Source organism: Rhizobium oryzicola, assembly GCF_030504645.1.
In the GTDB taxonomy this organism is placed as follows: Bacteria; Pseudomonadota; Alphaproteobacteria; order Rhizobiales; family Rhizobiaceae; genus Neorhizobium; species Neorhizobium oryzicola.
Genome location: NZ_JAUKWQ010000006.1, coordinates 110,862 through 166,577 on the forward strand (window position 1 = coordinate 110,862; position 55,716 = coordinate 166,577).

Here is a 55,716-nt window from a genome sequence, read left to right on the forward strand (position 1 = left end):
CGCGACCGACGAACGTACGGGACCGCGCTTCCCACTGCTGCTCACCACGGGCCGCATTCTTTCGCAGTACAATGTCGGCGCCCAGACACGTCGCACGGAAAATGTTGTGTGGCATGAGGAGGACCGACTGGAGATCCATCCGCATGATGCCGAACAACGGGGCGTCAAGGATGGTGATTGGGTGAAGCTCGCCAGTCGCGCCGGCGAAACGACGCTGCGTGCGCTGATCACCGACCGCGTCGCTCCCGGTGTGGTCTACACCACCTTCCACCATCCGGGCACGCAGGCGAATGTCATTACCACTGACTTCTCCGACTGGGCGACCAACTGCCCGGAATACAAGGTGACTGCGGTACAGATCTCGCCCTCGAATGGTCCGACGGAATGGCAGGAGGATTACGAGGAACTCAGCCGTCGCTCCAGACGTATCGTCGGCAAGCTGGAAGCGGCGGAGTAAGGCAGTCTCATGGGTGACGGCACAAGCCGCAGAGTTGAGGAGTGGAGCTTTCGCCAGGGGCGCATGGTGGCAAGCCACCGCAATGTGCCGGAAGAGGTGCCGATTGCCTTTTCCTATGGCGGTTCCACCCATGCGGTGATGATGGCGACACCGGCGGACCTTGTGGACTTTGCCTATGGCTTTTCTCTGGCGGAGGAAATCATTGTCACCCCGGAAGAAATTGTTGCGGTCGAACCCATCGAGGCGGGCGCCGGTATCGATGTGCAGATCACGCTGAAGGATGCCAAGGCGGAGGCTTTGACGGCACGGCGCAGGCGTATGGCAGGTCCTGTCGGCTGTGGCCTATGCGGTATCGAGTCGATCGAACAGGCAGCCCGCCAAGTGGCCCGGGTCAAGGAAAGTGCGCATCGCCTGACGCCGGAGATGGTAGCAGAAGCCGCGCGCCTGCTCGGCGACGGCCAACAGCTGAACCGCGAAACACGAGCGGTACATGGCGCAGGCTTCTATCGCCCGGGTAAGGGGCTGCTGACGATCCGTGAGGATGTCGGTCGCCATAATGCGCTGGACAAGCTTGTCGGGGCAGTGCTGAGGGCAGGTGTTCGGCCACAGGAGGGGGCGGTTGTGGTGACCAGCCGTCTCTCGGTGGAAATGGTACAGAAGACGGCCTTTCTCGGCTGCCCGATCCTGATCGCAATATCGGCGCCGACCGCTCTGGCGATCGAGACCGCAGACGCCGCAGGCATCAGCTTGATCGGGATTGCCCGTGGCGATGAATTCGAAGTGTTTACGAGGCCCGACCGGGTAACGACAGGAGAAGCCAGCGATGTCGCTTAATCACACGGACGAGAAGCTGGTGCGCATGGCAAACCAGATCGCAACCTTCTTTCTGTCGCAGCCGGAGGACGTTCGGGTCGAAGGCGTTGCCACGCATATCAACAAATTCTGGGAGCCGCGCATGCGGCGCCGATTCTTTGAAATGATTGATGCTGGTATTGGCGGGTTTCTGCCGCTCGTTGTTGCTGCGTCCACCAAGGTGAAGCGACCGGAAAATCGGTCGACGGAGCCGGTCGGTTTGGGGACTGATGCGGCATCGACTTTGGGCGGGAAGGGGCCGATTGCGGGTGAATCGCTGTCAGAGCCCAGCATTCCCGAACATTCAGCATAAAGGGTAGCGGCCCCGCGGCGATGGCGGGTGTCGATTTGGATTTCATCTGACATTGCAAGGGAGGTTGTCGCAATGGCGGTAGCAGGGGTAACGGGGGGAGCCGTGGCGCAGGCCGGGCTCCTTGATCGAGAGCGCATCATTGCGCAACCAGGGTTCAACCGGTGGCTGGTTCCGCCGGCGGCGCTTGCCATCCATCTATGCATCGGCATGGCCTATGGCTTCAGCGTGTTCTGGCTGCCGCTCAGCAAGGCATTGCCGACCACGGACCCCAGTTGCTCCAGCCTCACTCTGCTGGGAGCACTGACCACGACGGCCTGCAACTGGCGCGTGGCGGATCTCGGTTGGATCTATACGCTATTCTTCGTGCTTCTCGGCTGCTCCGCCGCCATCTGGGGCGGCTGGCTGGAGCGCGTGGGTCCGCGCAAGGCCGGTTTCGTTTCCGCCTGCTGCTGGTGCGGCGGTATTCTCATCGCGGCGCTCGGGGTGATGTCGCATCAATTGTGGCTGATGTGGATCGGGGCAGGGGTGATCGGTGGCGTCGGTCTAGGACTTGGGTATATCTCGCCGGTCTCGACGCTGGTGAAATGGTTCCCAGACCGTCGCGGCATGGCGACAGGCATGGCCATCATGGGCTTTGGCGGCGGCGCCATGATCGGCGCGCCGCTCGCCAACCTGCTGATGACGTATTTCAAGACGGATACCTCCGTTGGCGTCTGGCAGACCTTCGTCGTCATGGCGCTCATCTATTTCGTATTCATGCTGGGCGGTGCCTTCGGTTATCGCATTCCGCCTGCCGGCTGGCGCCCGGAAGGCTGGACGCCACCCGTTGCCAAGAGCACCATGATCACCCATCGCCATGTCCACCTGCGCGATGCGCACAAGACACCGCAGTTTTGGCTGATCTGGGCCGTGCTCTGCCTTAACGTCTCTGCAGGCATCGGCGTGATCGGCATGGCGTCACCCATGCTGCAGGAAATCTTTGCAGGCTCGCTGATCGGCCAGCCGGGCGTTGGTTTCGCGCAGCTGGATGCGGCTCAGAAGGCACAAATTGCAGCGATTGCTGCAGGCTTCACGGGCCTTCTGTCGCTTTTCAACATTGGTGGCCGCTTCTTCTGGGCATCGATGTCCGACAAGATCGGCAGAAAGAACACCTATTTCTGCTTCTTCATCCTCGGCATTATCCTCTACGCTCTCGCACCAACGCTTGCCACGCTCGGCTCCAAGGCGCTGTTCGTGCTGGCCTTTGGCATTATTCTCTCGATGTATGGCGGCGGCTTCGCGACGGTTCCGGCCTATCTGGCGGACATCTTCGGCACGCAGTTCGTCGGCGCGATCCATGGTCGCCTGCTGACGGCCTGGGCAACCGCCGGTATCTTCGGGCCGCTGGTCGTGAACTATATTCGCGAGGCGCAGATCGCAGCCGGTGTTGCACCCGGCCCGGCGCTCTACACCAGCACCATGTATATCCTCGCCTGCCTCCTTGCGCTCGGCCTCGTTGCCAATGCTCTTGTGAAGCCGCTGCCGGAAAAGTGGTTCATGTCCGATGAGGAGGTCGCGGCACTACAAGCCAAGACAGCGGCTGCCAATGCCGGCCCGACAGGCTCGTTCGGCATCGGCACCGGTGGCTTCGATGCCAAGGCGGCGCTGGCGTGGGCTGTGGTTGGTATCCCGCTTCTCTGGGGTGTCTGGGTTACGCTGAAGAGTAGCTTTGCGCTGTTCGGCTAAAAGCTGACGAAGGATTGATACGAGAGCCGGCCTTGCGCCGGCTCTTTTGCGTTTTGCCGTCAGTTGAGCCAGAGGTGGATAAGTGCGGCTTCCGGTGTTTCTGCGCCGCCATTTTGGATACCCGTTGACCAGAGGCCGGCACCCGCCGCGTAGGTGCCGGGACTGAGGCCACCTGCCTCGCACTGGCTCACGGCACGAATGCGTTTGCCCTTTGTCACCGCCCGCTCCAGAACCCGAACCAACTCGACGTCATCAGGCGCGGTTCCGCTTCCGAAAATGCGCAGTACTGCTCCGTCCAAAGTGTTCAGCGCTGCCTCGATCGCCGCTGCTGGAAGGCCTGGCGAAAGCGTTAGGATTGCAAGCTTGAGGGGTGCAAATTCATCCTTGGCAGCCGGCAGTGCGGTTGCCTGCGGCTGCGACCGGAAGGCATCCATCTGGTGGCTGTGATGTTTTACAAGTCCCGCAGCCGGCATCAGTTTGCCGGCGAAGGCCAGTTGAACACCTGGATCCGGCTGTTTGAGCGCTTGCAGGGCAAGATCGAGATTGTCCTCGGCATCGCCGCCCTGTCCAAGCGGCAGCATGGAGCCGCACAGAACTACCTTCCGGTTTTCGCCTGCAAGGGCTTGGGAAAGCGCAGCGCCGGTAAAGGCCATGGTGTCGGTGCCATGCGTAACAATGACAGCGGAGTCTGGATGGGCGCGGATGGCCCGCAGGATCTCGTTCCAGTGCTCAGGGCCGACGTTGGAACTATCGAGAAGGGGATCGAACACGACGCTGTCGAGACTTGAACTCCGTGGCAGACGCTCAAGCACAGCCTGCTCGACAAGTCCCTTTTGGGGTTCCAACCCATCGGGGCCGGGTGCCATGCCAATGGTGCCGCCCGTATGAATGAGTAGAATCCGCATGCCGCCTCTCCCAACCTGATGTTTGAGGACTGGTAAGGGATGGTTGTCCGGGGATCAATATCGGCGCGCCAAAAGGCTTCGCGCCGAAACAGAAAAGGCGGCCGTGCGGCCGCCTTCACACCTCGGAGGGGCTCAAATCAAGCAGCGAGATCGTCTGCCTCGGTGCCCTTGAACATCTTGGAGAGGTTCAGGAAGCAGATCATGCCGTTCTCATTGGCGATGATGCCTTCACAGAAAGTCTTGTCGAAGGATGCAGACACTTCCGGTACCGGCTGGATCTGGCTGCTCGGGATCGTCAGGATATCAGACACGCGGTCGACCAGCATGCCAATGACCATATTGTGTACTTCGGCAACGACGATGGCGGAGCGTTCGTTCGCGACCGTGCTCTTCATGCCAAGCTTGTAGGCCAGGTCGATGATCGGGATGACCGAGCCACGCAGGTTCATAACGCCGATCACGTCGGACGGCGCATGCGGGATCGGTGTCGACGGTGCCCAGCCACGGATTTCGCGAATGGTGGTGGTCTTGACGCAAAATTCTTGGTCGTGAAGGCGGAAGGCAATGATCTCAAGCGTTTCGCCGCTGTAGCTTGTCGAATTGATCGTAGTAGCCATTAAAATTCTTCCCAACTTTCCGATGCCTGGGCAACCGCTGCGGAACCGGAAAACCGCGCAACTTTCGCCATGGGTGTGCGTACCGGCAATGCCACAGGACGGCTTTCGGGTCGCGCTGATGCCATCTTAGGCGAAGAATGTTTCCCAAAGCTGAATCGTCCCAAAAGCATCCGCAACGCTTCGGATTCCTTTGCGAGGCTATGGCTTGCCGCGCTTGTCTCTTCCACCATGGCTGCATTCTGCTGGGTATTCTGGTCCATCAGGTTGACGGCTGTATTGATTTCCTTCAGGCCCAGCGATTGCTCATGCGCGGCCTCCACAATGGCCTTCACATTGGTGTTGATGTCTGCCACCTGCGCGACAATGGTCTGCAGCGAGCGGCCGGTCTCGCCGACCAGTGCCACGCCTTGAGCCACCTGCTCGCTTGATGTGTTGATCAAGGCCTTGATTTCTTTTGCAGCCTTGGCCGAGCGCTGTGCCAGTTCACGTACTTCCTGTGCAACCACGGCAAAGCCCTTGCCTGCTTCACCGGCACGTGCCGCTTCAACGCCTGCATTCAGCGCCAGAAGGTTGGTCTGGAAAGCAATCTCGTCAATCACACCGATGATGTTGGAAATTTCTCCGGCCGACTTTTCGATCTGTCCCATGGCCTCAATGGCATGATTGACCACTTCACCGGAACGCGTTGCGCCTATGGTTGTTCGCTCCACCAGTTGACCGGCTTCTTCCGCCCGCTTGGCGCTGGTTGTGACGGTCTGAGTGATCTGGTCGAGTGCGGCGGCAGTCTGCTCGACGGCAGCTGCCTGCTGCTCCGTCCGCTTGGAGAGGCTGTCCGTTGCTTCGCGAATCTGCTGCGAGCCGGAGGCAATTTCTTCGCCGTTGTGGCCGACGATCTGCATGGCGTCGCGCAGCTTTTCCATGGAGGCGTTGAAATCGTTTCTGATCTTTTCGAGCCCGGCGATGAAAGGGCGTTCGATGCGGAAGGTGAGGTCGCCATTGGAGAGAGCCGTGAGACCTTCGGCGATTTCGTCGACCGCGCGCACCCGGTCGGTCACATCCGTTGCAAACTTCACGACCTTCAGAACGCGTCCGTTGTCGCCAATGATGGGATTGTAGGAGGCCTGGATCCAGACGATCTTGCCGCCTTTGCCAATGCGCTTGAACTCCGAAGCGATGGCTTCCCCTGCTGCAAGCTTTGACCAGAATGTCTTGTAGTCGGCACTATCGCGGAAGCTTGGCTCGCAGAACATGCTATGATGACGCCCTTGAATTTCGGAGAGCGTGTAGCCGAGACAGTTCAGGAAGTTTTCGTTGGCGGTGATGATGTCGCCTGACGTTGTGAATTCGATGACCGCCTGCATCTTGGCAATGGCAGCGATTTTTCCGGCATCTTCCGTGGCCTTCAGCTTGCTCCCGGTGATGTCGCTGGCAATCTTCACAATCTTGACCGGCTTTCCGCCAACCAGAACCGGGTTGTAGGAGGCTTGGATCCAGATCTCCTTGCCGCCCTTGGCGATCCGCTTGTACTCACCGGCATCGAATTCGCCGCGCGAAAGGCGTGCCCAGAAGTTCCTGTAAGCATCAGACTTCACATAGTCCGCTTCGCAGAAGATACTGTGGCTGCGACCAACAACTTCCTGCAAGGAATAACCGAGTGCTTTCAGAAAGTTCTCGTTGGCTGTCAGGATCTTGCCGTTCAAATCGAATTCGATGATGGCCTGGGAGCGATGAAAGGCTGCAAGAATGGCTTTCGTTTCGCCGCCCGGGCTGAAGAGAAATGTCATGGTGCTTTTCCTCATAAAGATGTCGAGTTGATCTCGTGAGGTGCCACCATCTTGGTGAGCTGGACCTTACCGGTTCGACGGCTGTAAGGTTACAGAATAGAATTAAAATTTAGTCAAATATCACAATAATTTAGGGTTGTTTCAGTGAAGTGATTTACCATTTCAGACTGTTAAATGCCAGTTTGAATTGCGTTTGCTGGCGAAGCAATCTGCTCAATATTCCTTCTCATAGAAAATGCCGGCCGATCCTCCGTCGCTTCCAGCGGAACCTTTCAGCTTTACCCCACGTCCGACATCCAGATTGATGGAAGCGCGGGCGCCACTGGAGCCGCCTTGTTCCACCTGAAAATAGGTGCGGTTGTTGATATAACGACCCACCGAGACGCTCGTTTGTCCCGTATCGTCGGTGTTGATGTCGATATCATCAACTCCAAGATTGCTGCGCAGCGTCTCCAAAAGAGAAGTCGATCCGCCTCCCGCCAACTGGCTGACGGCGTCCGCCAGTTGGGCGATTTGAAGTGCAGACAGTTTCGACATGGACTGGCCGAAGATCAGTCGCGCCAGAACTTCATCCTGCGGCAAAGCAGGAGACGAGGAAAAGCTTATATCGGGGTCGTTCGCGACGCCGGTCACCTTGATGATGATTGTCGTGGATCCAGAACTGGTCTGTGCCTGCATGTCCAGAACCGGGATAAGGCCGCCGCCGAAAGTGATCTTGCCCGTCGTGAAATCCAGCCGCTTGGCAAGGATTACGATGCGGCCGCGACGCATCTGGAAGCCACCGGATACGACAGGTTCAGTTGCCGTGCCGCGGATGGCAAGGCGTCCACCGAGTTCCGCGTCGATGCCGCGACCACGCACGAAGATGCCATTCGGGGCGTCGATCGTCAGGTCGAGCGCCAGAGGTGTCGATGTGCCCTGTCCACCCTTGTCACCCAGAGCTGCGAGCAATTCCTTGACGTCAGCGGGTGGATTGACGTGCTTCACATTGATCTGCGCCAGCGATGCAGGCAGCTTTGCCGGAACGGTGATGGCAGCCTTGGTAAGGCGAATATCGCCCTTCAGAGCAGGCGCTCCCAACAGCGAGCCTGTCACCGTGAGGGCCCCATTGGCCGTCGCCGCGAAAAGCGTGCCGTCCACATAGGTGGCATCGTTCAGTGTGATCGTGAGATCAGCTGGGAACTCTCCCGTCAGTCCCACCGTACCACCGACCGACACCTTGCCGCCCGTGGAAAGAGAGCCGGACAGTGACTGGATCGAGGCACGATCCCGGTCGAAAGATACGGAGGCAGAGATGCCCTCAACGGCAAGATTGCGACGCACATCGATCAGCCGAGCACCCGATGTGGACGCTGTACCGTTGAACGTTGGCGCGGCAAGCGTTCCGCCGACCGCCACATTGAGCGTACCATTTCCTTCTGCGACAAAACCTTGAGCAGAGAGTTGCGTTGCCAGAAGCGCGAAGGGAAGCGTGCCTTCCACCTTCGCATCTACGGCGCGCGCGCCTGAGAGGCCGAGACCTCCTCGTGCGGTCAGTGCCAGCCCAGCGTCGCCGGAAAGGCGGGTTTCGAAATCCAATTGACTGCCCTTCAACGCGCCGGAGGCGGTGACGTTGAAGGCAGCAAGCCCCGCCGCACGCGCCTGCGCAAGCGAGGCATCCTTCCAGGAAAGATTAAAGTCAACGCCGCGGCCTTCAGGCAGAGCCGAAATCTTGCCCGAGATCTGCCCCGCTGCCCCCAAACCGGGGACGAAGCCATTGGCGAGGTTTGCCGGTATGGCTGCAAGGTTCGCATTGAGATTGATCTGCGGTCCATTGTCGCCGCCGATGGTTACCTTGCCGCTGGCAGAAGCATTCAGGCCATTCGGGCCGGATAGCCGGGTCTCTCCCAGCGTCAGCGTGCCGTTCTCGAAATTGCCAGCGGCCTTGAAGTTCAGGTTGGAAATCCCTGCATCGCCCTGTCGACGAATTTCTGCGTCGCTCCATTGCAGGTCGTAGCGAATGGCGGGAACAGAAACAGTTCCGCCGGCTGTCACGCGCCCGGTGATGATGCCGCCGGTCTGGAGACCGGGGAGGAAGCCCTGCGCCAGCGTTGCTGGTACAGAGGCGATGTCTGCCGCCATGTTCAGCACTTTATCTCCGGCCAGCTTGGCGGTGCCGGAGGCCGAAATCGAAAGGCCGGAAGGACCAGTGACCTTTGCTGTATCCAGCGAAAGCGTGGCGTTTGTGAAGCTACCATTTCCTTCCAACTGCAGGCCGCTCAGGCCTGCAAGCCGCGTCTGCCGTGTGACGGCATCCTTCCACATCAACTGATACCGAATCGCGGGTGCTTCCGGTGTGCCAGTGGAGGAAACCTTGCCGGAGATCACGCCTTCCGCGTCGATGCCGGGTATGAAGCCGTTGGCGAGCTTGGCGGGCAGGGCAGCGATATCGGCATTCAGATCGAAGGCTGGCGCCTGCTGCCCCTGGAGAACGGCGCGCCCCTGAGCCGTGACGGAAAGGCCGGCGGGGTCTTTTATCTCCGTCTTGTCGAGAGTGAGCGTGCCATTGGCAAAGGTGCCGGAGGCTTTCACATCAATGGAATTCAGACCTGCCATACGGGTCTGGCTGGAGGAGCCGTTCGCAAGGCTGACGTCATAGGCAAGATTAGGATTTGCAAGTGAACCGCGCAGACTTAAGCGCCCTGCTGCGAGACCGGTTGCTTCAAGATCAGGCCGGGCGATATCCGCCAGCGCTGCCGGTAGCGCTGCAAATTCGGCGGTCATATCCAGTGCCTGATCCCCGCTCAGTGCAACAAGCCCGTGGCCGGTAAACGATAGTCCGTTCTGACCGGAGATGCGCGCCTCTTCCAGATTGATGGCTTGGCCTGCGTAACGTCCCTTGGCTCGGAGAGCGAGGTCACCGATATGCGCGTCTCTTGTTTGCCGTGTCGCTGCATTGCTCCAGAGCAGGTCGAAGCTTGCGGCGGGGGAGGCAAGCGTGCCTTCGGCAGCCAATGTGCCGCCGATCACGCCTTCAGCCGCCAAGTCCAGACGCAGAGCATTGGCTAGCGCTGCAGGAATCCCCTTCAGTTCTGCGTTCAGCGCGATTTCGCGCTCGCCATCCAGCCGGATCGTGCCCTTGGCATTTGCGCTTGTCGCCTCCGGAGCGGTGAGATCGAAGGCGTCGAGTGTCAGGACATTGTTTTCCAGGCGACCCCGGCTAGTGGCTGTGATGTCATTCATCACGGCATGCTTCTTCGCATCCGCAATGGCACCATTGTTCCAGGCGAGATCGAACATGGCCGTCGGCGCGGCAAGCGTGCCGCCGATTGTAGACATGCCGGATAGAATGCCCAATGCTTCCACGCGCGGTTCGATACGGTGGACAAGCGAGGCTGGCAGCGACAGAAGATTGACCTTCAGGTCCAGCTTGCGGTCGTCCCGGGTCGAGATGCTGCCGTCCGCCGTAACTGCAATGCCGTCCGGATTGATCAATGTTGCGGCATCAATTCCCAACCGCCCATCTTCGAAGCGTCCACGCGCCTTGATGCGAAGCGGCTGCAGGCCATAGGTGCGCGTCTCAGCCAATTCCGCATTCGCGACATTCAGATCATAAAAGATCGAGGGATTGGAGGACTGGCCATTGGTGGCCACGAGGCCGTTCACCTGACCAGTCGGTGCGAGATTAGGCGCAACCAGACCAACCAGCGAGGCGGGAAGATTGCGGATCTCCGCCGACAGAGCCAGGGTCGAGCCCGCGCTGCCATCAAGTGTTATGCGCCCATCGCCAGCCGTCAGGGCGAGTTGGCGAAACCGTGCCTGACCTTGGGTGACGGAAATCGTGGCCGGTGCTGCAAGCGAAAGGCCAACGCCGCGTGGCTTGGCCGAAAACTGAGAGAGCGTGATGTCCGTGCCGTTTTCCGTATCGAGTGCACCGACGAGCAGCAATGGCGCGTTGTCGAAACGGGAGTTGAGGTCGAACAGGGTTCTTGGTCCTGCCTGCGTGACCTTCAGCGCGGAATCCTGCAGGACCTGACCGCCGATCTCGATCTGATTAGCGCGGATGACGCCGTCCAAGGTCATGCCTGCGAGATTTGCGGATGATGCCGAGACCGCCGGCGCCTTCAAGATGACGCCGCGCGACGAAAGCGTTTGGCCGGACGCATTAAGGGCTAAGGTTGCTTTGCCGTCTACTCCACCCAACCGAACAGTACCCTGCAGATCGCCCGCAGCCTGTTGCCCTGCCAACGAGGCGATGAGGCCTGCTTCCGGGAAATTGAACGCCAGTTCACCCTGGGGCAGCATGGACGAGGTGAAGGCCATGTTGCCGGTCACGCGATTGGGGCCGAGTTCAACAACCAGATCCGGTGCCGAGAAGGTGCCATTGGCATAGGCGAGATTGCTTTCGATGCGGGCGGGCTTGCCGTCCACATTCGCCTGGCCCTTCAGATGTGCGCGTGGTGCGTTGAAGTCGGCCGTGCCATCCATCACCAGGCTGACGCCGTCCAGCAAACGCCCGCGGAAGCGCGCCTCGGCGGAGTTGATGGTGGCCTTCAACGCAAGTGCAGTTACTGGACCATTGGCAGTGAGATCATAACCGGCCGGCCCCTTTGCGTCCGGGCGCAGTTTGCCGAGATCCGGAACCCGGCCCGCAAGATGTGCGGTCATCTTACCGCCATCCAGAAGGACGTTCCCGTGGCCTTCCAGTATGGAAGATTTGACGACAACGTTCTCCAGGCTGATACGGCCGCCAATCGCTGCGTCAATATAGCCTTCGGCAGCGATGCGATCCTCGAAAAGATCGCCAATCTCGGGCGGCAGACCTTCCGGGTTCAGGAACATCCGCAGATTGCCGGTCACCGCCTGCTTGGAAAGATTGTAAGCACCGCTGACCGTGCCGGAGATATTGGCACTTTCAAACGTGGACGCATCCAGCCCGACTGCCTGCGTACCAAGCCGGATCGGCGCATCGATGCGGATCGGACCCTGGATCAGGCGGTTGAGGTTGTCATCGGTGAAGCCGGTGCGCGCGGCCGTCAGGCGGGAGCGTATGCTGCCCGTCCATTGGTTGAAGTTGAGGTCTTCACTTTCCGCCTGCAGGCGCACCTGCTCAAAGCGGGTGTTCATGGCTGAAATCGAACGGAAGGCCGCAGTCGTGGTGAAGCGGGCAGAGGCTGCTGCACCGGTCAGGGTGAAGTTGACGTTCTCGACCGCAAAGCGGGCGGGCTTGCCATTGATCGGCCAGTCGATATCGATCGGGCCATTTGCACCGGCAATGCTGCCGGCCAGGCTATTATCGGCGGCTGAGTCCAGCGCGCCCGCAGCTGATACCCGAATGGCGCCAGAGGCAAGTTCGCCCTTTTTGATCTCGATGCGGCCATTGGGCGAAAACAGCGCGCCTACATTGATATCGGTGCGTCCGGCAAACATCGGGCGAATGGCCGGCGGCATCAGTTCCGCCAGTTGCCCGCCACCCTGTACCTCAACGCGATGACGACCGTCCGGCGCAAGCGTATGGCGTCCGTCCATGCTGATGACCGGCTTGCCATCCACGGTTCCGCGCAATTGCCCGCTCCAGTCGGAAAGCGGTCCCTGGCCATCGAGAGCCAGGGCAAGGGCCGGAGCGCCAGGCAAATGCAGCAGTCTCGCAAGCAGGCCACCTGACGGTTCGGAAACGACCGCCTGGAGTTTCAATTCGTTCTGCTGCGGCGCATAGACCAGATCGGTATCGGCGATCGCGTTCGGCTCATCCTTGCGGTGAGCCGAAGCCTTGGCTGAAATCCTGTCGCCGGTGGCGTCGACCGAACCCGCAGCCGCCAACAGGAAGTCACGGCCCGTCAAAAGCCGCGAAATGGAAATGTCGGGCAGTTCCATGCTGTCGATGCGAACTTCGACAGGAAGGGAAAAACCGCTCGATTGGCTTTGAGAGGTTTGTGCTTGCTGTGGCGCATCTTCGGGCGGTCGATGCAACTTCAGGCCTTCGACCCGGATACGCTCCGCATGGAAGGTGCCCGACAAGAGAGCAAGCGGTGACCAGTCTACGGCGACACCCTGCGCTTCGGTGTGGACACCCTTGTCATCGCTGATATCGATCCGATCAATCCTGAGGTGCCCCGTCAGTAGGCCCCTCAGCGCGGAGAGCTTGACCATTTGCCCGGGAGAGGAGGCGAGCGAGGATATGAGATTTGCGGCCATGCGCTGCCCGGCGGGCGCGAAGCCGACAAAGAGCGCGGAGGCAACAATGAGGACGAGCAGGATCGCCGCCGTGCGAAGCACAGCGCGCAAAATCCTTGAGCCCAGGCCGCGTGATGACCTCATTGCGCTTGCATTGTCCTCATTGTTCTCCAGAAAAATTGCTTATCCTGATATCCGATCTTTTGCGACATCAGAATGATTGCCCGATACCGGCATAGATGCCGTAGCGGCTTCCTCCCTCATATCGGTTCAGCGGCAACGCCACGTCCACCCTGATCGGGCCGAAGGGCGTGGCATATCGAAGCCCGATGCCTGCGCCCATCCGTATATCGGAGAAATCGGGCACCATTTCGGTTGAGACCGCCCCCACATCCAGGAACGGCACGATTCCAATCTTCTCCGTGACTTTCAAGCGCGCTTCGAAGCTTCCGATCGTATAGGATCGTCCTCCGACCGCCTCGCCTGATGCGTTATAGGGCGAAATTTCCTGATAGCCATAGCCACGCACGGAACCGCCCCCTCCAGCAAAGAACCGGCGTGTGGTGGGAATGTTCGCAAGGCTTCCGCCGCCCACCACTGTTCCCGCCGAAAGGCGGGCGGCTAGCACCACCCGATCGTCCTCGCCAAGGCCCAGATAGCCCGAAATGGCTCCCTCGAAAGAGGAAAATATTTCGCTGCTGTAGATTTCATAGCTTGGTTTGGCCGAGATCATAGCCCTGTAGCCGCTGGTCGGATCCAGCTTGTTGTCACGCGCATCGCGTTCGAAGGATACAGGCAGGCTGAGCGTCAGATAGGTATGGCTGCCAAGCCCGTCTTCTGCGTCGATCCAGGCGATTTCACCACCGCCCTTCACCGTGTCCGTATCGTTCAGCTCATAGGCCAGTTGGGTGAGTTCGGTGATGCTGTTGGCGGTATAGCTATCCGGTGTTTCCCGTTTCGCAACGAGGCTCGATTCCAGCCGCATCTCCGGAAGGAAGAAGCCCGGTTTCGCGAAATACATCCCTGCCGAATAGTTGAAAGTGGTGACGTCGGTGGTCGCGCCTATGCCCGAAACCTTGCCTTCGATACGCAGGGACTCCGCATTGCCGAAGAGGTTGCGGTGGCCCCAATAGCCGGAAAGCCCGGCGCCATCGATCGACGAATATTCCGCGCCGAACCCATAGTAGCGGAATTTGCCCTCGGAAACCTCGATCATCAGCGGCAGTGAACCATCCGGTGCAAGCTTGTCGGCTTCGCGAATGGTGACGCTGGAGAAGACATTCAGCTCCCGCAGCCGATCGCCCGCCTTCTTCAACTGCTCCGGCGAGTAGCGTCCGCCCTTGTCCAGACGGGAATAGCGGCGCACGAATTCCGCGTTGACGTCGCGCGAGCCCTTCACAGTGACTTCGCCGAAGGGCGCGACCGGGCCACTCGCAGCTGCGATCGTCACATCGACCGTGTTCGTTCGGTGATCGGCCACCACATCCCGCGTCGTGAGCTTGGCCAGTGGGCGGCCATCCTTCTTCAAATCCTGGACGATCCGCTCGCCAGCCTTGATGATGGCGACGGAACCGGCGGGACCACCAGTTTCGAGATCGTAATCCTCTGCCTTGAACTGGGCCGCATCGCCTTTCAACGTTACCCGACCCAGCGTGAACACTGGTCCCGGATCGACAGAGACCGACACGGGGACCGGACGGCTATGATCGAAGGTCGGGTTGGGCGGCAGCCGGTCGAGATCAGTGCCGGCAATGGTGATCTTCACGGTCCCGCCATAGCGAGCTTCTTCGTAGAGAACGGCGACAATGCGGTCCCGGTCCTCGCGTGCCTTGATGACGAGGCCCAGGTCGCCGGAAACGGGCTTGTCCTTGTCGGCCACGAGCGATGTGGTGGTTTCCAACCGCTCCTTCAGTTTCGAGTCTGCATTGCCCGTATTCAGCGTCGGAGCATAATTGACCGGGTTGACGACATCTTCCTTGTCGTCATCGCTTTCGAATAGCGTCAGGCCGAATATCTTCAGCGCATAAGCCTGGGTCGCGAAGCCGGGATATGCCAGCATCGTCGCTGCTGCCATGGCGGCAAGGCCGGTCTTCCGAAACGCGGCGCGCAAGCCCGGGCCGGCAATGTCATTGCGCTTACTCAGTTTGGTGTTCCACCCTGGCAGGGCTATTCATGCCCATTGATCAAGATGCTAATATAACAGAGTGCCAGAAAAGTCATGTCGCGGATCTGCCACGCCTCGGATCAAAAAGCCCCGGAGCGTGCTCCGGGGCTGTATTCTTGGACGGCAGACGGCTTATCAGTAGCGGCCGCGCGGGCAAGCATCGACATAGCGACGGCCGTAGCGGTCGCGGTAGTAGCACTGGCCAGGCTGTTCTGCGACGGAACCGATAACGGCACCGGATACGCCGCCGATTGCCGCACCCACGGCTGCACCGCGCACGTTGCCCGTAGCAATACCGCCAATCACGGCACCCGTGCCCGCACCGATTGCGGCACCCTGTTCAGTCTGGGAGCAACCTGCAACCGTCAGGCCAACCAGCATAAGCATCAACGCCTTTTTCATTCTACTCTCTCCACTTTTTATGGGCCAATTTGATGGTCTTGTTCTCTCATCGGCCGGTCTGACGACCCCGCTTGCACGGAAGGATAAGATTCCGAATGCGGAAGTCCAGACGTACTGTTCTGGTTTCGCTTATGAAAGTGTCAATCAATTGTTCCAGTGATTGCGATCTGGACAAAAAGTATCAGTTGATCCGCCGAGAAAAAAAGCAAATGATGCGTCTCGTGTTTGAGGAGACACGCGGAGGAAATCATGACGAAAGTGACGCTGACCGTGAACGGTCGGGCGGTGAGCGGCGATTGCGATGATCGTACGCTGCTGGTCCACTTCATCCGGGAAAAGCTCGGCCTGACCGGCACGCATGTCGGCTGCGATACCACCCAGTGCGGCGCCTGTGTCGTCCATCTAGATGGCAAATCCGTGAAAAGCTGTTCCATCCTTGCGGTTCAGGCCGCGGGATCGTCAGTCACCACCATCGAAGGTCTTGCGCCGCAGGGGCAGTTGCATCCCGTGCAGGCGGCGTTCAATGAGCATCATGGTCTCCAGTGCGGCTTCTGCACGCCGGGCATGGTGATGACCGCTGTCGACCTGATTGGAAGAAGCGGCGGGGATCTGGACGAGGATAAGGTACGCCACGGGCTGGAGGGCAATATCTGTCGTTGCACCGGCTATCACAACATCGTCAAGGCGGTTCTTTCCGCCAATGAACAAATGCACGGCGAGGTTCGCCAGGCCGCAGAATGAATCCGGGCGAATAGGAATTGGCGAATAGCGAATAGCATGCCGCCTGTGCTGCGCTCGCATTTGTTTCCCTATTCGCTACTCACTATTCGCTATTCGCTCGTTTCGGGAGGAGACGATAATGGGAGTAGAAGGTATTGGTGCACGCGTGGCCCGCAAGGAAGACAAGCGCTTCCTGACCGGCAAGGGCCGCTACACCGACGATATGGTTGTTCCGGGCATGAAGTTTGCCTACTTCGTCCGTAGCCCCCATGCGCATGCCAGGATTACGGGTATCGACGCCTCCGCCGCCAAGGCGATGCCGGGGGTGATTGACGTTCTCGATGGCAAGCAATTGCAGGCTGATGGCATCGGCAATCTGATTTGCGGCTGGATGATCCATTCGAAAGACGGCTCACCGATGAAGATGGGCGCCTGGCGTCCGCTCGCCGTCGATACGGTTCGCTATGTCGGTGATGCCGTGGCAATCGTCGTGGCCGATTCGGCGGCAGAGGCGCGCGATGCTTCCGAAGCTGTGGTGGTTGATTACGAGGAACTGCCTGTCGTCACGACATCGCTTGCCGCGCTGGAAGCCGGTGCGCCGCAGATCCATCCTGAAGCGCCGGGCAATCTCATCTTCGATTGGCAGATCGGTGATCCCGCTGCGACCGACAAGGCGATTTCCGAAGCCGCGCATGTGACGGAGATCGAGATCCTCAACAATCGCCTGTCGCCGAACCCGATGGAGCCGCGTGCGACGCTCGGTATCTATGATTCGGCGGAAGATCACTTCACCTGCTATACCACCAGCCAGAATCCGCATGTGGCGCGTCTGGTCATGAGCGCCTTTTACAATGTGGCGCCGGAAAACAAGCTGCGCGTGATCGCGCCTGATGTCGGCGGCGGTTTCGGCTCCAAGATCTATATCTACCCGGAGGAAATCGTCTGTCTCTGGGCCTCCAAGAAGACCAGCGTTCCCGTCAAGTGGACGTCCGACCGCACGGAAGCCTTCCTGACCGATGCCCATGGCCGCGACCATGTGTCGAAGGTCAAGATGGCCTTTGACAAGGATCACCGCATCATTGGTTTGAAGGTCGATACCATCGCCAATCTCGGCGCCTACATGTCGCTCTTTTCCTCGGCGGTCCCGACTTATCTCTACGCGACGCTGCTATCAGGCCAATACGCCATCCCTGCCATTCATGCCAATGTGCGCACTGTCTATACCAATACGGTGCCGGTCGATGCCTATCGCGGGGCAGGGCGCCCCGAAGCGACCTACCTTCTTGAGCGCACGATGGAAGTGGCGGCGCGCGAACTCGGTGTTTCGCCGGCGGAACTACGCCGCAAGAATTTCATCCGCTCCTTCCCCTACCAGACGCCTGTCATCATGAATTATGACGCGGGCGACTATGAGGCCTCGCTGAATGCGGCGATGGAAGCGGCTGACTGGAACGGCTTCCCTGCGCGTCGTGCGGAGGCAGAGCGTCGCGGCAAGAAACGCGGCATTGGTATGAGTTGCTACATCGAAGCTTGTGGTATTGCGCCGTCTCAGGCTGTTGGTTCGCTTGGTGCGGGCGTCGGGCTCTGGGAATCGGCGGAAGTGCGGGTGAACGCCGTTGGTACCATCGAAGTGCTGACCGGTTCCCACAGCCATGGCCAGGGTCACGAAACGACCTTTGCGCAGCTGGTGGCCGATCGCCTCGGCGTGCCGATTGCCAGTGTGAACATCGTGCATGGCGACACCGACAAGGTACAGATGGGCATGGGCACTTATGGCTCGCGCTCCGGTGCCGTTGGCATGTCCGCGATTGTCAAGGCGCTCGACAAGGTGGAGATGAAGGCGAAGAAGATCGCTGCCCATCTGATGGAGGCCGACGAGAGCGATATCGTCATCGAAAACGGCGAGCTGAAGGTGGCCGGTACGGACAAGACGCTTCCCTGGTTCCAGGTGGCGCTGGCGGCCTATACCGCACATAACCTGCCGGCCGGCATGGAGCCAGGCCTCAAGGAAAGCGCCTTCTACGATCCGTCCAACTTCACCTTCCCGGCGGGCTGCTACATTGCTGAAGTCGAGATCGATCCGGAAACCGGCAAGACGGATATTATCCAGTTCGTGGCAGCCGATGATTTCGGCAACATTATCAATCCGTTGATTGTTGAAGGTCAGGTGCATGGCGGGCTTGCTCAAGGTATTGGCCAGGCGCTGCTGGAAGAGGTCCGTTACGACGAAGCGACCGGCCAGATCTTGACCGCCAGCTATATGGATTACGCCATGCCGCGGGCCGACGACCTGCCGTCCTTCACGCTGTCGCACCAGAACACGCCCTGCCCGGGCAATCCGCTCGGCATCAAGGGCTGTGGGGAAGCGGGTGCCATCGGTTCCCCGCCGGCGCTCATCAACGCCATCACCGATGCCATCGGGCATGATCGCCTGACCATGCCGGCGACACCGCTGAAGGTATGGACGGCCTTGCAGGACGCGCCGACGCGCCTGGCGGCCGAATAATCGAGGGGAGGAGAGAGACATGTATGATACCAGCTATCACCGCGCTTCTTCCGTCGACGAAGCGGTCAACCTGCGTTCGTCGCATGATGAGGGGCGCTATCTCTCGGGCGGCATGACGCTGATCGCCACGATGAAGCAGCGTCTTGCTGCGCCTTCGGACCTGATCGATCTCAGGCACATCCCGGCCTTGAAGGGAATTTCCGTCGAGGGCCGTCGCGTGCGAATTGGTGCCGCGACCAGCCATGCGGAGGTCGCTGCATCCTCGGCTTTGCGCGCAGTCTGCCCGGCAATCAGCGATCTGGCCTCCATGATCGGCGATCCGCACGTGCGCCATATGGGCACGATCGGTGGCTCGGTCGCAAATGACGATCCGGCCGCTGATTATCCGGCCGCCGTTCTCGGGTTGGGCGCCACTGTGATTACCGACCGGCGCGAGATTGCTGCGGATGACTTCTTCACCGGCATGTTCGAAACGGCGCTCGATGAAGGCGAGATGATCACGGCGATTGCCTTCGATGCGCCGGATAAGGCGGGCTATGCGAAGTTCCGCAATCCGGCTTCGCGCTACGCCATTACCGGCGTCTTTGTCGCAAAAACCGGTTCCGGGGTTCGAGTTGCGGTGACCGGTGCAGGATCGAATGGCGTCTTCCGCCACGCTGGAATGGAAGCCGCCTTGAGCACGTCTTGGGTGCCCGAATCAGTCGCTTCGGTTTCCGTCGATGCGAGCGCTTTGATGTCCGATCTCCACGCAACAGCAGAGTATCGCGCCAATTTGGTGCGGGTCATGGCCAAGCGCGCAGTCGCTTCCGCTGGATAAAGTTCTACGGCGAGCAACTCGGGCGGCTTCGGCCGCCCATTTTTTTGCCCGCAGTTGACGTGAATCAACTTTCCTTATCGAGACGGTAATAATTTCGAATTGGAATAATTCGAAAGAATGGTCCAATTGCCGCAGGTGGCCTAATGTACATCTTGGCAGGGTTGACGTAGGCAAAGGCAGAAGCCACAACTCTGGCAGGTTCTGGAGCGCAGGAATGGATTTCGAGGCATTTTTCAAGGGCGAATTGGACAGCCTTCATCAGGAAGGCCGTTATCGCGTTTTCGCCGATCTCGAGCGGCATCGTGGCAATTTTCCGCGTGCCACCCGGCACACTCCGGAAGGCAAGCGTGACGTTACTGTTTGGTGTTCGAACGATTATCTCGGCATGGGCCAGCATCCGGCTGTGGTCGCGGCCATGCATGAGGCGATCGATCACTGTGGCGCGGGTGCGGGAGGCACCCGGAATATCTCTGGAACCAACCATTACCACGTCCTGCTGGAGCAGGAACTTGCCGATCTGCACGGTAAGGATTCCGCGCTTATCTTCAATTCCGGCTATATGTCGAACTGGGCCACGCTCGGTACGCTTGGCCAGAAGATCCCCGGCCTCATCATCTTCTCAGACGCGTTGAACCATGCGTCGATGATCGAAGGCATTCGCTACGGCAAGTGTGAGCGCGTCATCTGGAAGCATAACGATCTGGACGACCTGCGCGCGAAGCTGTCGGCTGCGGATCCCAAGGCGCCGAAGCTGATCGCTTTCGAATCAGTCTATTCCATGGATGGCGACATCGCGCCGCTCAAGGATATCTGCGATCTCGCCGATGAATTCGGCGCCATGACCTATCTGGATGAAGTACATGCCGTTGGCATGTACGGCCCGCGCGGCGGCGGTATTGCCGAGCGTGAAGGCTTGATGGACCGCATCACAATCATTGAGGGCACGCTCGCCAAGGCATTCGGTGTCATGGGCGGCTATATCACCGGCTCGCATGCGGTCTGCGACTTTATCCGTTCCTTCGCCTCCGGTTTCATCTTCACGACGTCGTTGCCGCCGGCGCTGGCCGCCGGTGCGCTGGCTTCCATCCGTCACCTGAAGGCCAGCCCCTTCGAGCGCGCCCGTCATCAGGACCGCGTGCGCAAGCTGCGGACGGCGCTCGACCAGCGCGGTATTCCGCACATGATGAATCCGAGCCACATCGTGCCGGTCATGGTTGGCGATGCGGCCAAGTGCAAGTGGATTTCGGATCTGCTGCTCGATCACTCCGACATCTATGTACAGCCGATCAATTACCCGACGGTGCCGCGCAAGACGGAGCGCCTGCGCATTACCCCGACGCCGCTTCACACGGATGCGGACATCGAGCATCTGGTCGGCGCGCTGCATCAATTGTGGTCGCGCTGCGCGCTGGCTCGCCACGTCGCCTGATCAACGAAGTTCTGGAATGGAATTCAAATGGCCGCTTATGCGGCCATTTCTGTTTTTGCGATAATGTCGGCCGCCCGGCGGCGGGCTTCCTCGTCTGCGGCAAACACATCGTCCATGCTGGACGCTGCCGGATAGGCTATCATGGCGTCCATCACCTGTTCGGCAATATCGGCCATGGACAGGAAGCCGATCCGGCCATCGCAGAAGGCATGGAAGGCTACTTCTTCCGCGGCATTCATGACGGCCCCTTGCACACCACCGCGTTCCAGCGCCGTTCTGGCCAGCCGCAAGGCGGGGAAACGCACTTCATCGGGGGCTTCAAAATCCAGCCGCGCGAGCTTGGCGAAATCCAGCCGTTCGACATTCAATTGTGGCCGGTCGGGATAGGTCAGCGCATAGCCGATGGCGGTGCGCATATCCGGACAGCCGAGCTGGGCAAGCACCGAACCGTCGCGATATCCCACCATGGAATGGATGATGGACTGCGGATGGACGATGACTTCGATCTGGTCGGGGTGCACATCGAAGAGATGCTTGGCCTCGATCATCTCCAGCGCCTTGTTGAACATGGAGGCGCTGCCGATCGATATCTTCAGGCCCATCGACCAGTTGGGATGCGCACGGGCAATCTCTGCTGTGACACCGGCCATCTGCTCCCGCGTCCAGGTGCGGAAGGGGCCGCCGGAGGCCGTCAGTACGATTCGCTCCACGGCGCCGTGCTGGCCATCCTCCAGACATTGAAAGATGGCGCTGTGTTCGCTGTCGACCGGGATCAGTCGGCCGCCGCCTTGTTCAACAGCCCTGACGAAGAGTTCGCCCGCCGAAACCAGGCATTCCTTGTTGGCAAGCGCGATGTCTGCGCCGCGTCTGGCGGCTGCCAGAGTGGGTGCGAGGCCAGCGGTGCCCACGATGGCGGCCATCACAAGATCCGCCTCGCGGTCCCCGGCTTCGATCAGGGCTTCGCGGCCAGCTGCGGCCTCGATGCCCGTGCCGGCGAGGGCTTCTTTCAAGTCTGCATAGTGCCTGTTATCGGCCGTCACCGCAAGCTTCGCGCCACAGCCCTTGGCTTGCTCCGCCAAAAGCGCAACATTGGCATTACCGGTAAGAGCCACCACCTCGAAGCTGTCTTGCCCGCCCAACTGGTTCACGACATCCAGCGTGTTGACGCCAATGGAACCTGTGGAGCCCAGAATGCTGATGCGGCGCTTGCCGATGTCGGCCATGATATCTTCCGTCTTTGAACTCGGGTTGATCTACAGGCGAACGCTTCTGCTCACAAGAGTGGGCTTGATTCGGGTACTCGCCTGGGCCACCTGTTGATCAATGGCGCTTGGAGTTGGTGAGACATAGAGCGATGGATGAGATCGACACAATCAAGACGACTTGCGTTATTGCAGGCGGCGGCCCCGCAGGCCTGATGCTCGGATATCTGCTGGCGCGAGCCGGTGTCGGTGTGACCGTGGTCGAGAAGCATGGCGATTTCCTACGCGATTTTCGCGGCGATACGATCCATCCCTCGACGCTGGAGGTCATCCATCAGCTTGGCCTCGAAGAGGCTTTCCTCAAACTGCCCCACACGCGGGCACCGAAGCTTTCCGCTGAAATCGGTGGGCGCAACATCACCATTGCCGACTTCTCGCGGCTGCCCGTTCGGAACCGATTCATCGCCTTCATGCCGCAATGGGATTTTCTGAATTTCATCGCCCAGGAAGCCGAGCGCTTTCCGAATTTCAGGCTTTTGATGTCGGCGAAGGTGACGGAGGTGCTGAGTGAGGGAAAACGCCTCGCTGGACTTGCCGTCGAGACACCCGAAGGTCTTCTCCATATCCGCGCAGACCTCACTGTTGCGGCGGATGGTCGCAAGTCGGTAGTGCGGGTGCTGGCGGGGCTGGAAGTTGAAAGCTTCGGTAACCCCAGCGAAGTGGTCTGGATGAAGCTCTCCAAGCAGCCGGGCGATCCGGCCGAGACCATGGGGCATGCGGGCCCTCGCCAGGGTTTCGTGCTGATCGATCGTGGCGATTACTGGCAGTGCGGCTATGTCATCCGCCGTGGCACTTATGCGGAATTTCGCCAGGGCACAGTGGAGGACTTCCGTGACAAGGTGCGTGATGTCTCTCCCCTGCCGCCAGAGCGTGTGGAAGAAATCCGCGACTGGAATGATCTCAGCCTTTTGCAGGTGCGCATCGATCGCTTGAAAAAGTGGTGGCGTCCGGGCCTTCTGTGCATTGGCGATGCGGCGCATGCCATGTCACCCATTGGCGGCGTGGGGGTCAATCTCGCAATCCAGGATGCGGTGGCTGCGGCGAATCTTCTGGCAGAACCCCTCAAGGCGGGCAGGTTGTCGGATGCCGACCTTGCATCCGTTGAGAAAAGGCGCCTTTTCCCGACCAAGGCAACGCAGAAGCTGCAATTGATGATGCGCTCCAGCCGGAAAAAGGACCAGGATGATGATGCGAAACGAAAAGGACCGCCCGCCTTTATCCGGGGCATCGCCCGCTTTCCGCTCTTGTCGCATCTCGCGGGTCGGCTGATCGGCCTTGGTTTCCGCATGGAGCGGGTTCGTGCTCAGGTAATTTTGTCGGGTAGTGTTTGAGGAGCGGCTACAGGCCGCCCCTCGATAATGGGTTTTACGGAACAACCTGCACGACTGTGTAGGTCTGCGGGTCGACGATGACACGCTGCTGATTGACCACAGCATAGGCATAGTGCGGATTTTCCGGAACCTGCGTCAGCACCACCTCGCGCGGGATGGGTTTGCCCACAACAACGGGCTGCTGAACGACTACCGCCTGTGTGGGCATGGGCTGTTGCTGAACATAGGTCACCACCCGTTGCGGCGGCGGATCAATGGCTGTGCCGGCAGCTGCACCCACCACGCCGCCGACCGCTGCGCCGATCGGTCCGCCAACGATAGCGCCTGTAACCGCGCCACCCACTGCGCCATTCACGGTGCTTTGCTGAGCGGAGGCAGCTGTGGCAGCGAGCCCGAGGCTGGCAGCGGCAAGCAGAAAAAGTGTCGTCTTCATTGTGTGTCTCCTTTTGCAATAGCAGCAGGGAACGTGTGAGCGACGGATCTCGTTCCAAGGAATATAAGCATATGTCCGTATTGCCTTCGATTCTGCGTATTTAAGCGCTCTATAATTGAAGAATGTGAGGCTTTGTATCCACGGTTGAGAAAATTAGATATAAGTATACGCTAAAAACTAGGTATTGAATTTACTGGTCGAGGTCGTAATGTTGTGCGTTAAGTGAATGTTTACCTTTCTAATCAAAATTCGGGGTTGGCTGATTTACGGCTTCTAAGCGGTCTAATCGGTTTAATTGGCATCTGGCAGAAACTGGAGCACAATGAATGACGCTCCCTGCCGTTCGGAATTCCGGGCAAGGATTGACAATGGAAAATAGAGATGGAACCTCCGTGCGGGATCTGGTCGCATCATGCGATTGGAAAGAAGCCCTTACCGTTCCCAACGCGTTATTCAGGTACATATCTTCCATGCTCGATTCTCGGGAACCGAGCGTGTATCTCATTGACCTGTTGCCGTCGCTCAGTGCTGCGCTGCAATCCTTCATGAATGCGATCGGTGCATTCAATATGTCACCGCTGTCAGAGGTGGAGGTCGCACGCCGGCGGGCAAGATTACTTGAGTGTTTGGACGCCTTTATCGATGAAGCGAGGCTGAGTCAGCAAAGCATCGTCTTCATGGAAGCGTTGCGCGCGGGCGAGCGCAAGTAACACACGCCCGTTTGCCTCTGTGCCCCTGAAAATTTCGGGCAGTCATTCCCAGATAGATCTCATCCAAAAGGCGCCCCTCCTTTCTCGTATTGTCAGGAGGGGCTCGCGAAACAAGATATGAGGATGAGATGGAGAATTCGCCCGGAACGTGTTTGAAAGCCGCTGGCCTGTCTGCTGCTCTGGAGGAGTTGCCGCATAGGCTGAAGGATAAGGCTGCAACGCTGGGCGATCTCCTGTCTGTGCTGGGCGAGCGGGCGGTTGCGATGGTTCTTCTCGTCTTTGCAATCCCTGCCATTATTCCGACTCCAGGATTACCTGCGGGCTTCATCTTTGGCACGGCGCTGGCACTGCTCTCTGTTCAATTGATCTGGGGTGCTGAGCGGTTCGTGCTGCCGCGTCGCCTCGCCGGCATCCCAATGCCCGCGGCACTTCTGAGAGCCATGGCCAACAAACTGGCGCCGTGGCTTGCCTATCTGGAGCGGTTTCTCAAGCCGCGTGCCCGGTATCTTTCCGGCAGAAAGGCACTTCCCGTGCTGGGTGTCGTGGTCCTGGTGATGGCAATCCTGATCGCATTGCCTATTCCATTTGGAAATATTCTCCCGGGGCTTTCGGTCTTCCTGATCGCGCTTGGAATTGCGGAGCGTGATGGCGTGGCGATTGGCGCAGGGCTGCTCTTCGGCGTGGCCGCGCTTGCTTTTTCAGGTTTCATCTTCTGGGGTGGTTGGGCATTGATGAGCGGCTTCTTTGCCGGTGATGCCGAGAGCGCTGCTGCTGGGTGAGGCGCCCATTCTTGCACCGTAAATCTCTTGGTGGGACGAAAGGGAAATGGTGTCCACGAGAGGATTCGAACCTCCGACCCCAGGATTAGGAATCCTGTGCTCTATCCTGCTGAGCTACGTGGACAAAGCAGGTGGTCGCTACATACCTCAGGCGGCTGCTGTGGACAAGACGGCAGCTGCCTCATGATCATGAGATTGGAGAGCTCCATCAATCCGACAGGCGCTGCTCCGCCAGTTTCACCCAGTAGGATACGCCATAGGCAATGGCTTCATCGTTGAAGTCATAAGCCGGATTGTGAAGGGCTGCCGTATCGCCATTGCCGATCATGATATAGGCGCCGGGGCGTGCCTGAAGCATGAAGGCGAAATCTTCCCCGGCCATGCTGGCATCCACGTCCGTGTTGACGTTCTTCTCGCCGACGATTGCCATGGCTGCCTTTGCGGCGTGAGTGGTTTCGTCCGAATGATTGACCGTCACCGGGCAGGAACGTTCGTATTCCACCTCGACACGCCCGTCGTTGGCTGCGGCTATGCCAGCTGCGATCTCGCGGATGCGGCGTTCGGCGAGATCGCGAACGCCTTCGTCGAGGCTTCTGACGGTACCGGCCAAATAGGCTTCCTCCGGAATGATATTGTGCGTGGTCCCTGCATGGAACTGGGTGACCGTCACCACGACCGAGCGCAGCGGATTGGCGTTGCGCGAGGCAATCAACTGCAGTCCGTTGACGATCTGGGAGCCGATGACGATCGGGTCGGCGGCGCGGTGTGGCTCCGCCGCATGACCACCCCGGCCGGTGATCTTGATGGTAAACTTGTCGGGTGCCGCCATGATGCCGCCCTTGCGGATTGCAAACTGGCCGAGCGGTATCCCTGGCATGTTGTGCATGCCGTAGACCTCCTGGATGCCGAAGCGTTCCATCATGCCATCTTCCACCATGGCAAGCGCGCCCCTTCCGCCTTCCTCCGCCGGCTGGAAGATGACCGCAACAGCGCCATTGAAGTTGCGCGTCTCAGCCAGATACTTCGCGGCGCCCAGAAGCATGGCGGTGTGTCCGTCATGGCCGCAGGCATGCATCTTGCCAGCTGTCTTCGAGGCCCAGGGCTTGCCGGAAATCTCGGTCAGCGGTAGCGCATCCATGTCAGCCCGCAGTCCGATCACGCGGCCGCTTTCGCCTTGTCCGCGGATAATGCCGACGACACCGGTGCGACCGATGCCGGTCACAATCTCGTCAACGCCAAACTCCTTCAGACGTAACTCAACAAAGGCCGCCGTTTCTTCGACGTCGTAGAGAATTTCAGGATTTTCATGAAGATGACGCCGCCATTCGCTGACTTCATTCTGCAATTCGGCGGCTCTGTTCAAGATCGGCATCACAATTCCTGTCTGTCTGCAAGCGCTGTCGTGTTCCTCGCTCCCGCCGGATATTGCGCCGCAGAATTGACGGAATCAATGATCTTTGCCATTGCTTGGCCATCCTGGCGAAATATCGCCGTGCTCGTTGCCAACGAACGAGGCCTTCCTTGCCCCATCGCATGCTTAGCCTTCGCTTTCCCCTGCCGCGCATGCTTGCGGCAATTGCCGCCATGGCCGCCACGCTGGCCGGCGCAGCAGACACAGCCTTTGCCAATCCGAAGATGGTCGTGGATGTCCGAACGGGTCGGGTGATCGCACATCAGGAAGCGTTTCGGAAATGGTATCCAGCATCGCTGACCAAGCTGATGACGGCCTATGTCACCTTCAAGGCGCTGAAATCCGGTCGTCTGACGCTGGAAACGCCTGTTGTCATGAGCAAGAAGGCGACCGAGCAGCCACCCAGCAAGATGTTCTTCAAGCCCGGATCTAAGCTGACGCTGGACAGCGCCATGAAGATCCTGCTGGTGAAGTCCGCCAATGACATGGCCGTTGCCGTGGCTGAAACCGTGGGCGGGTCGACCGAACAATTCGTGGCGATGATGAATGCGGAAGCTGCCCGTCTCGGCATGAATTCCACGCACTACATCAATCCGCATGGCTTGCCCGGCAAGGGGCAGTACACCACGGCGCGTGACCTGGCGATTATTGCCCTGCAGCTTCGCCGTGAGTTTCCGGAGTATTTTGGCTATTTCTCGCTCGAAGGCATTACCACAGGCGCAAAAGAATATCCGAACTACAATATGCTGATCGGCCGCTTCGACGGCGCCGATGGCATGAAGACCGGCTTTATCTGCGCTTCAGGCTTCAATCAGGTGGCATCCGCGACGCGCAATGGTCGCAGCGTCATATCCGTCGTGCTGGGTTCCGACAGTCTGGCCGGTCGTACAGACGAATCGGCCGAGCTTCTTCAGCAGGGGCTGACCTCGACCACGCTTGGCGAGCCCCTGGCGACGCTGGCGCCCTACGGGCCAGATCGTGACGAAGTCGTGGATGTTAGCGCGGAAATCTGCAACCCTGCCGCAGCCAAGGTGCGCAGCGAAGGCCGTGATGATGCCGGTCGCATGGTGCTCCATTCGCCCTACATCAAGGAAATGGACCGTCCGCCGCAATATAGTTTTGCCGGTCTCATTCCGGGAAGCGAGCCGCCAGCCCCCAACAAAAAGGGAAAAGGCGAGCTTGCCAACGTTCCCGTTCCTATTCCGCGTCCCGCACTTTAATTTCTAGGTTTTGATCATGCCAGCGGCTCCTGACCGTATTCCGGTTTCCATTCTCACGGGCTTTCTCGGAGCCGGTAAATCGACCCTTCTCAATCGCATCCTCAAGGATGAAGCTTCGCGCGATACGGCCGTCATCATCAACGAGTTCGGCGAAGTCGGCATCGACAATTATCTGGTCGAATCCTCCGGCGACACGGTGCTGGAGCTTTCCAACGGCTGCCTTTGCTGCACGGTGCGTGGCGAGCTTGTCGACACGCTGGCATCCCTCGTGGACCAGATCCAGACGGGACGGCTGAAGCCCATCCGCCGCGTCGTGATCGAGACGACGGGCCTGGCAGATCCGGCACCCGTGATGCAGGCCGTACTCGGCAATCCCGTCATTGCGCAGAGTTTTCAACTGGATGGTTTGGTCACCGTCGTTGATGCCGTGCATGGCCTTACCACCATAGAGCGGTACCCTGAAGCAAAGCGTCAGGTCGCCGTGGCGGATCGTCTGATCCTGTCGAAGAAAACCTTGGCCGATGCAGCCCAGATTCGCTCTCTGAGGGCGAGGCTTGCGGAACTCAATCCGCGTGCCCGAGTCCTGGATGGAGATCTTCCGGAGGCAGGCCGGGCCGGCGTGCTCGTCAACGGGCTTTACGACCCTGATAGCAAGATCCCTGATGTTGCCCGCTGGCTGAGCGAAGACGATCATCATGATCACCACCATGACCACGATCACTCGGATGACCATGACCATCATGGGCATGATCACCATCATCACGACCACGATGGCCACCGGCACCATCACCACCATCATCATGATGTAAACCGGCATGGCGAGGATATCCGGTCATTCTCCATCCTCCACGACCGTCCCATCGATCCTATGGCGATCGAAATGTTTGTCGATCTTCTAAGGTCCGCGCACGGCGAAAAGCTGCTGCGCATGAAGGCCATCGTACAGTTGAGCGACAATCCGGAACGGCCACTGGTGTTGCACGGCGTGCAGAGCATCTTCCATCCGCCGGAGCGATTGCCTCGGTGGCCGGAAGGCAGCGATCGTCGCACGCGCATGGTGATCATTGCGCAGGGGCTTTCGGAAGAATTCGTGACTGATCTTTTCTCGGCCTTCACGGGCCAGCCACGTGTCGACCGTCCCGATCGGGCGGCACTTGAGGACAATCCGCTCGCTGTGCCTGGCCTCAAGATGTGATCAGAAGCCGTCTTCGTCCCGGCCCGGCCTGTCCGGGCCGCGGCGAATATGAAAGCGATGAGAGTCTCCCTCCGCTTCCGAAGATAGCAGATCGTGACCTTCCTCCCGGCAGAAATGCGGGATATCGATCTTGGCAAGCGGGTCGTTGGTCAGGATCACAAGCTCAGAGCCTGTGCCCAGGGATTTCAACCGCTTGCGTGTCCGCAAAACGGGAAGGGGGCATTTCAGCCCCCTCAGATCATACGGATCGTTGTCCTGCGACACGATGGCTTACCAGAACTTCCAGAAAGGCTTCTTGGTCTGTTCTTCGGCAGGCGGGGTAACCTGCGCATAGGCGAGCGGATTGGGTGCTGGAACCGGAATTGCGCCCGTCGTAATAGGCTTGGAAGCCGGGCCGGTAGATGCAACCTGCTGCGGCACCGGTGTCATGTTTGCGGGCGTTGCCATTGCCGCCATCACAGAGGCTGTGCTGCGGTTGATCGGCTGCGTCTGTACGGGACCCGCTACCGGAGTGGCAGCCGGCGCCGAGACCAGAACGCGGCCCTGCTTGGCTGCGGCACCCGTCGGGCCAGCAGACGCGAGCATAGTGCCCGGCGCCTGCGGCTTACCAAGGCGCTTTGCCATCAGTGCTTCGAATTCGTCGGGCTTGACCAGCTTGCCGGCTTCCAGAGAAGTGCCTGTCGGCGCATAGGCAAGATCGTGGCCCTTACGCTTGTTGGCGACTACAGCCTTGCGTTCAGCTTCCGTAGGCTCGTACCAGACTTTGCCATCCAGCTTGTCGAGCGCCTTGGCATAGGCAAGCTCGTAATTCTTCTGGTAGGTCGTCATCGCCATGTTGAGTTCAGGCGGGGTAGAGGACGGCGGGCAGGCAGCAGCCGGCGAGAAGTTGCCCGAGCCCTGGACCTGCTGGTTGAAGACGTATTTCTTGCCGCAGACATTCACGTCCGGCGGACGCTTGGTGATCTCGAACTGGTCGTAGCCCACCTTGAGCATCTTCCAGAATTCCATGTTCTCGTTGTTGCGATGACGCGCCATGTTTTCGGCTGTCATGCGGAACGGGAACGCTTCAAGCTGAACAGAGGTCTGACCGCCCTTGAAGGCGTCACGCGCGAAGGCGTAGATCTCGAGGATCTGCTCGTCGGTCATGGAATAGCAGCCGGATGACGAGCATGCGCCGTGGATCATCAGGTTGGAGCCTGAACGTCCGTTGGCGGCGTCGTATCGGTTCGGGAAACCGGTGTTGATCGCGAGATAGTATTTGGAATTGGGGTTCAGATGCGCCGGCGTCAGGTTATAGAAGCCTTCCGGCGCCTGGCGATCGCCTTCCTTGATCTTGGGGCCCAGCTTTCCGGACCATGCGCAGATCTGGTACTGCGAAATCTTGTCGAAGCGGTTGTCCGCCTTCGCCTTCCAGATCTCCATCACGCCTTCTTCCTTGAAGATGCGGATCATGATCGGAGAGTTGCGGGGCATATTCCTTTTCTGCATTTCCGCCACGAGGCGGTCAGGCAGGGGCTGCTCAACCTTGTTCTTCACCTTGGATAGGTCGACCGTCGCCGTTTCCAGCGTGTCGTTGCAGCCCGCAAGTGCGGTTGCCATAAGGAGAGCGAGAGCAATATTCTTCAGGCGCATCGGGAACTGACCAAGATATGACAACCGAACGGAGTGCGGAATCTCTCCCGCATTTAGCCCATCCTGCACAGAATAATAAAGCGGTAAGCTTTACATATTCTTAACCGGTTGCGCCGATCTGTCCAGCGCAAGCCATGAGCTTGTTCACATTCTCGTCAGGCGTAACCCCGAAATGGGACTAAATTAGAGATTGCGCCCGATATCGAGAAATTTTTGGCGACGTGCCGCGCGAAGCTGATCGCCGCTTAAGGCGGACATTTCCTTCAGGGAAGCGCCAATCACTTCGCCTGCTGCATCGATCACCTTCTCCGGTTCGCGATGGGCGCCGCCCATGGGCTCCGGAATGATGTCGTCAATAACGCCGAGCGCCTTCAGGTCCTCGGCGGTGATCTTCATATTGGATGCCGCCTCGCGGGCGCGGGTAGAATCGCGCCACAGGATTGAGGCTGCGCCTTCGGGCGAAATCACGGAATAGATTGCGTGCTCCAGCATGAAGACCTTGTTGCCGGTGGCAATCGCGATCGCGCCGCCGGACCCGCCTTCGCCGATCACGATCGAGACCATCGGGACCTTGATGCCAAGGCACATCTCGGTGGAGCGGGCGATGGCTTCCGCCTGGCCGCGCTCTTCTGCGCCGACGCCCGGATAGGCCCCGGCCGTATCCACCAGCGAAATCACCGGCAGGCCGAAACGGTCCGCCATTTCCATGACGCGAATGGCCTTGCGATAACCTTCCGGACGGGGGCTACCGAAATTGTGCTTGATGCGGGACTTGGTGTCGTTGCCCTTTTCCTGGCCGATAATAGCAACCGACTGACCGCGGAAGCGGCCAAGGCCTGCCTGGATGGCAGCATCTTCACCGAAGGTTCGGTCACCGGCGAGCGGCGTGAAATCGGTAAACAGGCGTGCAGCGTAATCGACAAAATGCGGGCGCTGCGGATGACGCGCGACCTGCGTTTTCTGCCAGGGGTTCAGCTTGGCATAGATTTCCTGCATCGCCTCGCGGACGCGCACTTCAAGGCGCTGGATCTCGTCGGAGGTATCGATGCTCTCATCTTCCGCCGCCAGCTTCTTCAGCTCGTGGATCTTCCCTTCCAGGTCGGAGATGGGCTTTTCGAAATCGAGATAAGTCTGCATGAGCTCCGTGTTCCGATCGTGTTGGCGGCTTTACCGCCCTCCGCCCGGGCTCTAATCAGCGTTTTTCGTCTCTTTTGCAAGAGGGTGATGCGTTTCGACCACATGGCGCAGCCGTTCTTCCAGCACATGTGTATAGATTTGAGTGGTCGAAATATCTGAATGTCCAAGCAATTCCTGCACGACGCGAAGGTCGGCGCCATTTTGCAGAAGATGGCTGGCGAAGGCATGGCGCAGCACATGCGGGGATATGGAGGCGACCCGGATGCCGGCCCGTGATGCAAGATCCTTCAAGTCGCGCGCAAAGACCTGGCGCGGCAGATACCCCTCCTTGCCTGATGATGGAAAGAGCCACGGGCTCTCGGCAAGCTTGGCGTTCGCCTTTACTTCCGCTGCGCGTGCCCGGCCATACTCCGCCATGGCGGCAATGGCAGAGCGGGACAGCGGAACGAGGCGCTCCTTGCCACCCTTGCCGCGGATCATCAGGAAGCGGCCTTCCTGATCCAGCACCTTGACCGGCAGTGTCACCAGTTCGCTCACACGCATGCCCGTTGCGTAGAGAAGCTCCAGAAGGGCAAGCATACGCAGGCGTTGAAAGCGGTCCGGCGTTTCCGCTTTCGCTTCTTCAGCCGCAAGCGTCAGGAGGCGGCTCACATCCCGCTCGCTCATTATTTTGGGTAGAGGTCGGCCCTTCTTGGGCGCATCGATGATGGAGGTGGGGTCGTCGGTACGAATGCCTTCCGCATAGAGGAACTTGTAGAATTGCCGCATGGCGGACAGGCGTCTCGCTTGCGAGGATGCAGCAAAACCCTGTTTCTCAAGCTTTGCGATATAGGCGGAAAGGTCCGAGGTTGCGGCCTCCGTCAGCCGCACCTTCCGTCCTTTCAGGAAATCGTGCAGGTCATCCAGATCGCGCTGGTAGGAGGCAAGCGTGTTGGCGGCCGCGCCACGCTCGGCGCTCATCATTTCCAGGAAGGCTTCGATATGGGCGCCGGAAAGGTCCATCACGCTTGCCTTATTGTTGCTGTTGCTGCGGGTTCAGCCGTTCCGATGGAATGCGCACCGTGACGTCGCGCTCACGCGGCTCGACCAGATAGGCCAGCGACGCCATGCCGCCATAGACGATGCCTGCAATCACGGCCACGATGAACAGGAAACGGAAGAGAGTGGGCATTGGGTGCTCCGCATCAGGTTGTTCATCTTATGCTGAAAGGCAGCTTCTCGCGCAAGCAGTGAGCATTTCGGCGTCTTTCCCAGTTGCTTGACTTGACGCTGCCCCGGCATTTGCCGATAGGGTTTCGAGGAAAGTTTGAGAGAGGGTAGCGCCCATTTCTATACCAGACCTTGCCAAGCCTGTGACTTTGGGCGACCGCGCGCGCGCCGCGTTGCACGGCCGCAATCTGATTCTGGTTGGCCTGATGGGCGCCGGCAAATCAGCCATTGGCCGGATCATTGCCCAGCAGATGTCCCTCCCGTTTATCGACACGGATGCCGAGATCGAGCGCGTCTCGCGAATGACGATCCCGGAGCTGTTTGCAACCTATGGTGAGGAAGAGTTTCGCGCGCTTGAAACGCGTGTCATCGAGCGCCTGTTACGGGGTGGTCCCCGGGTGGTTTCCACGGGCGGCGGTGCCTTCATCAACGAGCGCACCCGGGCCGCCATCCAGGCGGGTGGAACGTCGCTGTGGCTAAAAGCGGACCTCGAGGTTTTGTGGGAGCGCGTGAGCAAGCGCGACAATCGCCCGCTTCTGAAAACGGAGAATCCGAAGCAGACCCTGAAGAACCTGATGGATCTGCGTTATCCGATCTATGAGAAGGCTGACATTACTGTGCAGTCGCGCGATGTGCGCAAGGAACAGGTGGCCGGCGATGTCCTCTCCGCCATTCTATCTGCGGCAAAAGAAGGTGCCTCATCATGAATATCTCGACGTCACGGGCTGAAGAGCGGCTGGTTCATGTTCCGCTTGGCGAACGAGCCTATGACATCCTGATCGGGCCGGACATGATCTCCCATGCCGGTGGCGAGATCACGGCTCGGCTGAAGGGGCGGCGGGCTGCGATCGTCACGGACGAGCATGTCGCGCCGCTTTACCTCGAAAGCCTGATGGATAGCCTGCAGACAGACGGCATTGAGGCCGTTTCCTTGACCCTGCCGGCTGGCGAAAAGACCAAGAGTCTCGAGCATTTGGCAACCGTTTGCGATCTGGCGCTGTCTGCGCGCATCGAACGCAATGATGCGATCATCGCGCTTGGCGGCGGCGTGATCGGCGATCTCGCGGGCTTTGCGGCCGGCATCGTGCGGCGCGGGGTGCGTTTCGTGCAGATCCCGACCTCGCTTCTGGCACAAGTCGATTCCTCCGTTGGCGGCAAGACCGGCATCAACACTCGCCATGGCAAGAATCTTCTCGGCGTCTTCCACCAGCCGGACCTGGTGATTTCCGATACCAGCGCCCTGAATTCTCTGAGCAAGCGTGAGTTTCGCGCGGGCTACGCGGAAGTGGCCAAGTATGGCCTGATCGACCGGCCGGATTTCTTTGAATGGCTGGAAGCCAATTGGCAGGATGTGTTTGCCGGTGGCGCTGCCCGCACCGAAGCGATTGCCGTCAGCTGCCAGGCCAAGGCGGAGGTCGTTGTCGCCGATGAGCGTGAGAACGGTCGCCGCGCTCTGCTGAATCTCGGTCATACCTTCGGCCATGCGCTGGAGGCAGCCACGCAGTACGATAGCAGCCGGCTGGTGCATGGTGAGGGCGTTGCGATCGGCATGGCCCTGGCGCATCGTTTCTCGGCGCGCCTGAACCTGGCAAGCCCTGATGATGCACAGCGTGTCGAGCGGCATCTATCCGCCGTCGGCCTACCCACGAAAATCAGCCAGATTCCCGGTGAGTTGCCGCCGACTGATGTATTGCTGGACGCCATTGCACAGGACAAGAAGGTCAAGAGCGGCAAGCTGACCTTCATTCTCACGCATGGCATTGGCCAGTCCTTCATCGCCGACGATGTGCCGGTGTCGGAAGTCAAATCCTTCCTTGAGGAAACGCGATCGGAGTGATGCTGGATTCGGTTCTCACCTTTCTCGCAGATTACTGGCCGACGCTGGTCTCGATCCTGTTGCTGATCGCTGCCTCGGCCTTTTTCTCGGGTTCTGAGACGGCGCTGACCGCAGCTTCGCGCGCTCGCATGCATACGCTGGAGACCAATGGCGACGAGCGGGCAGGGGTCGTGAGCCGGTTGATCGAGAAGCGTGACCGGCTGATCGGCGCGCTTCTCATCGGCAACAACCTCGTCAACATCCTGGCGTCCTCGCTGACCACGAGCCTTTTCCTGGGCCTTTTCGGACAGACGGGGGTGGCGATCGCCACGCTCGTTATGACAGTCGTGCTGGTCATCTTCTCCGAAGTGCTGCCGAAGAGCTGGGCGATTTCCGCGCCAGATCGATTCGCGCTGTCTGTCTCCAATTCGGTACGGATCTTTGTCGGCTTTGCCGGCCCGCTTTCGAGCGGCGTCAATGCCATCGTGCGCTTCATTCTCTCGCTGTTCGGCATCAACCTGTCGGACGGCAAGTCAATGCTGTCAGCGCATGAAGAGCTTAGAAGCGCGCTGGATCTGTTGCACAAGGAAGGTTCCTTCATCAAGGCGGACAGGGATCGTCTCGGTGGCCTGCTCGATCTGGAGGAATTGGAAGTCTCTGACGTGATGCGGCACCGGACAGCGATGCGCGCCATCAATGCCGATGACCCACCGGAAGTCATCGTTCGCACGGTTCTGGATAGCCCGTTCACGCGCATGCCGTTGTGGCGCGGAACGACTGAGAACATCATCGGCGTGGTTCATGCAAAGGACCTGCTGCGTGCATTGGCCGAACCCGACATGGAGCCGGAGCATCTTGATATCAGCAAGATCGCGCAGAAGCCCTGGTTCGTGCCGGATACCACCAGCCTCAAGGATCAGCTGAACGCCTTCCTGCGGCGCAAGGTGCATTTCGCGCTTGTGGTGGATGAATACGGGGAGATGCAGGGTATCGTGACGCTCGAGGATATTTTGGAGGAGATCGTGGGCGACATTGCCGATGAACACGATCTGGAAATCCAGGGCGTGCGGCAGGAAGCGGATGGCTCTATCGTCGTGGATGGATCGGTGCCGATTCGCGATCTTAATCGTGCGCTGGACTGGAACCTGCCGGATGAGGAGGCGACGACGATTGCAGGCCTCGTGATCCACGAATCAAAACTGATCCCCGAGGAACGGCAGAGCTTCACCTTCTACGGCAAGCGCTTCATCATCATGAAGCGTGAGAAGAACCGCATCACGCGGCTGCGTATCCGCCCGGTGGACGAAGGGGCGCTTGCAGGCGAATAGGCGCTACCAGCGGGTGGCTTCGCCGGGAGCAGCCGCTTCCACAGCCAGAGCATGCAGGCCCGCGTCCAGCTCCGGCTTCAGGGCTGCATTGACCAATCTGTGGCGTTCCAGACGGCTCAATCCTGAAAACTGTGCGGAGACGATGCGCACGCGCATATGTGATTCGCCGCTGCCATCCATGCCCGGCTGGTGACCCGCGTGATGGTGGCTTTCGTTGATCACTTCCAGCCGATCCGGTTGAAAGCGCGCAGTCAGTTCGGCTTCGATGCGGTTTCTGACGGACATTTTGCGCTTTCCTCGCTTCGCGAAAGGGGTACCCAGAAAGCAGCAGAAAAGCCCTTTGTCAATTCTTGTAGTGCCTCTTGCTGCACCCCATAATGGGCCCAGATGAAATTAGATTCCAAATATTTCGACCGTATCCGGACGCGCCGGAAAAGGGAGCAGGAAACAGCAACCGCGGCCCCCACCTGTCAATGGGACGGGTGTGACCGGCCTGGTGTGCATCGCGCACCCGTGGGCCGAAATGCCGAAGGTCAGTTCTTCCTCTTCTGCTTCGAGCATGTGAAGGAATATAACAAGGGCTACAATTACTTCTCCGGCCTGTCCGACAGCGAGATCGCGCGCTACCAGAAGGAGGCGATCACCGGGCATCGCCCCACCTGGACGATCGGCGTCAACAAGGCCTCGCGCGAGGCGCCGGTGCATGCGACCATGCGCTCCGGCACGGCTGGCAGCTATCAGCGGATCAAGGACCCGTTCGGCTTCGTGCGCGAGGGCCAAGGCGGTGCATCGCGGCCCAAACCCGCCGAGCGGCGTCTGAAGACGCTGGAAGCAAAAGCATTCGATACGATGGGGTTGACGGCCGGTGCGACGGCAAGCGAAATCAAGACGCGCTACAAGGAACTGGTGAAAAAGCATCACCCGGACGCCAATGGCGGCGATCGCGGTTCCGAAGAACGTTTTCGCGCTGTCATACAAGCCTACCAATTGTTAAAGCAGTCCGGTTTCTGCTAAGCCGATAACTGCGTATTGCATGGCAGCGAGGATTGCGGCCGGACCGCTGGATGGTGCGGCGTGGAGTGGTGATGAGCAAAATCGATCTTGATATTTCCAACCTCCCGGACACGACGGTATCTGTTCGGGACGTCTTTGGCATTGATACGGACCTCAAGGTGCCCGCTTATAGCAACAGCGACCCTTATGTTCCCGAACTCGACCCTGACTATCTGTTTGACCGGGACACGACGCTCGCCATCCTGGCAGGCTTCGCCCACAACCGTCGCGTCATGGTGTCGGGTTTCCACGGTACTGGTAAATCCACCCATATCGAGCAGGTGGCAGCCCGTCTCAACTGGCCTTGCGTGCGCGTCAACCTCGACAGCCATGTCAGCCGTATCGACCTCGTCGGCAAGGACGCCATCGTCCTGAAGGACGGCAAGCAGGTCACCGAATTCAAGGACGGCATTCTGCCCTGGGCTTACCAGCACAATGTCGCGCTCGTCTTCGACGAATATGACGCCGGCCGCCCGGACGTGATGTTCGTCATCCAGCGCGTTCTCGAATCCTCCGGTCGCCTGACCCTTCTCGACCAGAGCCGCGTCATTCGGCCGCACCCTGCCTTCCGCCTGTTTGCGACCGCAAACACGGTTGGTCTCGGTGATACCACGGGCCTCTATCACGGCACGCAGCAGATCAACCAGGCGCAGATGGACCGCTGGTCGATCGTAACGACGCTGAACTACCTTCCCCATGAGAAGGAAGTGGACATCGTCGCCGCCAAGGTGAAGAGCTTCGGCGCGACGTCGGATGGCCGCGAGACCGTTTCCAAAATGGTTCGCGTGGCCGACATGACCCGTTCTGCCTTCATCAATGGCGACCTGTCGACCGTCATGAGCCCGCGTACCGTGATCACCTGGGCTGAAAATGCCGAGATCTTCGGTGACGTTGCCTTCGCGTTCCGGATCACCTTCCTGAACAAGTGCGACGAACTGGAGCGGACTCTGGTGGCTGAGCAGTATCAGCGTGCCTTTGGTGTCGAGCTGAAGGAAAGTGCCGCGAACATCGTTCTCGGAGCGTAAGTGCGAAGGTAGTATCCATGGCAGGCCGTGGCGATAATTCCAAGGCGAAGGCGGGTGGCCCGGTCGATACTGAGCCCATGCGTCGCGCGATCACCGGCTGCGTGCGATCGATCGCAGGCAGTGGCGAGGTGGAGGTTTCCTTCTCCAATGAACGGCCCGGAATGGCCGGCGAGCGTATTCGCTTGCCGGACATCTCCAAGCGTCCAACCGCGCAGGAGTTGGCGGTCACCCGAGGTCTGGGTGACTCGATGGCGCTTCGCCTTGCCTGCCATGATACATCCGTCCATGCCACCATGTCGCCGCAGGGCAGTGATGCCCGCGCAGTCTTCGATGCGGTGGAACAGGCCCGCGTCGAATCGATTGGTTCTGTGCGGATGGCTGGCGTTGCTGCCAACATCAGCAGCATGAACGCGGAAAAATACAGCAAGGCCAATTTTGCCGGTGTGGAGCGTCAGGAAGATGCGCCGATCGGCGAGGCCATGGCTATGCTGGTGCGCGAGAAGCTGACGGGCGTGAAGCCACCGGCAAGTGCGGGCAAGGTACTGGACCTGTGGCGGCCCTTCATTGAGGAAAAAGCCGGTGCCGATCTCGAAAACCTGAAGAACGTGATGGAAGACCAGCAGGCATTCGGCAAGCTGGTTCGCCACATGCTCTCTTCCATGCAGATGGCGGAAGACTTCGGCGACGAAGAAAACCAGCCGGAGGAGATGGAGAACGAGAACGACGAGGAGCAGCCCCGCAGCAACGAGACCGAGAATGACGAGGTCGAGGAAGATGCGGGCTCTGACGCTGCACCGGCCGAGGAGAGCCAGGCGGCTGAAGAGCAGCTTGACGACGGCGAGATGGACGGTGCCGAAATTTCCGACGACGACATGTCGGAAGAGAGCGACGACCAGTCCGAAACCCCCGGTGAGACTCGCCGCCCCAACAGTCCGTTCGATGATTTCAACGACAAGGTCGATTACCACATCTTCACGCAGGAATTCGACGAGGAGATTGCGGCCGAAGAACTCTGCGACGAAGCAGAACTCGCTCGTCTTCGTGCCTTCCTCGACAAGCAGCTTGCGCATCTGCAGGGTGCTGTCGGACGCTTGGCAAACCGCCTGCAGCGTCGCCTGATGGCGCAGCAGAACCGCTCCTGGGAATTCGATCTGGAAGAGGGCTATCTCGATCCGGCGCGTCTCGTGCGTCTCGTCATCGACCCCATGCAGCCGCTTTCCTTCAAGCGTGAGCGCGACACCAAGTTCCGTGACACGGTCGTGTCGCTCGTCATCGACAATTCCGGTTCGATGCGCGGACGTCCGATTACGGTTGCTGCGACCTGCGCCGACATTCTGGCCCGCACACTGGAGCGTTCCGGCGTGAAGGTGGAAATCCTCGGCTTCACCACGAAAGCCTGGAAGGGCGGCCAGAGCCGCGAACAGTGGCTGGCCGGCGGCAAGCCGCCGACACCCGGCCGACTGAATGACCTGCGGCATATCATCTACAAGTCTGCCGACGCGCCATGGCGGCGCGCGCGCAACAATCTTGGCCTGATGATGCGCGAAGGCCTGCTGAAGGAAAACATCGACGGCGAAGCGCTGATGTGGGCGCATAACCGCCTGATCGGTCGTCCCGAACAGCGCAAGATCATGATGATGATCTCCGACGGTGCGCCGGTGGATGACTCGACGCTTTCGGTCAATCCCGGCAATTATCTGGAACGGCACTTACGCGCCGTGATCGAGCAGATCGAGACCAGGTCTCCGGTGGAACTGCTGGCGATCGGTATCGGTCACGACGTGACGCGCTATTATCGCCGCGCTGTTACCATCGTCGATGCGGATGAGTTGGCCGGTGCCATGACCGAGCAGCTGGCGGCTTTGTTCGATGAAAACGCTAATGCCACCCCGCGTGGTCGCGCCCGTCGCGCCAGCTGATATGCGTCACACTATTCTGCGCTCTTTGGTTCTTCTTGCGCCGCTCCTTGGAGCGGCGCAGTCATTTGCGGCCGAGCCTGACACAGTATCGGCACCGGTTGTTGCGCGGCGGATCGAGACCTTCAAGCCCGGCAGTGATGAAACTCGCTTCGGCAAGCTTGAATTTCTGGGCGGGCTGGAACTGACCTCGCGGGAAAGCTTGTTCGGCTCCATGTCCAGCATCCGGTTTCGCGCTGATGGTCGCAGCTTCGTTTCCGTTCTGGATACGGGACATTGGCTGACGGGGCGGATCGAGCGCGACGACAAGGGCCGCCTGTCAGGGCTTGGCGCGGTCGCGATCACGCCCATGCGTGACGCCAGCGGTGACGAGCCGCGCTACAAGGGTGATATCGATGCGGAAGGCGTGACTATCCGGCCTGGTCAGGTGCTGGTCAGCTTCGAGCGCAAACACCGTGTGGATGTCTATCCCGATCCGGGTTTTGAGCAGGCCAAGCCGCTGCGCACTCTGGATATCCTCATTCCGAAAAAGGAACTCAAAGGCAATGGCAGCCTGGAAACGGTGGTGATGGCGCCTGCCGCCGGCCCATTGGCAGGCGCGCCTGTCATCGTCGCTGAGCGCAGCGTGGACAAGGCCGGCAATCTCTATGCCGCTATCCTGGAGGGGCCGCGCAAGGGTCAGTTCAAGGTCGTGCGCAACGATCCTTGGGATGTCACTGATGGCGCCTTCCTGCCCTCCGGCGACCTTCTGTTGCTGGAGCGCCGCTTCAGCTTCATCGGTGGCGTCGGCATGCGTATGCGGCGCATTCCTGTCGAGGCGATCAAGCCGGGTGCCCTCGTGGACGGGCCGGTACTGATCGAGACCGACATGTCCGAACAGATCGACAATATGGAAGGCATTGACGTGGTTGCGGGTGCGGATGGTCATCCGCATGTCATTCTTGTATCCGATGACAACCACTCGATTCTCCAGCGCAGCCTGATGTTGGAGTTCCGGCTGACTGAATAGCGATTTTCAACGGAGATGCGCCATGGTTCGGATTCACATCATGGGCGCATCCGGTTCCGGCACCACCACGCTCGGACGTGCGCTTGGTGAGCAGCTTGATGTGCTGCATCTCGATACCGACAGTTTTTTCTGGATGCCGACCGACCCACCGTTCACGACGCCACGCGAGGTGCCGGAGAGGCTCTCTCTGGTGCAAGCGGCCATGGAAGGTCATGCTGGGTGGGTGCTGTCCGGCTCGGCTCTGAAATGGGGAACGCCGCTGGAGCCGCTCTACGACCTGATCGTGTTTCTGCGTCTCGACCCTACCGTCCGCATGGATCGCATTCGCCGCCGTGAGGAAGAGCGCTACGGCGCCCGCATCCTGCCGGACGGCGACATGCATGAAACAAGCCGCAAATTCATCGATTGGGCCGCCAGCTACGATACGGCGGGTGTGGAGCAGCGCAGCCTTGCTGCGCACGAAGCATGGCTTCTGGCGCAGAAGGCACCGGTGCTACGGCTCGATTCTGCCTCACCGGTGGCGGAGTTGCTCGAGGCCGTCTTGCAGCACCCGGTGGTGTCGGAAGAGAACCTCAGGCGGTCTTGACGGCAGGCATCGGCTTTACGACGCTCATCAGCGCCCCATAGGGCAGCAGCATGACGAGGCCGACGATCAGCTTCACGGTGAAATCGCCGATCGCCCAAGAGATCCAGCGCGGTGCTTCTGTCGCAAACACACCGAGGATCGGCGCCGAACCAATGGCGAAATCGTCATTGGAGCCCAGGAAGGCAAAGGCTGGTGCAAAGGAGAGCGAGAAGAACAGGACCGTGTCCAGCATGGAGCCGAACAGCGAGCCCGCCAGCGGCGCATGCCACCAGCTCTGACGGCGCAGCCGGTTGAAGACCGAGATGTCGAGGAGCTGGCCGACCAGATAGGCCGTACCGGATGCCATCGCGATGCGCGGCAGCGAGGTGTAGAAGGAGAGCGCAACGCCCACCACAAAGCCGGCAAACACGACGCGGCGGGCGATCTGCGGGCCAAACTGGCGGTTGGTCAGGTCCGTGACCAGGAAGGCGGCCGGATAGATGAAGGCGCCCCAAGTCAGAAGGTCGCTCAGCTGAATGCCGAAGACGCTGCCGATGACCGTAAACTGGACGAGGAAATTAGAGGCGACGACGACGAGCGTCATCAGGACTACGTAAATAATGGTCGCGCGCAAATGCTGCATTTTTTTACCCTGGGTGATGCCACCAGCAAGAGGAATGGAGCGCCTCTAAAATCGCGTTATGCCATTCTCGTCAAGAAAATTCTGATATTTTCCATCCATCGAAATGCTCTCGTGCGCGCCAGAATGCGGGCACGAGAGCTGTTCTGTCAGATGCGTTTATGCCAGCCAGCGCAAAGTGGGGTTGTTTGCGACAGGGCTCATACGGGAGACGATCGCGTCCAATCCGAAATAATGACCGGCACGGCGGAGGATGAGCAGCGTCAGCACCATCGCGTAGATCAGGTGTTCGTCGATCAAGAAGTTGTTGATGCTCTGCACATAGGGAAAGTCAAGATGAGCCGTCCAGTAGGTCAGCATGATGAGGATTGCGAAGGGCGCGCTGACCCGAACCAATAGTCCAGAGATCAGAGACAGGCCGATCAGCATGTGGCCGTATTCCACCAGGAAGGCAATGACGCCAATCACAGCCGACTGCGAGAGCGGTCCGTAGATGAAATGGAACGTCTTCGTGGAAGATAGGAAGCCGGCAACATAACCATTGCTGCCATAGTGATGGATGGACGCCCAGAGGAATACCCAGCCAATGGAAATGCGTAGAGCGGCCAAGAGAACGCGTTCCCATTGGCTTGATTGATCAATGTTCGTCATGGTTTTGGCCTCAAATTCGATTGATGTTTACGCAACCAAATTAGTTTTTGAGGCGTACACGGCTTTGATCTGCGTCAGCCAATCTCCTTTTGTGGTGATGGCAAGACAAGATTTGAGTTCAAAATCCCGTGATGACAGGAGGTGTGAGTCTGAACAAACGAAAAAAGACTCGGACGTTTCCGCCCAAGTCCTTCAACTTAATTCAGTACGTCAGAAGTTTATGCAGCTTCAGCGGTCTTCTTGGCAATCTGGCGACGCAGCAGACGAGCGCGCATCGACAGTTCAGTCTCGTCAGCCTTCAGAAGGAAAGCATCGAGACCGCCGCGATGTTCAACCGAACGCAGGGCATGCGCGGAAACGCGCAGACGGAAGCGCTGGCCAAGAGCGTCGGAGATCAGCGTTACCTGGCACAGGTTCGGCAGGAAACGACGCTTGGTCTTGTTGTTGGCGTGGCTGACATTGTTGCCCGACTGGACGCCCTTGCCGGTCAATTCGCACATACGGGACATGGTACACCTTTGTTCTTCTTTGCAATTGAACGGGGCAACGGGCAAAGCCCTGCCTGCCGATCCAACTGGTCCTGATTGGAAAGTTGCGGTTCTATAGTCAGTGAGGCCGCGCCCGTCAAGTCAAACCTCGCCCTTCTGGCCAGATTCCGCGGGAGAGCCGCAAATCTTGCTATTTTCTTGCCATAGTGAGCATCCTATATCTGGATGATATCAGGCCCTTCCCGGAAAAGACAATGTTTCCCAAAGCCAGACCGTTTCTCATCACGATGCTTGTTTCCGCGCTGGCTGCCAGCCCTGCCGTGCCGGCGGGCATTCGTCATGTCAGCGAATACGACATCTCGCTTGGTCTGCTGCCCATCGCGAGGGCATCCTTTGCCAGCGAGTTCGATGACAATGGCTACAACATAAAAGGCAGTTTTAAATCCGCCGGGATCGTCAACCTGATCAGCCGCATTTCGGCGGAGACGGATGTGTCCGGCGCGGTACGCGGTAGGCGGTTGCAGGCCAAGCAATATTCGCTCGTTTACACGGAGGGACGGAAAACCCGTACCTACAATGTGGCCTATCGCAATGGCGATGTCGTCTCGACCACGGTAACCCCGGAGCCCAAGGAGCGTCCGCCGACCTGGATCCCGATCGGTGACGGCGATCTTCATGCCGTCCTCGATCCTCTGTCTGGTCTTATCTTTCCGGAAGGCGCGCAGATCTGCCCCAGTCGGCTGCCCATCTATGATGGCGAGTCGCGGCTCGATCTGGTTCTTTCGCCTAAGGGCACCAAGCCGTTTTCGACTGAAGGTTTCAAGGGCGACGCTACAGTTTGCGAAGTCCGTTATGTGCCCAAGTCCGGTTACAAGCGCGGGCGCAGCGACATTGAATTCATGAAGAAAGCGACCATGGAGCTTTGGTTTGCCAAGGCCGATGGTGCCAATGTATATGCTCCAGTCTACGCCCGCATCCCGACCAAGGTCGGCGATGTCTATGTAACGGCGGTGAAGTACGGGGGCTGAAGCGGGCAGCGGCATATCATGCCAGTTCCCGCCTCATGAATATTGAAGGCGGGAAGAACTCCCGGCTCTTCCGGGGGAAGGCGATGAAATTCAAGGGCTCGCTGATCGGGTTCACGGCCATTCTCATGTGGTCGCTTCTGGCGCTGTTTACCGCAGCCTCCGGCACCATGCCGCCGTTTCAATTGTCGGCCATCACCTTCGCCATCGGCAGCCTGCCGGGCATCCTGCTTCTCGTCGCACAGCCTTCCCGGCTTTCTCAGTTCAGGCAGCGGCCAGCCGTTTGGCTGACAGGTATTGGCGGACTGTTCGGCTATCACTTCCTGTATTTCACGGCACTTCGCAATGCGCCGGCGGTGGAGGCAGGGCTGATTGCCTATCTCTGGCCGCTCTTCATCGTCGTCGGCTCCGCCCTGCTACCGGGCGAGCGGCTGCGCTGGCACCATGTAATTGGCGCCTTGGCTGGTCTTGCCGGAACGGTGACCATCGTCTCGCGAACAGGGCTTTCCTTCGATGGCGCCTATCTGGTTGGGTATGGCGCAGCATTCCTCTGCGCCTTCACCTGGTCCGGTTATTCGCTGATGACCCGGCGGTTCGAGGCGGTCTCGACGGATGTCGTGACAGGCTTTTGTCTTGCGACTTCAGTGTTGTCGCTCATCTGCCATCTGCTGCTGGAGACGACGGTATGGCCCGCTAGTGGGTCACAGTGGCTTGCCATCGTTGGGCTTGGGCTGCTGCCTGTCGGTGCGGCCTTTTATGCCTGGGATTATGGCGTCAAGAACGGCGACATCCAGATCCTCGGCGCGGCTAGCTACGCCGCGCCCCTGCTTTCTACGCTCATTCTGACAGTGTTCGGTTTTGCCGAGCCGAGCTGGCGTATTGCTGTCGCCTGCATTTTGATTACCGGCGGTGCTGCACTGGCTGCGAAGGACATGATCCTTCGCAAGCCAAAGGCATGAGTTAGGGGTTGCCGTGCTTCGGCATCATCTTCAGAAGCACGCCGTCCTTCAGGAAAACATGGTGGTAGATCGCAGCCACTGCATGAGCAAAGGCCACGGCGATGATCAGCCAGGCCACGTTCTCATGCAGTTCACCCAGCGTGTGGCGATAGGCTGCGGGAATGCCGAAGGGGTCTGTCAAGGAAAAGATCCCGAAAAAATCCACTGCCTTGCCTTGAGACCAGCGCCAGGTGAAGCCGAAGATGATCTGGCCTGCCAGTGCGAGATAGAGAACGGCGTGGACGGCTTTTGCGGCGAGGCCCATAAGCCCCTTTTCCTCTTCCGGCAGGGTCGCGTGGCTTGCCAGGCGCCATACGAGGCGGATAACAAAAACCACGGCCAGCAGAATGCCGCTGCCATAATGTAGGGCTTTCAAGGCGTTACGAACGGCGCCACCCTTTTCGGCAAAGTCCCAGACTTCCGCCGTGGCAAACAGCACGATGACGAGCAGGGCCGTCGCCCAATGCAGCCAGATCATTCCAGCATTATATCGTTCCGGGCGGGTGGCCGGAAATGAGGCGGTATCGGACAGCATGAAATCGCTCCAAAGCAATGAGTTGTTGCGCTGCAGCAAAACCTAGCCCGACTGACACCCAGCTGAACAGAGGCTATGGGCGTCCATGAATTATTTGTAACGAAATCACCCTACAGTGACCCTGGCTGCCAGTCCGGTTGTGCCATCTCGAAGGCTGAAAACTGAAAGCCCGGCGCAACCGTGCAGCCCACCAGCGTGTAATCACCCTGACTTTCGGCCGCCTGCCAGCTATTGGCGGGAATAATCGCCTGAGGGCGCTGACCCTTCGTCACCTCGCTGCCGAGCAGAATGGTCTCGACCCTTTGCCCGTCATCGGATCGGTACAGTGCCAGCGGTGCACCGGCATAGTAATGCCAGGCTTCGGCGGCGTCTTTCACGCGATGCCAGTGAGAGCGCTGACCTTTTTCCAGCAGGTAGTAGATTGCCGTGGAGTGTCCGCGCGCGCCACCCAGTTCGTCACGGAAGGTTTCCACATACCAGCCACCTTCCGGGTGTGGCTGCATGCCAAGCTCGCGGATGATCTCTTCTGCGGTCACTTGAAGGTATCCTTGCGCTTGCGGATTTCGGCAAAGACCTCTTCATTCGTTTTGCCTTCCATCACGAGATGGCGGCGAATGGCCGGATCTGCCGGGCGCAGGAAAGGGTTGGTTTCCTTCTCCAGTCCCATCATGGTCGGGATCGTGAACTTACCGCTCGCGCGCAGTTCGTCGATCTGGGCCGCGCGGCGCTGCAGGGCTTCGTTGTCGCCATCGACACTCAAGGCAAATCGGGCATTCGACTGCGTATATTCGTGGCCGAAATAGACGGCCGTTTCATCCGGCAGAACGCAGAGCTTCTGCAGCGAATGCCACATGTCCGCAGCCGAGCGTTCGAACAGTCGGCCGCAGCCCAGGGCAAACAGCGTGTCGGCGGCAAACAGGATTTTATCATCCGGCAGATGGTAGCAGACATGGCCTGCCGTATGTCCGGGGGTCTCGATCACGCGCACCGGATGCTCGCCGAACAGGAATTCATCACCATCGCCGACGGTACGATCGAGGCCAGGAATGGCGACCGCCTCATTGACCGGACCGATGATTTCAAGCCCATAGCGCTCCTTCAGGGCGAGATTGGCCTCCACGTGATCGGTGTGATGGTGGGTGGTGAAGATGTGTGTGAGTTTCCAGCCCCGGCGTTCGGCTGCCGCCAGAATGGGCGCCTCCTCGGGCGCGTCGATAGAGGCCGTCAGGCCGGTTTCGGGGTCATGCACCAACACGCCAAAATTGTCGGTACGACATGAGAAAACTTCCAGTTCCAATGGCTTCATGATCCAAACCCGTTTTCGCCTTCACGATCTCGCCCCAATGTAGAGAGGGGTGCTATGAAGTCCAAGGCGCCTCTGATAGCTTTTCTCCATGCACGCCGATATCGTCGATCTCAGAGAATTTTATCATTCCCCTCTTGGCCATTTTGCCGAGCATTCCATTGCCATGGCGCTCTCCTCGCTCTGGGCGCGGCTGCCGGATGAGCGATTGGTGGGGCTGGGCTATGCCGTTCCCTATCTGGACCGTTTCCGCACTGGCACGGAGCGCACCTTCGCCTTCATGCCAGCAGGGCAGGGGGCGGTGAACTGGCCGGTCGGGGAGCTGTCATCCACCGCGCTCGTCTTCGAGGAGGAGCTGCCACTGCCTGATTCCTCCGTGGATCGCGTGCTGATGGTGCATTCGCTGGAGTTTGCGGAAAATCCGCGTGAGACGCTGAAGGAGGTCTGGCGGGTGCTGGCGCCGGGTGGGCGCCTCGTCATCGTCGTGCCGAACCGTCGCGGTGTCTGGGCGCGCATGGAGCACACGCCGTTCGGCTCCGGTCGACCCTACTCTCGCCGACAGTTGACGGCGCTTCTGCGTGAGAGCAATTTTACGCCGGCCGCGGCAGCGGAAGCGCTGTTTTTCCCGCCCTCCAAGATCAGGGCCATCCTGAAGCTCCGCCACGGGCTGGAGCGGATGGGTAGACGGCTATGGCCGGCCTTCTCCGGCGTTTTGGTGCTGGAGGCTCAGAAGCGGCTCTATCAAGGCCTGCCGGTTGCGGCGCGCGCTTCCCGCCGTGTCTTCGTGCCGGTGCTGGGTGCGCAAGGCGTTCCGACCGGGCGCGTTGCCAGCCGCGACACAAATGCCCGACTGCCAAGCAGGTCAGCCTTCGCACTCGACAAAAGCTGGCTTCGGGATTAATGCCTTGACGTCATTCTTTTCGAAGGTTTTGCATCCATGGATAGCGCCCAGCTGAAGCCCGTTCCCCGTCCCGGTATCATGGATATCGCCGCTTACGTGCCGGGCAAGGAACATGCGCCGGGTGTGGCGCGGGTGTTCAAGCTGTCGTCCAACGAAACGCCGCTTGGCGCGAGCCCGAAGGCGCTGGATGCCTTCCGTCAGGCCGCCGGTCATCTCGAGCTCTATCCCGATGGTCAGGCGATCGAATTGCGCACGGCCATTGCCGAAACGCACCGCCTGAACATTGCCAACATTCTCTGCGGCAACGGTTCCGACGAGCTGCTCGGCCTGCTCTGCCATGTCTATCTCGGCGCAGGCGATGAGGCGATCATCACCGAACACGGCTTCCTCGTCTACAAGATCCAGATCATTGGCGCAGGTGCGACGCCGGTCACGGTGAAGGAAAAGGATTGCCGCGTCGATGTGGACGCGATCCTGGCTGCCGTCACGCCGAAGACCAAGATGGTCTTCATTGCCAATCCCGGCAACCCGACCGGCACCTATGTACCGGCCGCCGAAGTCCGCCGTCTGCACGCCGGTCTGCCGAAGAATGTCATTCTGGTGCTGGACGCGGCCTATGCGGAATATGTGCGCCAGAACGATTACGAGTCCGGTATCGAGCTCATCTCCTCGGCGCAGAATGTCGTCATGACCCGCACCTTCTCGAAGGTCTACGGTCTGGCAGCCGTGCGTATCGGCTGGATCTATGGTCCTGCGGATATTCTGGATGCGCTGAACCGCGTGCGTGGCCCCTTCAATCTCAATGCGCCTGCAATTTCCGCAGGGGCCGCGGCCATTCGCGACCAGGCGTTCATTGGCAAGGCCCTCGAACACAACACGCTGTGGCTGGACAAGTTGACCCACGCCTTCGAAGGTTTTGGCCTGAAGGTCACGCCGTCGGTCACCAACTTCCTGCTGATCCATTTCCCTGATGTGGATGGCAAGCGTGCGCCCGAGGCCGACGAGTTCCTGACGAGCCGCGGCTACATTCTGCGCGCGGTCAAGGGCTATGGTTTCCCGAATGCGCTGCGCATGACGGTTGGCTCGGAAGAGGCCAATCGCGGCGTGATCGAAGCTCTCGGCGAGTTTATGAGCAAGGTATGACCGTTCTTTTTGATAGAATCGCGCTGATCGGCATCGGCCTGATCGGCTCGTCGATTGCGCGCGACATTCGTGAAAGCGGTCTCGCGAAGGAAGTCGTGATTTCCACCCGCAGCGAAGCGACGCTGAAGCGCGCCGAGGAACTGAAGCTCGGGGACCGCTACACGGTCTCCGCGGCTGAGGCGGTCAAGGATGCCGATCTCGTTATTGTTTCGGTACCGGTCGGTTCCTCCGGGCTGGTGGCGGAGCAGATCGCGCCGCACCTGAAGCCAGGTGCCATTCTCACCGATGTGGGCTCCACCAAGGCCTCCGTGATTGCCCAGATGGCGCCGCACGTGCCTGAGGGCGTGCATTTCATTCCGGGTCACCCGCTGGCGGGTACGGAAAAGTCCGGCCCCGATGCGGGCTTTGCCGGTCTCTTCAAGGGGCGCTGGTGCATCTTTACGCCGCTGCCGGATACCGATCCGGATGCGCTCGCAAAGCTGCGCGACTTCTGGAGCGCGCTTGGCTCGCGTATTGATGAGATGGACCCGCTCCATCACGACAAGGTGCTGGCGATCGTCTCGCACCTGCCACATATCATCGCCTACAACATCGTCGGTACGGCCGATGACCTGGAAGCGGTGACGGAATCGGAAGTCATCAAATATTCCGCCTCCGGTTTCCGCGACTTTACCCGTCTCGCGGCCTCCGATCCCACCATGTGGCGGGATGTCTGCCTGCACAACAAGGATGCGATCCTGGAAATGCTGGCGCGCTTTTCGGAGGATCTGGCCTCCCTGCAGCGGTCTATCCGTTGGGGCGAGGGCGACAAGCTGTTCGAGCTGTTCTCGCGCACCCGCACTATTCGCCGCTCCATCGTGGAAGCAGGCCAGGACGTGGATGCGCCGGACTTCGGCCGTCACGCACTCGATCCGAAGGCTTGATTTTAGCAAGAGTGGGGGTTTCTGAAGCCCCCTCTGGCCTGCCGGCCATCTCCCCCACAAGGGGGGAGAAGACTCGCTGTCCATGCTGAGCCTACTTTTAGGCAGCGAAATTGCGGCGGCTAAAGCCCCTCCCACCTGTGGGGAGGGGTTGGGGAGGGGCATTCTTTCCACTCTAAATCGGCTTTGAAGTTTGTCTTCAGATCGGCGGGATCTGACCGAGCGGGATGAAGCCGCCTGCCATGATCTTGCCGCGGTTGACGACGATATCAAGCGTTGCCCGGTCGCCGCCGCCGGTCAGCGCGGAGAGCATCTTGGCAGCAGTGTCGATGGTGGAGGCCACCTGCGGCATCGCCGCCTTTAACTGCTTGCGCCAGGCATCAATCTTTTCCACCTGCACCTTCAGCTTGCCCGAAATGCGTCCCTGATCGTCGATCGAGACAGGACCCGTTACGCTGACGACCTGACCATTGCCGAGGTCGAGCGAGATGCGGCGGATTTCACCTTGCGAATTGTAATATCCGGTGCCGCTTTCGTCCCGGCCTTCGAGCAGGCCCGCCTTACCCGCCAGCGTCACATCCGCAGAGGCGGTGAACTTCGGCATGAGTTGCGGTAGGCCTTTCGCGGCCAGGTCCGTATCCTGAAGGGTGACGGCTGCATCGAGATCGGCACCATTCTGGCGCATATGCGCCTCGGTGTGGGCGACCTTCAGATCGAAGGTCTGGCCGGTCTGAGAAGATACGATGGTCGAGGCAAGACCTTCGATGACCGTCGACGTTCGCTCCACGCCGCCCAGTTTGGCGATCAAACTGGATTGCAGGCTCGCCCATTGTGAGGAGACACTCAGGCCATGGGTGGTGCGGGTTTCCGCCGGCCCATCCAGCTCCCAGACGATATGGTTTGGCTGGTAAATCTGGGCAGCCGAACGCAAGGGGCCGAAGCTGGCGGCAATGCCGTTCCTGCTGTCATCCACGGAGATCTTGGAGCAGAAGAGCCCGATCCGGAACGGGTAACCGCGATATTCGGCATCCGTGCATTCCGCAGCCATGCCCCGAGCCTGCTGGGCACCCAGGGCTGCCAGCGTCTTTTCCTTGAGAGCCGAGGCGGCATAGAACCAGCCACCGGTATAGACTGCAATGACAAGCACAATGGCCGCGGCCAGGGCCCAAACTTTTCCACTCACGCCGCTTCGGCTTGACGCTGCCATGATGTTCTCCAATGGTGCATGTGTTGTGAGTGATTTGGCGTGGGATATGGACGAATTTTGGGTGTTTGGCTACGGGTCCCTGATGTGGAACCCCGGTTTTGAGTTTCTGGGCAAAACAAGCGGCCGTGCGTTCGGCTATCGGCGTGCGCTCTGTATCCGCTCTTTCGTTCATCGTGGCACGCCGGAACATCCCGGCCTTGTGATGGGGCTTGATCGCGGCGGCTCCTGCAAGGGCATGGCCTTTCAGGTGGCCAATCACAACAAGGACGAGGTGGTGGATTACCTGCGCAAGCGCGAACTGGTCACCAACGTCTATCTGGAGCGCTATCTCCCGGTTCTTCTGGCGGACGGTCGCCAGGTGCGGGCGCTGAGCTATGTGGTTGATTGCAGCCATCAGCAATATGCCGGCGCGCTCGATATCGAGGATGCCGCCCGCATCGTGCATTCCTCCGTCGGGCAGTCCGGCCCCAATGATCAATATGTGCTGAACACCGTGGAGCTTTTGAAATCCATGGGCATTCGTGACGCCTGGCTGGAAGGTGTTGCGCAGCGCGTCGATAAATTGAAAGCTCAGGCGGTCGCCTGAACCGCTTCCTTGCCCGCCTTTAATTCCGCGATCCGCTTGGCCGCAATGGGAGGCACTGGCAGATTCGGGTTTGCCTCGATGGTTTCCAGCAACAACCTGTCGCTTTCCCTTTCGGTTGTTTCCACAAGCTGGTTGAAGAATTCGTCCGGGTCGAGGCCTGGCTGAATAGCGGGCAGGATGCGCACCTTGAAGTGGCCGGGATAGCGCATGGTGCTGCGGCGCGGCCAGAACAGGCCGGGATGCATGACGATTGGCACGACAGGAACCTGGGTGTCGCGATAGATGCGGGCAATGCCGTAGCGATAATGTGGTTCTGCGCCCGGCGGGCGGCGGGTGCCTTCCGGATAGATAATCAGCTGGCGGCCCTTGTCCATCTCGATCTTGGTGCGGCGCATGACCTCCACCATGACCTTGCCGCGCGCACCGCGATCAACCGGGATCATACGCTGCTTCATGACGTACCAGCCAAACAGCGGAATCCAGGTCAATTCGCGCTTCAGGATGTAGACCGGATCGTCCATCCAGGGCAGCAGTGCATAGGTATCCCAGAAGGACTGGTGCTTTGGTGCGAAGATGCAGCCGGTCTTCGGGATGTTCTCCAGGCCCTCGATCTCGAAGGTCGTCCCGACGATCTTTTCCATCAGCCAATGGTTGGAACGCGCCCAGCGCTTGGGAATGTTGAATGCCTTCTTGCGCGGCAGCAGGAAATAGATCGGCGTCAACAGGATCATGCGTATGATCAGGTTGGCATAGAAGGCCGTGTTGAAAAGGGTAGAGCGCAGAGCAAGCATCAACTTCATTCCGTCGGAAGGATACGCGCGTTCCTACACGAGCCTCCGCCCAAACGGAAGTCAGGGGCGCTACTTGCGGGGTGTCGAATAGGTTTTATCGCCCGGTTCTTCCGTGCGCAGACCGTTGCCTTGGGTCAGGCCGAAGATGGCGCGGAACTTGGCCATGACCATTTTTCCATATTCGGCCAGCATGATCCGCAGAACATCCGGTTCCGTGAACCAGGCTCGCCGCGTCAGATCCGAATTGATCACGGGATAGGGAATGAATTCCGTCACCTGATCCAGGCGCCGCAACTCCAGCAGGCTGCGCGGCATGTGGTAATTATTGGTGACGACAAGGACGGACTTGTAATCGTGATCATGGATCCAGCGGGTGATCTCATTGGCATTGCCGATCGTGTCGATCGCCTCGTAGCCAATATCGACACAGCAGGCGAACAGATCGCGGGAACCTTGTGTGCTTCTTCGGATCTGTCCGGGCGAGGCGGACGGGTGTGCACCTGAGATCAGCAGCCGTTTACCGGCGCCGTCCCTCAACAGGCCGAGTGCCTGATCGATCCGCTGGTAACCGCCTGTCAGCACCACGATGGCATCTGCTTTGACGCCGTCAGGCGCTTTCAACGAGGTCACCTTGTCGGCAAACCAGAGAAAGCCGCCAAAGGTGCAGGCGAGACCGACAAGAACGAGAATGCCGAGGTAACGAAGCACCCGTCGAAGCGGGGCTTTACGGGATAGCCAGCTGCTACGGCGGGAGCGGGGCGCCCGCGGCTGCTCGTCATTGCTGGTCTGTCCCAGAGTCATGCTCATGTCTTTAAATCTAAAAATGTCGCTGGACCAGAGGCGTTCTCAAGAACTCGGCAAGCCATCGGACCGTGCCGGGTCGGAGCGGATGAGGTCGATCTCATCGATCGTCCGCATCACGGTGAAGCGGGCGGTTAGCGTCGTCAGCAGAGCGATCACGATCATGGTGGCGAGAATGCCGAGATAGCCGGTGAAGTCGATCGTGAAAGTGCCGAACAGTGCCGTCGCTTGGTCGCTTTCCGGTGTTGCGATCGACCGGCTCTGCCAGAGACCGAGGCTCGCAAAGAGAAGCGCCGCCAAGGCGCCGCCGGCGGCAGAGCCTTTCAGGCTGATCTTCAGGAAGTGCTTCTGGAACTCCGTCGCAACGAAGGAGCCTTCCGCACCGACAAAATGCAGAACTTCTACGATGTGTCTGTTGCCGGATAGCGCGCCGCGTGTGGCGAAGATCACGGTCAGGATCATGGCGACAAACACCAGGATCATGATGCCGGTGCCGATCAGCACGGTGGTATGCGCCATGGAGACCAGACGATCCACCCAGGTGCGGTGATCATCCAGAAAGGCCTGCGGAATTTCCGCATGCAGCAGGTCGCGCATGGCGCGGAAATCCGGCGGGTTGCGCTCATCGATGGTGATGATCACGAGGCGCGGCACCGGCAGTTCCTTGAGATCCAACCCCGCACCCAGCCAAGGCTCCAACAGGCGCGCCGTCGCCTTGTCATCCATGATCGTACCTTGCTTGGTGCCGACGAAGGTTAGCGCCAGGTCGCGCGCCTTCTTCAGCGTCGCCTCCATGTCGAGCCCTTCCTGCGGCTTGATCTGGATCGTCACCTCGCGAGAAATCTGGCTTTCCCAACTGGAGGCCGTCGCTCGAACCATGCTCACGGCGCCGAGCGTCAGGCAGGCAAGGAAGGACATGATGGCGATCACCACCATCAGCGCGTTGCCCTGAATGTTTGAAGGCGGCAGGATCGGACCCGTTGGACGCACGCGCATTTCCGCCCGTTTTGGCTGGGCTTGCGGGTTGGAGGCAGGGCGCATGCGGCTGATCTCATTCATAGATGTCGAGCCGCCCTTCGGTCAGAATCATGCGGCGCGCATCGATCTGATCCATCAGCGCCAGATCGTGTGTCGCGATGACGACGGCAGTGCCGAGCCGGTTCAGCTCCAGAAAGAGATTGAGCAAGCGGCGTGCCATGGGTGGATCGACGTTACCGGTCGGCTCGTCCGCCAGCAGGATTTCCGGCTGGTCCATCAGGGCGCGGGCAATCGCCACGCGTTGCTTTTCGCCACCTGAAAGGACAGGCGGCAGAACATTGATGCGCTCGCCGAGGCCGACCCATTTCAGAAGTTCGATCACGTCCTTCTGGTAGGTCGATTCTTCCTTGCCGCGGACGCGGAGCGGCAGAGCCACATTCTCATAGGTCGTGAGGTGTTCCAGCAGGCGAAAATCCTGAAAGACAATCCCGACGCGCCGGCGCAGCATCGGCAGTTCGTTGCGCGGGATCTGCGAGAGATCGCGACCGAACATGGTGATGAGCCCGCGCGTCGGTTGGAGTGACATGAACAACAGGCGCAGCAGCGTCGTCTTGCCGGCGCCGGACGGGCCGGTCAGGAACTGAAAGGAGCGCTTCGGAATATCGAACGTGACGTCCCGCAGAATTTCCGGGCCCATTCCGTAGCGCAAACCGACATTTTCGAAATGGATCAAAGCGTCGTCCCGTCCAATAGAGCGGAATTCGGTCAGGTTGAACTCTGCTACAGGGGTCACTCAAAGCTCGTCTTGGTAAACGGCAAGGGTTGACGGAACCTGAATCCCTCGCGGTAGAGCGCGGAAAAAGGGCCAATTTGC

The 55,716-nt window shown here is 59.6% G+C and carries 53 protein-coding genes and 1 tRNA gene (1 of these 54 cut by a window edge); 27 read left to right on the top strand and 27 right to left on the bottom strand.

Translation table 11 applies throughout. The features are described 5' to 3' along the window. From fdhF to Q2T52_RS18385, 4 genes are all read left to right on the top strand, one after another. Positions 1-457, top strand: the final stretch of a protein-coding gene (fdhF, locus tag Q2T52_RS18370) for a formate dehydrogenase subunit alpha (protein ID WP_302078276.1). It extends 2,426 nt beyond the left edge of the window; 457 of the gene's 2,883 nt are visible here — the last part of the coding sequence; the start codon falls outside the window, past its left edge; the stop codon is at positions 455-457. 9 nt (positions 458-466) lie between these two features. Continuing rightward, positions 467-1,291, top strand: coding sequence for a formate dehydrogenase accessory sulfurtransferase FdhD (fdhD, locus tag Q2T52_RS18375; protein WP_302078277.1), 825 nt, complete (start codon positions 467-469; stop codon positions 1,289-1,291). Continuing rightward, complete coding sequence (locus tag Q2T52_RS18380) at positions 1,281-1,622, top strand: formate dehydrogenase subunit delta (RefSeq protein ID WP_302078278.1); 342 nt, start codon at positions 1,281-1,283, stop codon at positions 1,620-1,622. The genes fdhD and Q2T52_RS18380 overlap by 11 nt, the downstream gene beginning before the upstream one ends. 72 nt (positions 1,623-1,694) lie before the next feature. Beyond that, the gene (locus tag Q2T52_RS18385) at positions 1,695-3,347 is read left to right on the top strand and encodes an OFA family MFS transporter (RefSeq protein ID WP_302078279.1); all 1,653 of its coding nucleotides are present in this window, start codon (positions 1,695-1,697) and stop codon (positions 3,345-3,347) included. A 59-nt stretch (positions 3,348-3,406) separates the two neighbouring features. Here the strand turns inward: Q2T52_RS18385 and Q2T52_RS18390 are convergent, their stop codons facing one another. The 6 genes from Q2T52_RS18390 to Q2T52_RS18415 all read right to left on the bottom strand — a co-directional run bounded on the left by Q2T52_RS18390 (position 3,407) and on the right by Q2T52_RS18415 (position 15,372). Beyond that, positions 3,407-4,252, bottom strand: coding sequence for an asparaginase domain-containing protein (locus Q2T52_RS18390; protein ID WP_302078280.1), 846 nt, complete (start codon positions 4,250-4,252; stop codon positions 3,407-3,409). Between the two features lie 137 nt (positions 4,253-4,389). Further along, entirely contained in the window at positions 4,390-4,869 is a 480-nt protein-coding gene (locus Q2T52_RS18395) for a chemotaxis protein CheW (protein ID WP_302078281.1), read from the bottom strand. Further along, on the bottom strand, positions 4,869-6,653 hold the full coding sequence (locus tag Q2T52_RS18400; RefSeq protein ID WP_302078282.1) for a methyl-accepting chemotaxis protein: 1,785 nt from the start codon (positions 6,651-6,653) through the stop codon (positions 4,869-4,871). Before Q2T52_RS18400 ends, Q2T52_RS18395 begins: the two co-directional genes overlap by 1 nt. 213 nt (positions 6,654-6,866) lie before the next feature. Continuing rightward, positions 6,867-12,908, bottom strand: coding sequence for a translocation/assembly module TamB domain-containing protein (locus Q2T52_RS18405; RefSeq protein WP_302078283.1), 6,042 nt, complete (start codon positions 12,906-12,908; stop codon positions 6,867-6,869). A gap of 109 nt (positions 12,909-13,017) precedes the next feature. Then, positions 13,018-14,880 carry an autotransporter assembly complex protein TamA gene (locus Q2T52_RS18410; protein WP_302078284.1) on the bottom strand — a complete coding sequence of 621 codons (1,863 nt, stop codon included), beginning with the start codon at positions 14,878-14,880 and terminating at the stop codon, positions 13,018-13,020. A 225-nt stretch (positions 14,881-15,105) separates the two neighbouring features. Continuing rightward, on the bottom strand, positions 15,106-15,372 hold the full coding sequence (locus tag Q2T52_RS18415) for a YMGG-like glycine zipper-containing protein (protein WP_302078285.1): 267 nt from the start codon (positions 15,370-15,372) through the stop codon (positions 15,106-15,108). Between the two features lie 249 nt (positions 15,373-15,621). Between Q2T52_RS18415 and Q2T52_RS18420 the strand changes: the two genes are divergently transcribed. The 4 genes from Q2T52_RS18420 (at position 15,622) to hemA (ending at position 20,844) form a co-directional block, all read left to right on the top strand. Further along, a complete protein-coding gene (locus Q2T52_RS18420; protein WP_302078286.1) occupies positions 15,622-16,113 on the top strand; it encodes a (2Fe-2S)-binding protein in 492 nt (163 codons plus the stop codon). Between the two features lie 118 nt (positions 16,114-16,231). Continuing rightward, entirely contained in the window at positions 16,232-18,598 is a 2,367-nt protein-coding gene (locus Q2T52_RS18425) for a xanthine dehydrogenase family protein molybdopterin-binding subunit (protein WP_302078287.1), read from the top strand. Between the two features lie 19 nt (positions 18,599-18,617). After that, positions 18,618-19,415, top strand: a complete 798-nt coding sequence (locus Q2T52_RS18430; RefSeq protein ID WP_302078288.1) for an FAD binding domain-containing protein — start codon at positions 18,618-18,620, stop codon at positions 19,413-19,415. Between the two features lie 214 nt (positions 19,416-19,629). Then, positions 19,630-20,844 (top strand): 5-aminolevulinate synthase, encoded by a 1,215-nt coding sequence (gene hemA, locus Q2T52_RS18435; protein WP_302078289.1) that lies wholly within the window; start codon positions 19,630-19,632, stop codon positions 20,842-20,844. Positions 20,845-20,879: 35 nt separating this feature from the next. Here the strand turns inward: hemA and dxr are convergent, their stop codons facing one another. Then, the gene (gene dxr / locus Q2T52_RS18440; RefSeq protein ID WP_302078290.1) at positions 20,880-22,067 is read right to left on the bottom strand and encodes a 1-deoxy-D-xylulose-5-phosphate reductoisomerase; all 1,188 of its coding nucleotides are present in this window, start codon (positions 22,065-22,067) and stop codon (positions 20,880-20,882) included. A 131-nt stretch (positions 22,068-22,198) separates the two neighbouring features. On the opposite strand from dxr, the gene Q2T52_RS18445 reads away from it, so the two are divergent. After that, complete coding sequence (locus Q2T52_RS18445; RefSeq protein WP_302078291.1) at positions 22,199-23,437, top strand: FAD-dependent oxidoreductase; 1,239 nt, start codon at positions 22,199-22,201, stop codon at positions 23,435-23,437. 34 nt (positions 23,438-23,471) lie between these two features. On the opposite strand, the gene Q2T52_RS18450 is transcribed toward Q2T52_RS18445, so the two are convergent. Beyond that, positions 23,472-23,870 carry a DUF1236 domain-containing protein gene (locus Q2T52_RS18450; protein WP_302078292.1) on the bottom strand — a complete coding sequence of 133 codons (399 nt, stop codon included), beginning with the start codon at positions 23,868-23,870 and terminating at the stop codon, positions 23,472-23,474. 368 nt (positions 23,871-24,238) lie between these two features. On the opposite strand from Q2T52_RS18450, the gene Q2T52_RS18455 reads away from it, so the two are divergent. Both Q2T52_RS18455 and Q2T52_RS18460 read left to right on the top strand, forming a co-directional pair. Further along, the gene (locus Q2T52_RS18455) at positions 24,239-24,580 is read left to right on the top strand and encodes a hypothetical protein (protein ID WP_302078293.1); all 342 of its coding nucleotides are present in this window, start codon (positions 24,239-24,241) and stop codon (positions 24,578-24,580) included. A gap of 128 nt (positions 24,581-24,708) precedes the next feature. Further along, positions 24,709-25,359, top strand: coding sequence for an exopolysaccharide biosynthesis protein (locus tag Q2T52_RS18460; protein WP_302078294.1), 651 nt, complete (start codon positions 24,709-24,711; stop codon positions 25,357-25,359). Positions 25,360-25,406: 47 nt separating this feature from the next. On the opposite strand, the gene Q2T52_RS18465 is transcribed toward Q2T52_RS18460, so the two are convergent. Together Q2T52_RS18465 and Q2T52_RS18470 are read right to left on the bottom strand one after the other, a co-directional pair. Next, positions 25,407-25,483 (bottom strand) — tRNA-Arg (locus Q2T52_RS18465). An 84-nt stretch (positions 25,484-25,567) separates the two neighbouring features. Next, positions 25,568-26,731, bottom strand: coding sequence for a M20 aminoacylase family protein (locus Q2T52_RS18470; RefSeq protein WP_302078295.1), 1,164 nt, complete (start codon positions 26,729-26,731; stop codon positions 25,568-25,570). Between the two features lie 212 nt (positions 26,732-26,943). Between Q2T52_RS18470 and Q2T52_RS18475 the strand changes: the two genes are divergently transcribed. Together Q2T52_RS18475 and Q2T52_RS18480 are read left to right on the top strand one after the other, a co-directional pair. After that, on the top strand, positions 26,944-27,990 hold the full coding sequence (locus tag Q2T52_RS18475) for a D-alanyl-D-alanine carboxypeptidase family protein (protein ID WP_436799555.1): 1,047 nt from the start codon (positions 26,944-26,946) through the stop codon (positions 27,988-27,990). A gap of 16 nt (positions 27,991-28,006) precedes the next feature. Beyond that, positions 28,007-29,185 (top strand): CobW family GTP-binding protein, encoded by a 1,179-nt coding sequence (locus Q2T52_RS18480; protein WP_302078296.1) that lies wholly within the window; start codon positions 28,007-28,009, stop codon positions 29,183-29,185. Here Q2T52_RS18480 and Q2T52_RS18485 read toward each other — a convergent pair whose 3' ends face one another. The 5 genes from Q2T52_RS18485 to Q2T52_RS18505 all read right to left on the bottom strand — a co-directional run bounded on the left by Q2T52_RS18485 (position 29,186) and on the right by Q2T52_RS18505 (position 33,125). Continuing rightward, complete coding sequence (locus tag Q2T52_RS18485) at positions 29,186-29,452, bottom strand: sulfurtransferase TusA family protein (protein ID WP_302078375.1); 267 nt, start codon at positions 29,450-29,452, stop codon at positions 29,186-29,188. It lies immediately after the preceding gene. A 3-nt stretch (positions 29,453-29,455) separates the two neighbouring features. Continuing rightward, on the bottom strand, positions 29,456-30,817 hold the full coding sequence (locus Q2T52_RS18490; protein WP_302078297.1) for a L,D-transpeptidase family protein: 1,362 nt from the start codon (positions 30,815-30,817) through the stop codon (positions 29,456-29,458). Between the two features lie 183 nt (positions 30,818-31,000). Beyond that, a complete protein-coding gene (locus tag Q2T52_RS18495; RefSeq protein WP_302078298.1) occupies positions 31,001-31,954 on the bottom strand; it encodes an acetyl-CoA carboxylase carboxyltransferase subunit alpha in 954 nt (317 codons plus the stop codon). A gap of 51 nt (positions 31,955-32,005) precedes the next feature. Further along, entirely contained in the window at positions 32,006-32,956 is a 951-nt protein-coding gene (gene xerD, locus Q2T52_RS18500; protein WP_302078299.1) for a site-specific tyrosine recombinase XerD, read from the bottom strand. A gap of 10 nt (positions 32,957-32,966) precedes the next feature. After that, complete coding sequence (locus tag Q2T52_RS18505) at positions 32,967-33,125, bottom strand: hypothetical protein (protein ID WP_302078300.1); 159 nt, start codon at positions 33,123-33,125, stop codon at positions 32,967-32,969. A 154-nt stretch (positions 33,126-33,279) separates the two neighbouring features. Here Q2T52_RS18505 and Q2T52_RS18510 point away from each other — a divergent pair, with 154 nt between their 5' ends. From Q2T52_RS18510 to Q2T52_RS18520, 3 genes are read left to right on the top strand one after another with little or no spacing between them, the layout of a single operon-like run. Then, positions 33,280-33,870: a shikimate kinase gene (locus tag Q2T52_RS18510; RefSeq protein ID WP_302078376.1), complete on the top strand. Its 591-nt coding sequence runs from the start codon at positions 33,280-33,282 to the stop codon at positions 33,868-33,870. Then, on the top strand, positions 33,867-35,000 hold the full coding sequence (aroB, locus tag Q2T52_RS18515; RefSeq protein WP_302078301.1) for a 3-dehydroquinate synthase: 1,134 nt from the start codon (positions 33,867-33,869) through the stop codon (positions 34,998-35,000). Before Q2T52_RS18510 ends, aroB begins: the two co-directional genes overlap by 4 nt. Beyond that, positions 35,000-36,307: an HlyC/CorC family transporter gene (locus tag Q2T52_RS18520; RefSeq protein ID WP_302078302.1), complete on the top strand. Its 1,308-nt coding sequence runs from the start codon at positions 35,000-35,002 to the stop codon at positions 36,305-36,307. The genes aroB and Q2T52_RS18520 overlap by 1 nt, the downstream gene beginning before the upstream one ends. 3 nt (positions 36,308-36,310) lie before the next feature. Here the strand turns inward: Q2T52_RS18520 and Q2T52_RS18525 are convergent, their stop codons facing one another. Continuing rightward, positions 36,311-36,592 carry a BolA family protein gene (locus tag Q2T52_RS18525; RefSeq protein ID WP_302078303.1) on the bottom strand — a complete coding sequence of 94 codons (282 nt, stop codon included), beginning with the start codon at positions 36,590-36,592 and terminating at the stop codon, positions 36,311-36,313. 102 nt (positions 36,593-36,694) lie between these two features. On the opposite strand from Q2T52_RS18525, the gene Q2T52_RS18530 reads away from it, so the two are divergent. The 5 genes from Q2T52_RS18530 (at position 36,695) to Q2T52_RS18550 (ending at position 41,896) form a co-directional block, all read left to right on the top strand. Then, entirely contained in the window at positions 36,695-37,321 is a 627-nt protein-coding gene (locus Q2T52_RS18530) for a J domain-containing protein (protein WP_302078304.1), read from the top strand. Positions 37,322-37,392: 71 nt separating this feature from the next. After that, a complete protein-coding gene (gene cobS, locus Q2T52_RS18535) occupies positions 37,393-38,385 on the top strand; it encodes a cobaltochelatase subunit CobS (protein ID WP_302078305.1) in 993 nt (330 codons plus the stop codon). Between the two features lie 17 nt (positions 38,386-38,402). Then, on the top strand, positions 38,403-40,304 hold the full coding sequence (gene cobT / locus Q2T52_RS18540) for a cobaltochelatase subunit CobT (RefSeq protein WP_302078306.1): 1,902 nt from the start codon (positions 38,403-38,405) through the stop codon (positions 40,302-40,304). Position 40,305: 1 nt separating this feature from the next. Next, entirely contained in the window at positions 40,306-41,310 is a 1,005-nt protein-coding gene (locus tag Q2T52_RS18545; RefSeq protein ID WP_436799556.1) for an esterase-like activity of phytase family protein, read from the top strand. Positions 41,311-41,332: 22 nt separating this feature from the next. Next, positions 41,333-41,896 (top strand): ATP-binding protein, encoded by a 564-nt coding sequence (locus tag Q2T52_RS18550; protein ID WP_302078308.1) that lies wholly within the window; start codon positions 41,333-41,335, stop codon positions 41,894-41,896. On the opposite strand, the gene Q2T52_RS18555 is transcribed toward Q2T52_RS18550, so the two are convergent. From Q2T52_RS18555 to rpmB, 3 genes are all read right to left on the bottom strand, one after another. Continuing rightward, positions 41,883-42,518: a queuosine precursor transporter gene (locus tag Q2T52_RS18555; protein WP_302078309.1), complete on the bottom strand. Its 636-nt coding sequence runs from the start codon at positions 42,516-42,518 to the stop codon at positions 41,883-41,885. The two genes, Q2T52_RS18550 and Q2T52_RS18555, sit on opposite strands and share 14 nt — an antisense overlap. Positions 42,519-42,674: 156 nt before the next feature. Further along, the gene (locus tag Q2T52_RS18560) at positions 42,675-43,166 is read right to left on the bottom strand and encodes a DoxX family protein (RefSeq protein WP_302078310.1); all 492 of its coding nucleotides are present in this window, start codon (positions 43,164-43,166) and stop codon (positions 42,675-42,677) included. 218 nt (positions 43,167-43,384) lie between these two features. Further along, on the bottom strand, positions 43,385-43,675 hold the full coding sequence (gene rpmB, locus Q2T52_RS18565) for a 50S ribosomal protein L28 (protein WP_302078311.1): 291 nt from the start codon (positions 43,673-43,675) through the stop codon (positions 43,385-43,387). Positions 43,676-43,908: 233 nt separating this feature from the next. Here rpmB and Q2T52_RS18570 point away from each other — a divergent pair, with 233 nt between their 5' ends. Next, on the top strand, positions 43,909-44,682 hold the full coding sequence (locus Q2T52_RS18570; protein WP_302078312.1) for a DUF3108 domain-containing protein: 774 nt from the start codon (positions 43,909-43,911) through the stop codon (positions 44,680-44,682). An 83-nt stretch (positions 44,683-44,765) separates the two neighbouring features. Beyond that, positions 44,766-45,638 (top strand): aromatic amino acid exporter YddG, encoded by an 873-nt coding sequence (gene yddG, locus Q2T52_RS18575; RefSeq protein WP_302078313.1) that lies wholly within the window; start codon positions 44,766-44,768, stop codon positions 45,636-45,638. A 1-nt stretch (position 45,639) separates the two neighbouring features. On the opposite strand, the gene Q2T52_RS18580 is transcribed toward yddG, so the two are convergent. The 3 genes from Q2T52_RS18580 to gloB form a co-directional block, all read right to left on the bottom strand. Then, positions 45,640-46,212: a cytochrome b gene (locus Q2T52_RS18580; protein ID WP_302078314.1), complete on the bottom strand. Its 573-nt coding sequence runs from the start codon at positions 46,210-46,212 to the stop codon at positions 45,640-45,642. 110 nt (positions 46,213-46,322) lie between these two features. Next, positions 46,323-46,748: a cupin domain-containing protein gene (locus tag Q2T52_RS18585; RefSeq protein ID WP_302078315.1), complete on the bottom strand. Its 426-nt coding sequence runs from the start codon at positions 46,746-46,748 to the stop codon at positions 46,323-46,325. Beyond that, positions 46,745-47,518, bottom strand: coding sequence for a hydroxyacylglutathione hydrolase (gene gloB, locus Q2T52_RS18590; RefSeq protein WP_302078316.1), 774 nt, complete (start codon positions 47,516-47,518; stop codon positions 46,745-46,747). The genes Q2T52_RS18585 and gloB overlap by 4 nt, the downstream gene beginning before the upstream one ends. 88 nt (positions 47,519-47,606) lie before the next feature. Between gloB and Q2T52_RS18595 the strand changes: the two genes are divergently transcribed. The 3 genes from Q2T52_RS18595 to Q2T52_RS18605 are packed head-to-tail and all read left to right on the top strand — an operon-like array spanning position 47,607 to position 50,482. After that, on the top strand, positions 47,607-48,416 hold the full coding sequence (locus tag Q2T52_RS18595) for a class I SAM-dependent methyltransferase (protein ID WP_302078317.1): 810 nt from the start codon (positions 47,607-47,609) through the stop codon (positions 48,414-48,416). Between the two features lie 36 nt (positions 48,417-48,452). Beyond that, positions 48,453-49,559 carry a histidinol-phosphate transaminase gene (gene hisC / locus Q2T52_RS18600; protein ID WP_302078318.1) on the top strand — a complete coding sequence of 369 codons (1,107 nt, stop codon included), beginning with the start codon at positions 48,453-48,455 and terminating at the stop codon, positions 49,557-49,559. Then, positions 49,556-50,482, top strand: a complete 927-nt coding sequence (locus tag Q2T52_RS18605; protein WP_302078319.1) for a prephenate/arogenate dehydrogenase family protein — start codon at positions 49,556-49,558, stop codon at positions 50,480-50,482. Before hisC ends, Q2T52_RS18605 begins: the two co-directional genes overlap by 4 nt. 196 nt (positions 50,483-50,678) lie before the next feature. Here Q2T52_RS18605 and Q2T52_RS18610 read toward each other — a convergent pair whose 3' ends face one another. Next, on the bottom strand, positions 50,679-51,686 hold the full coding sequence (locus Q2T52_RS18610) for a DUF2125 domain-containing protein (RefSeq protein ID WP_302078320.1): 1,008 nt from the start codon (positions 51,684-51,686) through the stop codon (positions 50,679-50,681). A 46-nt stretch (positions 51,687-51,732) separates the two neighbouring features. Between Q2T52_RS18610 and Q2T52_RS18615 the strand changes: the two genes are divergently transcribed. Next, positions 51,733-52,272, top strand: a complete 540-nt coding sequence (locus tag Q2T52_RS18615) for a gamma-glutamylcyclotransferase (RefSeq protein WP_302078321.1) — start codon at positions 51,733-51,735, stop codon at positions 52,270-52,272. Here Q2T52_RS18615 and Q2T52_RS18620 read toward each other — a convergent pair. The 4 genes from Q2T52_RS18620 to ftsE all read right to left on the bottom strand — a co-directional run bounded on the left by Q2T52_RS18620 (position 52,257) and on the right by ftsE (position 55,575). Beyond that, the gene (locus tag Q2T52_RS18620; RefSeq protein ID WP_302078322.1) at positions 52,257-53,063 is read right to left on the bottom strand and encodes a lysophospholipid acyltransferase family protein; all 807 of its coding nucleotides are present in this window, start codon (positions 53,061-53,063) and stop codon (positions 52,257-52,259) included. The genes Q2T52_RS18615 and Q2T52_RS18620 overlap by 16 nt on opposite strands. A gap of 69 nt (positions 53,064-53,132) precedes the next feature. Next, on the bottom strand, positions 53,133-53,864 hold the full coding sequence (locus Q2T52_RS18625) for a YdcF family protein (RefSeq protein WP_302078377.1): 732 nt from the start codon (positions 53,862-53,864) through the stop codon (positions 53,133-53,135). Positions 53,865-53,909: 45 nt separating this feature from the next. After that, positions 53,910-54,923 carry a cell division protein FtsX gene (locus tag Q2T52_RS18630; protein ID WP_302078323.1) on the bottom strand — a complete coding sequence of 338 codons (1,014 nt, stop codon included), beginning with the start codon at positions 54,921-54,923 and terminating at the stop codon, positions 53,910-53,912. Continuing rightward, entirely contained in the window at positions 54,916-55,575 is a 660-nt protein-coding gene (gene ftsE / locus Q2T52_RS18635) for a cell division ATP-binding protein FtsE (protein WP_302078379.1), read from the bottom strand. The genes Q2T52_RS18630 and ftsE overlap by 8 nt, the downstream gene beginning before the upstream one ends. Between the last annotated feature and the right edge of the window lie 141 nt (positions 55,576-55,716).

Excerpts from the sequence above, each read along its gene's own strand:
- fdhD (WP_302078277.1), top strand. The coding sequence starts at position 467 with ATGGGTGACGGCACAAGCCGCAGAGTTGAGGAGTGGAGCTTTCGCCAG.
- Q2T52_RS18380 (WP_302078278.1), top strand. The coding sequence starts at position 1,281 with ATGTCGCTTAATCACACGGACGAGAAGCTGGTGCGCATGGCAAACCAG.
- Q2T52_RS18385 (WP_302078279.1), top strand. The coding sequence starts at position 1,695 with ATGGCGGTAGCAGGGGTAACGGGGGGAGCCGTGGCGCAGGCCGGGCTC.
- Q2T52_RS18390 (WP_302078280.1), bottom strand. The coding sequence starts at position 4,252 with ATGCGGATTCTACTCATTCATACGGGCGGCACCATTGGCATGGCACCC.
- Q2T52_RS18395 (WP_302078281.1), bottom strand. The coding sequence starts at position 4,869 with ATGGCTACTACGATCAATTCGACAAGCTACAGCGGCGAAACGCTTGAG.
- Q2T52_RS18400 (WP_302078282.1), bottom strand. The coding sequence starts at position 6,653 with ATGACATTTCTCTTCAGCCCGGGCGGCGAAACGAAAGCCATTCTTGCA.
- Q2T52_RS18410 (WP_302078284.1), bottom strand. The coding sequence starts at position 14,880 with ATGGCAGCAGCGACGATGCTGGCATATCCCGGCTTCGCGACCCAGGCT.
- Q2T52_RS18415 (WP_302078285.1), bottom strand. The coding sequence starts at position 15,372 with ATGAAAAAGGCGTTGATGCTTATGCTGGTTGGCCTGACGGTTGCAGGT.
- Q2T52_RS18420 (WP_302078286.1), top strand. The coding sequence starts at position 15,622 with ATGACGAAAGTGACGCTGACCGTGAACGGTCGGGCGGTGAGCGGCGAT.
- Q2T52_RS18425 (WP_302078287.1), top strand. The coding sequence starts at position 16,232 with ATGGGAGTAGAAGGTATTGGTGCACGCGTGGCCCGCAAGGAAGACAAG.
- Q2T52_RS18430 (WP_302078288.1), top strand. The coding sequence starts at position 18,618 with ATGTATGATACCAGCTATCACCGCGCTTCTTCCGTCGACGAAGCGGTC.
- hemA (WP_302078289.1), top strand. The coding sequence starts at position 19,630 with ATGGATTTCGAGGCATTTTTCAAGGGCGAATTGGACAGCCTTCATCAG.
- dxr (WP_302078290.1), bottom strand. The coding sequence starts at position 22,067 with ATGGCCGACATCGGCAAGCGCCGCATCAGCATTCTGGGCTCCACAGGT.
- Q2T52_RS18445 (WP_302078291.1), top strand. The coding sequence starts at position 22,199 with ATGGATGAGATCGACACAATCAAGACGACTTGCGTTATTGCAGGCGGC.
- Q2T52_RS18450 (WP_302078292.1), bottom strand. The coding sequence starts at position 23,870 with ATGAAGACGACACTTTTTCTGCTTGCCGCTGCCAGCCTCGGGCTCGCT.
- Q2T52_RS18455 (WP_302078293.1), top strand. The coding sequence starts at position 24,239 with ATGGAAAATAGAGATGGAACCTCCGTGCGGGATCTGGTCGCATCATGC.
- Q2T52_RS18460 (WP_302078294.1), top strand. The coding sequence starts at position 24,709 with ATGGAGAATTCGCCCGGAACGTGTTTGAAAGCCGCTGGCCTGTCTGCT.
- Q2T52_RS18470 (WP_302078295.1), bottom strand. The coding sequence starts at position 26,731 with ATGCCGATCTTGAACAGAGCCGCCGAATTGCAGAATGAAGTCAGCGAA.
- Q2T52_RS18475 (WP_436799555.1), top strand. The coding sequence starts at position 26,944 with ATGGCCGCCACGCTGGCCGGCGCAGCAGACACAGCCTTTGCCAATCCG.
- Q2T52_RS18480 (WP_302078296.1), top strand. The coding sequence starts at position 28,007 with ATGCCAGCGGCTCCTGACCGTATTCCGGTTTCCATTCTCACGGGCTTT.
- Q2T52_RS18490 (WP_302078297.1), bottom strand. The coding sequence starts at position 30,817 with ATGCGCCTGAAGAATATTGCTCTCGCTCTCCTTATGGCAACCGCACTT.
- Q2T52_RS18495 (WP_302078298.1), bottom strand. The coding sequence starts at position 31,954 with ATGCAGACTTATCTCGATTTCGAAAAGCCCATCTCCGACCTGGAAGGG.
- xerD (WP_302078299.1), bottom strand. The coding sequence starts at position 32,956 with ATGGACCTTTCCGGCGCCCATATCGAAGCCTTCCTGGAAATGATGAGC.
- Q2T52_RS18505 (WP_302078300.1), bottom strand. The coding sequence starts at position 33,125 with ATGCCCACTCTCTTCCGTTTCCTGTTCATCGTGGCCGTGATTGCAGGC.
- aroB (WP_302078301.1), top strand. The coding sequence starts at position 33,867 with ATGAATATCTCGACGTCACGGGCTGAAGAGCGGCTGGTTCATGTTCCG.
- Q2T52_RS18520 (WP_302078302.1), top strand. The coding sequence starts at position 35,000 with ATGCTGGATTCGGTTCTCACCTTTCTCGCAGATTACTGGCCGACGCTG.
- Q2T52_RS18525 (WP_302078303.1), bottom strand. The coding sequence starts at position 36,592 with ATGTCCGTCAGAAACCGCATCGAAGCCGAACTGACTGCGCGCTTTCAA.
- Q2T52_RS18530 (WP_302078304.1), top strand. The coding sequence starts at position 36,695 with ATGAAATTAGATTCCAAATATTTCGACCGTATCCGGACGCGCCGGAAA.
- cobS (WP_302078305.1), top strand. The coding sequence starts at position 37,393 with ATGAGCAAAATCGATCTTGATATTTCCAACCTCCCGGACACGACGGTA.
- cobT (WP_302078306.1), top strand. The coding sequence starts at position 38,403 with ATGGCAGGCCGTGGCGATAATTCCAAGGCGAAGGCGGGTGGCCCGGTC.
- Q2T52_RS18545 (WP_436799556.1), top strand. The coding sequence starts at position 40,306 with ATGCGTCACACTATTCTGCGCTCTTTGGTTCTTCTTGCGCCGCTCCTT.
- Q2T52_RS18550 (WP_302078308.1), top strand. The coding sequence starts at position 41,333 with ATGGTTCGGATTCACATCATGGGCGCATCCGGTTCCGGCACCACCACG.
- Q2T52_RS18555 (WP_302078309.1), bottom strand. The coding sequence starts at position 42,518 with ATGCAGCATTTGCGCGCGACCATTATTTACGTAGTCCTGATGACGCTC.
- Q2T52_RS18560 (WP_302078310.1), bottom strand. The coding sequence starts at position 43,166 with ATGACGAACATTGATCAATCAAGCCAATGGGAACGCGTTCTCTTGGCC.
- rpmB (WP_302078311.1), bottom strand. The coding sequence starts at position 43,675 with ATGTCCCGTATGTGCGAATTGACCGGCAAGGGCGTCCAGTCGGGCAAC.
- Q2T52_RS18570 (WP_302078312.1), top strand. The coding sequence starts at position 43,909 with ATGTTTCCCAAAGCCAGACCGTTTCTCATCACGATGCTTGTTTCCGCG.
- yddG (WP_302078313.1), top strand. The coding sequence starts at position 44,766 with ATGAAATTCAAGGGCTCGCTGATCGGGTTCACGGCCATTCTCATGTGG.
- Q2T52_RS18580 (WP_302078314.1), bottom strand. The coding sequence starts at position 46,212 with ATGCTGTCCGATACCGCCTCATTTCCGGCCACCCGCCCGGAACGATAT.
- gloB (WP_302078316.1), bottom strand. The coding sequence starts at position 47,518 with ATGAAGCCATTGGAACTGGAAGTTTTCTCATGTCGTACCGACAATTTT.
- Q2T52_RS18595 (WP_302078317.1), top strand. The coding sequence starts at position 47,607 with ATGCACGCCGATATCGTCGATCTCAGAGAATTTTATCATTCCCCTCTT.
- hisC (WP_302078318.1), top strand. The coding sequence starts at position 48,453 with ATGGATAGCGCCCAGCTGAAGCCCGTTCCCCGTCCCGGTATCATGGAT.
- Q2T52_RS18605 (WP_302078319.1), top strand. The coding sequence starts at position 49,556 with ATGACCGTTCTTTTTGATAGAATCGCGCTGATCGGCATCGGCCTGATC.
- Q2T52_RS18610 (WP_302078320.1), bottom strand. The coding sequence starts at position 51,686 with ATGGCAGCGTCAAGCCGAAGCGGCGTGAGTGGAAAAGTTTGGGCCCTG.
- Q2T52_RS18615 (WP_302078321.1), top strand. The coding sequence starts at position 51,733 with ATGGACGAATTTTGGGTGTTTGGCTACGGGTCCCTGATGTGGAACCCC.
- Q2T52_RS18620 (WP_302078322.1), bottom strand. The coding sequence starts at position 53,063 with ATGCTTGCTCTGCGCTCTACCCTTTTCAACACGGCCTTCTATGCCAAC.
- Q2T52_RS18625 (WP_302078377.1), bottom strand. The coding sequence starts at position 53,864 with ATGACTCTGGGACAGACCAGCAATGACGAGCAGCCGCGGGCGCCCCGC.
- Q2T52_RS18630 (WP_302078323.1), bottom strand. The coding sequence starts at position 54,923 with ATGAATGAGATCAGCCGCATGCGCCCTGCCTCCAACCCGCAAGCCCAG.